At 71.0% G+C, this 56,717-nt stretch carries 53 protein-coding genes and 1 tRNA gene (1 of these 54 only partly in view); 22 read left to right on the top strand and 32 right to left on the bottom strand.

Translation table 11 applies throughout. From position 1 onward, the window contains the following. On the bottom strand, nucleotides 1-713 hold the 5' portion of the coding sequence (locus ACTOQ1_RS16020; protein ID WP_440067878.1) for an ABC transporter ATP-binding protein. It extends 82 nt beyond the left edge of the window; the window shows 713 of its 795 coding nt (coding positions 1-713); its start codon is at nucleotides 711-713; its stop codon lies beyond the left edge, outside the window. 66 nt (nucleotides 714-779) lie between these two features. Between ACTOQ1_RS16020 and ACTOQ1_RS16015 the strand changes: the two genes are divergently transcribed. After that, entirely contained in the window at nucleotides 780-1,499 is a 720-nt protein-coding gene (locus ACTOQ1_RS16015) for a hypothetical protein (protein WP_440067876.1), read from the top strand. 24 nt (nucleotides 1,500-1,523) lie between these two features. Here the strand turns inward: ACTOQ1_RS16015 and ACTOQ1_RS16010 are convergent, their stop codons facing one another. Continuing rightward, nucleotides 1,524-4,190 (bottom strand): protein kinase domain-containing protein, encoded by a 2,667-nt coding sequence (locus ACTOQ1_RS16010; RefSeq protein ID WP_440067874.1) that lies wholly within the window; start codon nucleotides 4,188-4,190, stop codon nucleotides 1,524-1,526. A 172-nt stretch (nucleotides 4,191-4,362) separates the two neighbouring features. Here ACTOQ1_RS16010 and ACTOQ1_RS16005 point away from each other — a divergent pair, with 172 nt between their 5' ends. Continuing rightward, nucleotides 4,363-5,073 (top strand): hypothetical protein, encoded by a 711-nt coding sequence (locus ACTOQ1_RS16005; RefSeq protein WP_440067872.1) that lies wholly within the window; start codon nucleotides 4,363-4,365, stop codon nucleotides 5,071-5,073. 169 nt (nucleotides 5,074-5,242) lie between these two features. Here ACTOQ1_RS16005 and ACTOQ1_RS16000 read toward each other — a convergent pair whose 3' ends face one another. Next, nucleotides 5,243-5,917 carry a response regulator gene (locus ACTOQ1_RS16000; protein ID WP_440067870.1) on the bottom strand — a complete coding sequence of 225 codons (675 nt, stop codon included), beginning with the start codon at nucleotides 5,915-5,917 and terminating at the stop codon, nucleotides 5,243-5,245. A gap of 91 nt (nucleotides 5,918-6,008) precedes the next feature. Next, the gene (locus tag ACTOQ1_RS15995; RefSeq protein ID WP_440067868.1) at nucleotides 6,009-7,148 is read right to left on the bottom strand and encodes a GAF domain-containing sensor histidine kinase; all 1,140 of its coding nucleotides are present in this window, start codon (nucleotides 7,146-7,148) and stop codon (nucleotides 6,009-6,011) included. A 123-nt stretch (nucleotides 7,149-7,271) separates the two neighbouring features. On the opposite strand from ACTOQ1_RS15995, the gene ACTOQ1_RS15990 reads away from it, so the two are divergent. The 5 genes from ACTOQ1_RS15990 to ACTOQ1_RS15970 all read left to right on the top strand — a co-directional run bounded on the left by ACTOQ1_RS15990 (nucleotide 7,272) and on the right by ACTOQ1_RS15970 (nucleotide 11,376). After that, a complete protein-coding gene (locus tag ACTOQ1_RS15990) occupies nucleotides 7,272-7,937 on the top strand; it encodes an SDR family NAD(P)-dependent oxidoreductase (protein WP_440067866.1) in 666 nt (221 codons plus the stop codon). Continuing rightward, complete coding sequence (locus ACTOQ1_RS15985) at nucleotides 7,934-9,076, top strand: S-adenosylmethionine:tRNA ribosyltransferase-isomerase (RefSeq protein WP_440067864.1); 1,143 nt, start codon at nucleotides 7,934-7,936, stop codon at nucleotides 9,074-9,076. Before ACTOQ1_RS15990 ends, ACTOQ1_RS15985 begins: the two co-directional genes overlap by 4 nt. 93 nt (nucleotides 9,077-9,169) lie before the next feature. After that, on the top strand, nucleotides 9,170-9,709 hold the full coding sequence (locus tag ACTOQ1_RS15980) for a hypothetical protein (protein WP_440067862.1): 540 nt from the start codon (nucleotides 9,170-9,172) through the stop codon (nucleotides 9,707-9,709). Nucleotides 9,710-9,983: 274 nt separating this feature from the next. After that, on the top strand, nucleotides 9,984-10,535 hold the full coding sequence (locus tag ACTOQ1_RS15975; RefSeq protein ID WP_440067860.1) for a hypothetical protein: 552 nt from the start codon (nucleotides 9,984-9,986) through the stop codon (nucleotides 10,533-10,535). A 160-nt stretch (nucleotides 10,536-10,695) separates the two neighbouring features. Next, nucleotides 10,696-11,376 (top strand): response regulator transcription factor, encoded by a 681-nt coding sequence (locus ACTOQ1_RS15970; protein ID WP_362689997.1) that lies wholly within the window; start codon nucleotides 10,696-10,698, stop codon nucleotides 11,374-11,376. 170 nt (nucleotides 11,377-11,546) lie between these two features. Here ACTOQ1_RS15970 and ACTOQ1_RS15965 read toward each other — a convergent pair whose 3' ends face one another. After that, the gene (locus ACTOQ1_RS15965; protein ID WP_440067858.1) at nucleotides 11,547-12,416 is read right to left on the bottom strand and encodes a lysophospholipid acyltransferase family protein; all 870 of its coding nucleotides are present in this window, start codon (nucleotides 12,414-12,416) and stop codon (nucleotides 11,547-11,549) included. Continuing rightward, nucleotides 12,413-13,201, bottom strand: a complete 789-nt coding sequence (locus ACTOQ1_RS15960) for a GNAT family N-acetyltransferase (RefSeq protein ID WP_440067856.1) — start codon at nucleotides 13,199-13,201, stop codon at nucleotides 12,413-12,415. Before ACTOQ1_RS15960 ends, ACTOQ1_RS15965 begins: the two co-directional genes overlap by 4 nt. A gap of 115 nt (nucleotides 13,202-13,316) precedes the next feature. Here ACTOQ1_RS15960 and serB point away from each other — a divergent pair, with 115 nt between their 5' ends. Then, complete coding sequence (serB, locus tag ACTOQ1_RS15955) at nucleotides 13,317-14,540, top strand: phosphoserine phosphatase SerB (RefSeq protein WP_440067854.1); 1,224 nt, start codon at nucleotides 13,317-13,319, stop codon at nucleotides 14,538-14,540. Between the two features lie 188 nt (nucleotides 14,541-14,728). On the opposite strand, the gene ACTOQ1_RS15950 is transcribed toward serB, so the two are convergent. The 5 genes from ACTOQ1_RS15950 to ACTOQ1_RS15930 form a co-directional block, all read right to left on the bottom strand. Then, nucleotides 14,729-16,855, bottom strand: coding sequence for an FUSC family protein (locus ACTOQ1_RS15950; protein WP_440067853.1), 2,127 nt, complete (start codon nucleotides 16,853-16,855; stop codon nucleotides 14,729-14,731). A gap of 99 nt (nucleotides 16,856-16,954) precedes the next feature. Then, nucleotides 16,955-17,428 carry a SixA phosphatase family protein gene (locus ACTOQ1_RS15945; protein ID WP_440067851.1) on the bottom strand — a complete coding sequence of 158 codons (474 nt, stop codon included), beginning with the start codon at nucleotides 17,426-17,428 and terminating at the stop codon, nucleotides 16,955-16,957. Nucleotides 17,429-17,609: 181 nt separating this feature from the next. Then, nucleotides 17,610-19,940 (bottom strand): sodium-translocating pyrophosphatase, encoded by a 2,331-nt coding sequence (locus ACTOQ1_RS15940; protein ID WP_440067849.1) that lies wholly within the window; start codon nucleotides 19,938-19,940, stop codon nucleotides 17,610-17,612. 635 nt (nucleotides 19,941-20,575) lie between these two features. Beyond that, nucleotides 20,576-21,028 (bottom strand): ATP-binding protein, encoded by a 453-nt coding sequence (locus ACTOQ1_RS15935; RefSeq protein ID WP_329088933.1) that lies wholly within the window; start codon nucleotides 21,026-21,028, stop codon nucleotides 20,576-20,578. Nucleotides 21,029-21,030: 2 nt separating this feature from the next. Then, nucleotides 21,031-21,381 (bottom strand): STAS domain-containing protein, encoded by a 351-nt coding sequence (locus ACTOQ1_RS15930; protein ID WP_030916965.1) that lies wholly within the window; start codon nucleotides 21,379-21,381, stop codon nucleotides 21,031-21,033. 263 nt (nucleotides 21,382-21,644) lie between these two features. Between ACTOQ1_RS15930 and ACTOQ1_RS15925 the strand changes: the two genes are divergently transcribed. After that, nucleotides 21,645-23,888, top strand: a complete 2,244-nt coding sequence (locus ACTOQ1_RS15925) for a DEAD/DEAH box helicase (protein WP_440067846.1) — start codon at nucleotides 21,645-21,647, stop codon at nucleotides 23,886-23,888. Between the two features lie 10 nt (nucleotides 23,889-23,898). Here ACTOQ1_RS15925 and ACTOQ1_RS15920 read toward each other — a convergent pair whose 3' ends face one another. The 8 genes from ACTOQ1_RS15920 to ACTOQ1_RS15885 all read right to left on the bottom strand — a co-directional run bounded on the left by ACTOQ1_RS15920 (nucleotide 23,899) and on the right by ACTOQ1_RS15885 (nucleotide 31,542). Next, nucleotides 23,899-24,372 carry an Rv3654c family TadE-like protein gene (locus ACTOQ1_RS15920; RefSeq protein ID WP_440067844.1) on the bottom strand — a complete coding sequence of 158 codons (474 nt, stop codon included), beginning with the start codon at nucleotides 24,370-24,372 and terminating at the stop codon, nucleotides 23,899-23,901. Between the two features lie 280 nt (nucleotides 24,373-24,652). Continuing rightward, nucleotides 24,653-24,985: a TadE family type IV pilus minor pilin gene (locus tag ACTOQ1_RS15915; RefSeq protein ID WP_440067843.1), complete on the bottom strand. Its 333-nt coding sequence runs from the start codon at nucleotides 24,983-24,985 to the stop codon at nucleotides 24,653-24,655. Between the two features lie 44 nt (nucleotides 24,986-25,029). Then, nucleotides 25,030-25,266, bottom strand: coding sequence for a DUF4244 domain-containing protein (locus tag ACTOQ1_RS15910; protein WP_440067841.1), 237 nt, complete (start codon nucleotides 25,264-25,266; stop codon nucleotides 25,030-25,032). 284 nt (nucleotides 25,267-25,550) lie between these two features. Beyond that, complete coding sequence (locus ACTOQ1_RS15905; protein ID WP_440067839.1) at nucleotides 25,551-26,165, bottom strand: type II secretion system F family protein; 615 nt, start codon at nucleotides 26,163-26,165, stop codon at nucleotides 25,551-25,553. Between the two features lie 367 nt (nucleotides 26,166-26,532). Next, a complete protein-coding gene (locus ACTOQ1_RS15900; RefSeq protein ID WP_440067837.1) occupies nucleotides 26,533-27,270 on the bottom strand; it encodes a type II secretion system F family protein in 738 nt (245 codons plus the stop codon). Continuing rightward, nucleotides 27,243-28,550, bottom strand: coding sequence for a TadA family conjugal transfer-associated ATPase (locus tag ACTOQ1_RS15895; RefSeq protein WP_440067836.1), 1,308 nt, complete (start codon nucleotides 28,548-28,550; stop codon nucleotides 27,243-27,245). Before ACTOQ1_RS15895 ends, ACTOQ1_RS15900 begins: the two co-directional genes overlap by 28 nt. Continuing rightward, entirely contained in the window at nucleotides 28,547-29,593 is a 1,047-nt protein-coding gene (gene ssd / locus ACTOQ1_RS15890) for a septum site-determining protein Ssd (RefSeq protein WP_440067834.1), read from the bottom strand. Before ssd ends, ACTOQ1_RS15895 begins: the two co-directional genes overlap by 4 nt. Before the next feature lie 1,160 nt (nucleotides 29,594-30,753). After that, nucleotides 30,754-31,542, bottom strand: a complete 789-nt coding sequence (locus tag ACTOQ1_RS15885; protein WP_440067832.1) for an oxidoreductase — start codon at nucleotides 31,540-31,542, stop codon at nucleotides 30,754-30,756. 440 nt (nucleotides 31,543-31,982) lie between these two features. On the opposite strand from ACTOQ1_RS15885, the gene acs reads away from it, so the two are divergent. The 4 genes from acs to ACTOQ1_RS15865 all read left to right on the top strand — a co-directional run bounded on the left by acs (nucleotide 31,983) and on the right by ACTOQ1_RS15865 (nucleotide 36,449). Then, nucleotides 31,983-33,968, top strand: coding sequence for an acetate--CoA ligase (acs, locus tag ACTOQ1_RS15880; RefSeq protein ID WP_440067830.1), 1,986 nt, complete (start codon nucleotides 31,983-31,985; stop codon nucleotides 33,966-33,968). 656 nt (nucleotides 33,969-34,624) lie between these two features. Next, nucleotides 34,625-35,092 (top strand): phage holin family protein, encoded by a 468-nt coding sequence (locus ACTOQ1_RS15875; protein ID WP_440067828.1) that lies wholly within the window; start codon nucleotides 34,625-34,627, stop codon nucleotides 35,090-35,092. Beyond that, nucleotides 35,089-36,012, top strand: coding sequence for an alpha/beta fold hydrolase (locus ACTOQ1_RS15870; protein ID WP_440067826.1), 924 nt, complete (start codon nucleotides 35,089-35,091; stop codon nucleotides 36,010-36,012). The genes ACTOQ1_RS15875 and ACTOQ1_RS15870 overlap by 4 nt, the downstream gene beginning before the upstream one ends. Next, a complete protein-coding gene (locus tag ACTOQ1_RS15865) occupies nucleotides 36,009-36,449 on the top strand; it encodes a DUF309 domain-containing protein (protein WP_440067825.1) in 441 nt (146 codons plus the stop codon). The genes ACTOQ1_RS15870 and ACTOQ1_RS15865 overlap by 4 nt, the downstream gene beginning before the upstream one ends. 170 nt (nucleotides 36,450-36,619) lie before the next feature. Here the strand turns inward: ACTOQ1_RS15865 and ACTOQ1_RS15860 are convergent, their stop codons facing one another. Continuing rightward, nucleotides 36,620-37,822, bottom strand: coding sequence for a MarP family serine protease (locus ACTOQ1_RS15860; protein ID WP_440067823.1), 1,203 nt, complete (start codon nucleotides 37,820-37,822; stop codon nucleotides 36,620-36,622). A 72-nt stretch (nucleotides 37,823-37,894) separates the two neighbouring features. On the opposite strand from ACTOQ1_RS15860, the gene ACTOQ1_RS15855 reads away from it, so the two are divergent. Next, nucleotides 37,895-38,446: a HEAT repeat domain-containing protein gene (locus tag ACTOQ1_RS15855; protein WP_440067821.1), complete on the top strand. Its 552-nt coding sequence runs from the start codon at nucleotides 37,895-37,897 to the stop codon at nucleotides 38,444-38,446. Here ACTOQ1_RS15855 and ACTOQ1_RS15850 read toward each other — a convergent pair. Both ACTOQ1_RS15850 and nth read right to left on the bottom strand, forming a co-directional pair. Further along, nucleotides 38,396-39,040: an NUDIX hydrolase gene (locus tag ACTOQ1_RS15850; protein WP_440067819.1), complete on the bottom strand. Its 645-nt coding sequence runs from the start codon at nucleotides 39,038-39,040 to the stop codon at nucleotides 38,396-38,398. The genes ACTOQ1_RS15855 and ACTOQ1_RS15850 overlap by 51 nt on opposite strands. A 117-nt stretch (nucleotides 39,041-39,157) precedes the next feature. Then, nucleotides 39,158-39,877 (bottom strand): endonuclease III, encoded by a 720-nt coding sequence (nth, locus tag ACTOQ1_RS15845; RefSeq protein WP_440067817.1) that lies wholly within the window; start codon nucleotides 39,875-39,877, stop codon nucleotides 39,158-39,160. Between the two features lie 87 nt (nucleotides 39,878-39,964). Here nth and ACTOQ1_RS15840 point away from each other — a divergent pair, with 87 nt between their 5' ends. Next, nucleotides 39,965-40,645, top strand: coding sequence for a Crp/Fnr family transcriptional regulator (locus ACTOQ1_RS15840; RefSeq protein ID WP_344742748.1), 681 nt, complete (start codon nucleotides 39,965-39,967; stop codon nucleotides 40,643-40,645). Nucleotides 40,646-40,787: 142 nt separating this feature from the next. On the opposite strand, the gene ACTOQ1_RS15835 is transcribed toward ACTOQ1_RS15840, so the two are convergent. The 4 genes from ACTOQ1_RS15835 to ACTOQ1_RS15820 form a co-directional block, all read right to left on the bottom strand. Continuing rightward, entirely contained in the window at nucleotides 40,788-41,621 is an 834-nt protein-coding gene (locus ACTOQ1_RS15835) for an MBL fold metallo-hydrolase (protein WP_440067814.1), read from the bottom strand. Continuing rightward, nucleotides 41,618-42,454 carry an NUDIX hydrolase gene (locus tag ACTOQ1_RS15830; protein WP_440067812.1) on the bottom strand — a complete coding sequence of 279 codons (837 nt, stop codon included), beginning with the start codon at nucleotides 42,452-42,454 and terminating at the stop codon, nucleotides 41,618-41,620. Before ACTOQ1_RS15830 ends, ACTOQ1_RS15835 begins: the two co-directional genes overlap by 4 nt. 338 nt (nucleotides 42,455-42,792) lie before the next feature. Further along, complete coding sequence (locus ACTOQ1_RS15825) at nucleotides 42,793-43,251, bottom strand: RidA family protein (protein WP_440067810.1); 459 nt, start codon at nucleotides 43,249-43,251, stop codon at nucleotides 42,793-42,795. Next, nucleotides 43,248-43,403, bottom strand: a complete 156-nt coding sequence (locus tag ACTOQ1_RS15820; protein ID WP_344742745.1) for a DUF4177 domain-containing protein — start codon at nucleotides 43,401-43,403, stop codon at nucleotides 43,248-43,250. Before ACTOQ1_RS15820 ends, ACTOQ1_RS15825 begins: the two co-directional genes overlap by 4 nt. A 372-nt stretch (nucleotides 43,404-43,775) precedes the next feature. Here ACTOQ1_RS15820 and ACTOQ1_RS15815 point away from each other — a divergent pair, with 372 nt between their 5' ends. Both ACTOQ1_RS15815 and ACTOQ1_RS15810 read left to right on the top strand, forming a co-directional pair. Then, complete coding sequence (locus ACTOQ1_RS15815) at nucleotides 43,776-44,780, top strand: ArsA-related P-loop ATPase (RefSeq protein ID WP_440067808.1); 1,005 nt, start codon at nucleotides 43,776-43,778, stop codon at nucleotides 44,778-44,780. Further along, a complete protein-coding gene (locus tag ACTOQ1_RS15810) occupies nucleotides 44,777-45,904 on the top strand; it encodes an ArsA family ATPase (protein WP_440067806.1) in 1,128 nt (375 codons plus the stop codon). The genes ACTOQ1_RS15815 and ACTOQ1_RS15810 overlap by 4 nt, the downstream gene beginning before the upstream one ends. Nucleotides 45,905-46,144: 240 nt before the next feature. On the opposite strand, the gene ACTOQ1_RS15805 is transcribed toward ACTOQ1_RS15810, so the two are convergent. Continuing rightward, nucleotides 46,145-46,441, bottom strand: a complete 297-nt coding sequence (locus tag ACTOQ1_RS15805) for a WhiB family transcriptional regulator (protein WP_012887233.1) — start codon at nucleotides 46,439-46,441, stop codon at nucleotides 46,145-46,147. A 318-nt stretch (nucleotides 46,442-46,759) separates the two neighbouring features. Here ACTOQ1_RS15805 and ACTOQ1_RS15800 point away from each other — a divergent pair, with 318 nt between their 5' ends. Next, nucleotides 46,760-48,991 (top strand): transglycosylase domain-containing protein, encoded by a 2,232-nt coding sequence (locus ACTOQ1_RS15800; protein ID WP_440067803.1) that lies wholly within the window; start codon nucleotides 46,760-46,762, stop codon nucleotides 48,989-48,991. Nucleotides 48,992-49,232: 241 nt separating this feature from the next. Here the strand turns inward: ACTOQ1_RS15800 and ACTOQ1_RS15795 are convergent, their stop codons facing one another. Further along, a complete protein-coding gene (locus ACTOQ1_RS15795) occupies nucleotides 49,233-49,691 on the bottom strand; it encodes a GatB/YqeY domain-containing protein (RefSeq protein WP_362689915.1) in 459 nt (152 codons plus the stop codon). Between the two features lie 80 nt (nucleotides 49,692-49,771). Here ACTOQ1_RS15795 and ACTOQ1_RS15790 point away from each other — a divergent pair, with 80 nt between their 5' ends. Together ACTOQ1_RS15790 and ACTOQ1_RS15785 are read left to right on the top strand one after the other, a co-directional pair. Then, entirely contained in the window at nucleotides 49,772-50,695 is a 924-nt protein-coding gene (locus tag ACTOQ1_RS15790) for a metallophosphoesterase (protein ID WP_440067801.1), read from the top strand. 35 nt (nucleotides 50,696-50,730) lie between these two features. Then, nucleotides 50,731-50,804, top strand: a tRNA-Pro gene (locus ACTOQ1_RS15785). A 371-nt stretch (nucleotides 50,805-51,175) separates the two neighbouring features. Here the strand turns inward: ACTOQ1_RS15785 and ACTOQ1_RS15780 are convergent. The 3 genes from ACTOQ1_RS15780 to ACTOQ1_RS15770 form a co-directional block, all read right to left on the bottom strand. Beyond that, nucleotides 51,176-51,682, bottom strand: coding sequence for a type II toxin-antitoxin system RatA family toxin (locus tag ACTOQ1_RS15780; protein WP_440067799.1), 507 nt, complete (start codon nucleotides 51,680-51,682; stop codon nucleotides 51,176-51,178). Between the two features lie 67 nt (nucleotides 51,683-51,749). Next, nucleotides 51,750-53,321 (bottom strand): aldehyde dehydrogenase family protein, encoded by a 1,572-nt coding sequence (locus tag ACTOQ1_RS15775; protein WP_440067797.1) that lies wholly within the window; start codon nucleotides 53,319-53,321, stop codon nucleotides 51,750-51,752. Nucleotides 53,322-53,721: 400 nt separating this feature from the next. Next, nucleotides 53,722-54,228, bottom strand: coding sequence for a GNAT family N-acetyltransferase (locus ACTOQ1_RS15770; RefSeq protein WP_440067795.1), 507 nt, complete (start codon nucleotides 54,226-54,228; stop codon nucleotides 53,722-53,724). A gap of 282 nt (nucleotides 54,229-54,510) precedes the next feature. Here ACTOQ1_RS15770 and modA point away from each other — a divergent pair, with 282 nt between their 5' ends. Next, nucleotides 54,511-55,308 (top strand): molybdate ABC transporter substrate-binding protein, encoded by a 798-nt coding sequence (modA, locus tag ACTOQ1_RS15765; protein ID WP_440067793.1) that lies wholly within the window; start codon nucleotides 54,511-54,513, stop codon nucleotides 55,306-55,308. Between the two features lie 31 nt (nucleotides 55,309-55,339). Here modA and ACTOQ1_RS15760 read toward each other — a convergent pair whose 3' ends face one another. Beyond that, a complete protein-coding gene (locus tag ACTOQ1_RS15760; RefSeq protein WP_440067791.1) occupies nucleotides 55,340-56,263 on the bottom strand; it encodes a cation diffusion facilitator family transporter in 924 nt (307 codons plus the stop codon). Between the two features lie 82 nt (nucleotides 56,264-56,345). Here ACTOQ1_RS15760 and cmtR point away from each other — a divergent pair, with 82 nt between their 5' ends. After that, entirely contained in the window at nucleotides 56,346-56,678 is a 333-nt protein-coding gene (gene cmtR, locus ACTOQ1_RS15755) for a Cd(II)/Pb(II)-sensing metalloregulatory transcriptional regulator CmtR (RefSeq protein WP_440067789.1), read from the top strand. Nucleotides 56,679-56,717: the final 39 nt, after the last annotated feature.

Here is a 56,717-nt window from a genome sequence, read left to right as displayed (position 1 = left end):
TTCTCCGCGGTCATCACCTGGTCGATCGGCCCCTGGGCCACCACGGAACCGTGCCGCAGCAGCAGCGCGTGGGTGAACCCGCTGGGCACCTCCTCCACGTGGTGGGTGACCAGCACCATGGTCGGCGCGGTCGGGTCGTGCGCGAACGTCGCCAGGCGGCGGACCAGGTCCTCGCGCCCGCCCAGGTCCAGACCCGCGGCGGGCTCGTCCAGCAGCAGCAACTCCGGGTTCGGCATGAGCGCGCGGGCGATCTGGACCCGCTTGCGCTCCCCCTCGGACAGCGTGTTGAACCGGCGCCGGATCAGGTGGGCGCAGCCGAGCTGGTCGATCAGCTCGACGGCGCGCGTGACGTCGTGGGAGTCGTACTCCTCCGTCCAGCGGCCGAGGATGGCGTACGAGGCCGTGAGCACCAGGTCGATGACCTTCTCCTCCGGCGGCACCTTCTCCGCCAGCGCGGCGCTCGCGAGCCCGATGCGGGGCCGAAGTTCGAAGACGTCACTCTGGCCGAGCCGCTCGCCCAGGATCTCGACGATGCCCTCGGTGGGGAACAGCATCGCCCCGACCACCTGTAGCAACGTCGTCTTTCCCGCGCCGTTGGGACCGATGACGACCCACCGCTCGTCCTCGTGAACGGTCCAGTCGATCTCCCGCAGCAGGGCCGCCCCGTCCCTGCGGACGGTGACGTCCTGTAGCCGAAGCACCTGACCGCCCATCCCTTATGCCTCCTTGTGAATCGCTGGAACAAAACCTATTGCAGGACAAGCGCATATCGTGGATCGGTGCACCCTGATTCACCGATCTCGGCCACCCTGGTCTGCTGGGGCAATGCCTGGCTCGCCGGACAGGTCGGCCTCGACGAGGCCGCCGACCGCGTGGAGCGGCAGGCAGGCCCCCAACTCGTCGCCGGTGAGACCGGCGACCTCCCCCTCCGCGGGTTCCTCGCCGACCTGCGGATCGAGGGCATGAAGTCGCTGCGACTGGCCCTCCCCATCGCGGGCGACCCACTCGGGCTCACCGGACCGCCCCCTTTCAACTCCGCGGCCATCGAGGCCGGGCAGGCGGTGACAGCCGTGCTTCCCAGCAGATGCCTCGGCCTGATCCCGGTAAACGACCGCCGCGGGTCATCGTACGCCGGGGTTCGCTGGACCGTGCTGGAGGCCCGTACCGCGGCCCCCGACCTGCCCTCCCTCGCCGAGGCCGAGCACGAGCTGACCCGCGCCATGCGCGTGGCCACCGACGCCCTGCTCGGCGTGGAGGGCCCGGCCCAGGGCCACCGGCGGCTGGAGATGGTGGACGACGGCCTGGCTCCCGGATACCCCGCCAGAGCGCACCGGGTCGCCGCCCTGGCCGCCCGCCTCGCCGCGGTGCTCCGGGTCGCCGACGACCGCGGGCTCACCTCGGGCCAGATCGCCGTACGCGGTGAGGCCCTGCGCGAGCTCGACCGCGCGGTGCGCCGGGCCCGGGTGGTCGCCCACCACGCCATCACCGAGCTGGTCTGACGGCCGCGACGGTTCGGGGGCGGGTCATCGGGCGGAGGTCAGCCTCCAGAGCTTGACGGCACGGTCCCTGCCCGCGGAGACGGCCAGGGTACGGTCGCCGACGGTCATGACGCCCACCGAGTAGACCCCGCCCTTGTGGGCCTTGACCGGCTTGCCGAGGGGCTTGCCCTCGGCCGGGTCCCAGAGCCGGACGGTCCCGTCCGTACTGCCCGACACCAGCACGGTGCGGCCGTCGACCTTGCCGAACGCCAGGGAGTAGACGTTGCCGCCGTGGCCCCCGAGCGGCTTGCCGACGGTCTTGGACGATGTGGGGTCCCAGATCCTGATCTTCTTGTCCTTGCCGCCCGAGGCGATCACGGTGCGGTCGCCCAGCTTGCCGAAGGCCACCGAGAAGACCTGCCCGCTGTGCCCCTTGTAGACCTTGCCGTACCGCTTCCTGGTGACGAGGTCCCAGATGCCCAGCGTCTCGTCGGCGCTGGCGGACACGACGACGGACCGCTTGCCGATCTTGCCGAAGGCGAGCCAGTTGACGTCGTCGCGGTGCGCGGAGATGGTCTTGAGCAGCCTGCGGCTCTTCAGGTTCCAGAAGTAGAGCGTGCCGTCGCCGTCCCCGGTGACGGCCAGCGGCGAACCGTTCACGGTGCCGGCCGCGACGGCGAAGACCGCGATGGGGTGGTGGCCCAGGGCCGTGCTCTTGCGGGACTTCAGGCTCCACAGGCGGACGGAGTGGTCGTAGCCGCCGGTCACCGCGTACGGCCTGCCGCCGAAGGTGACGGTGGCGACCGCGTAGACCTCGCCCCGGTGGCCGCGGAGCCGGTGGAGTCTCTTGTGCTTGGCCGGGTCCCAGAGCCCGAGCGAACCGTCCTGGCTGCCCGAGACCACCGTGGGCCTCTTCCCGATCTTGACGCCGGCGAGGGACTGGACGGCCTTGGTGTGTCCCTTGAGCGTCTTGCCGTCCTGGCCGTCGAAGGTCACCACCGTGGCCCGCGGGGTGGGCGGCTGGGACGGCCTGGAGGTGGGGGCGGTCGTGAGGCTCGCCGTGGGCGCGGGGGTGAGAGCGTGCGTGACGGCGGTGGGGACCTGCGTGGCCCGCGTGGGAGGAGCCTGGGAGGCGGTCGCCGGGGACGGTGTGGAGGGAATCGGAGGTGGCCTCCGCGTACCGTCACCGGCCAGGGCGCCTCGTGTGGCCGGCGGGGCGTCAGGGGTCGCGGCATCGCCCCGCAGGTTCGGTACCGCGACCAGCGCGGCGGCGGCCAGGGTCAGGGCCCCCGAGAGCACCGCGGTCACCAGGACGGCGCGCCTGCGCCGCGCGCCGCGCTCGCCGGGCGCCGCGGGGGCCGTGCCGGCGAAGAGGTCCGGACGCCGCGGTGGCGGCGGGGGGTAGACCCCCTCGGGCGGTGCGGGAGAGGGAGCGGGCCGCCGGCCCACGGGCGTCAGGTTGCCTGGGTAGCGCGCGGGTCCGGCGGGGGAGGCGAAGGGGGTGGCCACGGGCGGGGGACCGCCCGGCGCACCCGGACGCCTCCGGGGGGCGCCGGGGGCCGCGGGGCCGCCGTGCGGAGCGCCACCGGGACGGTCGCCGGGAGGGCCCGCCCGGCCGCCCGGGGTGCGGCCGGGAGCGGCATCGGGCCTCCCGCCCCTCGGGTCCTCCCCCGAAGGCCGCACCCACAGTGTCTCGGGGGCGGGTGGCCGCTCCTCGGCGGATGACCGCTCGTCGACGGGCGGCCGCTCCTCGGCGCGTGGCCGCTCCTCAGCGGATGACCGCCCGTCCGCGGATGACCGCCCGTCCGCGACCGGCCGCTCCCCGGCGGATGACCGCTCATTCGCGACCGGCCGCTCGCCGGCGGACGGCGGGGACACGGGCGGTACGGCGAAGGCCTCGTCGGACTGGGTCTCCAGGAGCGCGAACAGCACCTCCGAGGCGCTGGGCCTCTCCGCGGCGTGCTTGCTGAGGCAGGAGGCGACGATCGGCCGCAGGGTGTCGGGGAGCGCGGACAGGTCCGGGCTCTCGTTCATCACCCTGTAGATGACCGCGGGCACGCTGTCCTGGCCGAACGCGGGCCGCCCGGTCGCGGCGAAGGTCATCGTCAGCGCCCAGCTGAACATGTCGGACGAGGGCTCGACGCGTTGCCCCGAGACCTGTTCCGGCGACATGTAGGCGGGGGTGCCGACCACGCCGCTCGTCACGGTCATCGCCGAGTCCAGCGCCCTGGCGATACCGAAGTCGATCACGCGGGGTCCGTCGGGGCCGAGCAGCACGTTGCTGGGCTTGAAGTCGCGGTGCACGATGCCCGCCCGGTGGATGGCGGCCAGCGCGGTCACGGTGCCGACCGCGAGCCGGTGGAGCACGTTGCCGCGCCGGGGTCCCCCGGACTGCACGACCCTCTGCAGGGACACGCCCTCGACCAGCTCGCTCACGATGTAGGGGCGGTCGCCGTCCACGTGGGCGCCCAGCACCTGGGCCGTGCAGAACGGCGCCACCCGGCGGGCGGCGGAGACCTCGCGGAGGAACCGGTCGCCGTCCATGCCGGTGTCGCTCAGCCGGGGGTGGAGCAGCTTGATCGCGACCATCACCCCGTCGGGCCCCCGGCCCGCGTAGACCACGCCCTGCGCCCCCTCGCCGAGGCGGCCGAGCAGCCGGTAGTCGCCCAGTGACTCGGGGTCCTCCCTGCGCAGCGGGTTCGTGTCCGGCACGTGAGCCTCCCCGTTGTCCAGCCATGAGTCGCTGGCGTCCCCCGAGTAACCAAAGATACGCAAACAACTAATGTTCAGGTAGATCATTCACTATTCCGGCGGATCCCGCTTACGCCATAATTCATGAAACAAATGGTGACTGCGCTCACCCCTAGCTCGTGCGGAGACGCCCATGCGCCGAAGCTTCGGCACGCTTCTAGGTCTCAGCCTCATCACTCCGCTCGCGATCGTCCCCACCGCCTCGGCCGCCACCGTGGACGCGCCGTCCCTGGCTCCCTCAGCGGTCCTGCCCGCGGCCCCTGCGGGCGCTCTGGCCCCCTCCGGGGTGCGGCAGGACAGGCCCTGGTCGGCGTTCAAGGTCTCGGTGAAGGCGCCGAAACGGGTCAGGAACGGCCGCGAGTTCATGTACGAGGTCAAGGTCACCAACCGGGGGCCGAGCAAGGCCGACTACTTCTACGTCGGCGGGACCGTCCTGCCGAAAGGCATCAACGACACCGTTTACTACAAGGGCCCCAAGGGCACGGACTGCGACTTCTACGACGACGGCTTCTGGTGCGTGACGCCGTGGATTCTCGAGAAAGGCGAGTCGGAGACGGTACGAATCTGGGTGAAGCTGAAGAAGCGGACAAAGGGCACCGCGGTCGCCAAGCTCGGCGCCGACACCTGGAACGTCCCGACCGGAGGCGAGAACCTCAACCGCTCGGAATGGAAGCGGCTGGCCTTCCCCAACTGGTACTACCTCAAGACGGTCAAAACCAAGATCGTCCACCCCACGCCGCCCAAACCCAAGGGCGGCGGGGGAGGTTACAACCCGCCACCTCCACCACCTCCCCCGCCCCCGCCCCCGCCGCCGGACCGGCGCGAGGAGAAGAAGGAGACCTGACGCCGCAGAGGTCTCTGGCGCGGACCAGGAACCGCCGGACCGGACACCCTCCGGTCCGGCGCCGTCAGGCCAGGCGCCGTCGGGTCGGGCACCGCCAGGCCAGGCGTTGTCAGGTCGGGCGTTGTCAGGTCGGGCACCGTCAGGTCGGGCACCGTCAGGTCGGGCGCCGTCAGGCCAGGCCGTTCCGCACCGCGTAGAGGGCGGCCTGGGTCCTGTCCTGCACGCCCAGCTTCATCAGCACGTTGGAGACGTGGGTCTTCACCGTCTTCTCCGCCACCGCGAGCTGCCTGGCGATCTCCCGGTTGGATCGGCCCGACGCGATCAGCGCGAGCACCTCGCGCTCCCGGTCGGTCAGCGCCGCCACCTGCCTGCCCTCGCGACCGCTCTCCCGAACGTCCGCGCGCCCGTCCTCCCGCGCGGCCGGGACGGGTCCGGGACCCGACAGCATCGCCTCGGCGGCCTCGGGAGCGAGCAGCACCTGGCCACCGTGCACCGCCCGGATCGCGTGCACGAGCGCGGCCGGTTCGACGTCCTTGTAGAGGAACCCCGCCGCGCCCGCCCGCATCGCCGGGGCCACGTCGCCCCTGTCGCTGACCGAGGTAAGCACGAGCACCCTCGGCGACAGTCCTCGTTCCTCCAGCAGGAGCAGCGCGCCGAGCCCGTCGAGAACCGGCATCTTCAGGTCGAGCAGCAGCACGTCAGGGGCGAGAGACCCGACCAGGGCGACCGCCTCGGCGCCGTCGGCGGCCTCGCCGACCACGTCGAGGTCCTCCTGCAAGGCCAGGAAGGTACGAAGGCCCTGCCGGACGACCGGGTGGTCGTCGGCGATCAGGACGCGGATCATCCGGGCACCTCCGTCCGGACCGCGGGCGGCGGACCGCACGGACACCCCTTCGGCCCACGGGTCATGCGATCCCCTCTCCTCGCACCACGGATCACCCGGGCACCTCCATCCGGACGAGCGTGCCCCGCCCGGGCTCCGACCTCACCCGCACGCTCCCGCCGACGGATTCCGCCCTGTCGCCCATCGAGGCGATGCCCAGCCCCCGTCCCGCCGCGGCGGTCACGTCGAACCCGGCCCCGTCGTCACTCACCTCGAGGAACACGCGCCCGCCCTCACAGCCCAGCCGGACCGCGACGGTACGCGCCGCCGAGTGCCTGGAGGCGTTGTGCAGCGCCTCCTGGGCCACCCGGAGGACGGCCACCTCGGTCACCGGTTCGAGCTCGCACACCGGGGACTCCTCGAACGAGAACGCGGCCGGGTGGAGCCGGTCGAGCAGGCGGACGTGCTTGCGGAGCGTCTCGGCCAGGCCGTGCCGGTCGAGCTCGGCCGGGCGGAGCTCCACGATCACCGCGCGCAGCTCGGCCAGCGCCTCTCCCGCCAGCCGCTCCACCCGGTCGAGCTCCCGCAGCGCCCGTACGGGATCGTCGACGACCAGCGACGCCGCGGCCTGCGCGGTGAGACGCAGCGAGAACAGCTTCTGGGTCACCGCGTCGTGCAGTTCCCTGGCCATCCGGGTGCGCTCCTCGACCAGCGCGAGCTCCCGGCCCCGCTCGTACAGGCGGGCGTTGGTGAGGGCGATCGCGGCGTGCGCGGCGAACATGGTGAGCAGCCGCTGGTCGGCCTCGGTGAAACCGCCGGGGGTCCGCTTGTTGGACAGGAAGATGATGCCGAGCACCTCGTCCCCGTCGAGGATCGGCACCCCGAGGAAGTCCTTGAGCACCGGATGGGCGCGCGGCCAGTACTCGAACCTGGAGTCCCTGCGGATGTCGGGCAGCCGGACCGGCGCGCCCTCGCGCAGCATGGCGCCGAGCATGCCGTGCTGGCGGGGCATCGGCCCGATCGCGTCCCACTGCTCGTCGGAGATGCCCTCGGCGACGAACTCGGCGAACGCCCCCTGGTCGTCGGGCACGCCCAGCGCGGCGTAGCGGGCGTCCAGCAACCGCCGCGCCGACCGCACGATGACCTGGAGCACCTCCCGGACCGACAGGTGCCTGGTCACCGCGAGGACGGCCGAGCTCACCGCGTGCAGCACGGCGTCCCGGTCCTCGCTCTCCTCGCTCTCGGGGCTCACGAACCGACTCTAGGCGGCGGCGGGCGCCCGCCGCGTACGCCATCGGTCCTAGGCCCATCAGCCCACCCCGGGCCCGGTCCGGCGACCGATGTGCGGCGGGCGGGCGGCTCCTAGCGTCGAGGCATGACGAAGACCGCACTGATCACCGGCGCCTCCCGCGGCCTCGGCCTGGAACTGGCCCGTTCCCTCGCCGCCGACGGCTGGCGGCTCATCCTCACCGCGCGGGGCGAGGACGCGCTGCGAGCCGCCGCGGACGAGCTCGGCGCCCTCGCTCTGGCCGGGGACGTCGCCGACCCCGCTCATCGCGACCGGCTGGCGCTCGCCGTACGGGAACACGACGGGCTGGACCTGCTGGTCAACAACGCGTCGGGACTGGGCGCGGTCCCGCTGCCACCGCTGGCCGGATACCCGGCCGACACGCTTGAGGAGCTGTTCCGGGTCAACGTGCTGGCCCCGCTGGCGCTGATCCAGGCGAACCTGCGCGGGCTCAGGGAACGGCGCGGCGCGATCGTGAACATCTCCTCCGACGCGGCGGTGGAGGCGTACGAGGGCTGGGGCGGGTACGGCGCGACCAAGGCGGCCCTGGAGCAGCTCTCCCACGTGCTGGCCGTCGAGGAGCCGGACGTCGCGGTCTGGTGGGTCGATCCGGGCGAGATGTCCACCGCCATGCTCGCCGACGCCGTCGGTGCCGGGGAGGCGGCGGAGGCCCCGGGCCCGGAGACCGTCGTCCCCACCCTGCGACGGCTGATCGCCGACCGCCCGGACAGCGGCCGGGTGAGGCACGGATGAGCGGGCGGGAGGACCGTACGAGGGGCTGGGGCACCGGCGGGCGGGGCGGGGTGGCGAGCCCGCCCGCGGCGGACGCCATGGCCGCGGACTTCGTGCTCCCGCGCGAGCTGGAGGCGCACGAGCCGCCGGAGGCCCGGGGGCTGGCCCGTGACGGGGTGCGCCTGCTGGTCTCGGACCGAGGCACCGGAGAGGTCGGCCACCACGCGTTCGCCGAGCTCCCCGGCCTGCTCGGCCCCGGAGACCTGCTGGTGGTCAACAACTCCGGCACGCTCCCCGCCGCCGTCCGGCTGGACCGGCTCGCGGTGCACTTCTCCACCGAACGCGAGGACGGGACCTGGCTGGTCGAGCTCCGCCGGCTCCGGGAGCGGGGCCCTTCCGCGGGCGCGGGCGCCGGAGCTCTCGGGGGCCTCGGGGGCACGGAGACGGCCGGTGAGCCCTACCACGGCGGCGCGGACGGGGAGTGGCTGCCGCTGCCCGGCGGGGCGACGCTGCGGCTGCTGGGGCGCGAGACGCCGCGCCTGTGGCGGGCGAGCCTGGACCGCGAGGTCACGGGCTACCTCCGCCGGTACGGCGTGCCGATCCGCTACTCCTACGTGGACAGGGACTGGCCGCTGGCCGACTACCAGACCGTTTTCGGGGTCCGGCCCGGCAGCGCGGAGATGCCCAGCGCGGGGCGGCCGTTCACCACCGGGCTGGTGACCTCCCTGGTGTCGCGCGGGGTCGGGATCGCACCGATCACCCTGCACACGGGGGTGGCGTCCCCGGAGAAGGACGAGCCGCCCTATCCGGAGCGGTTCGAGGTGCCCGAGGCCACCGCGCGGCAGGTGGAGCTCGCGCGCGAGTCCGGCGGCCGGGTGATCGCGGTCGGCACGACCGTGGTCCGGGCGCTGGAGACGGCCGCGCTGGCCACCGGCCGGGTCCGGGCCGCGGACGGCTGGACCTCGCACATCGTGACCCCCGAGGTCGGGGTGAGGGCGGTGAGCGGCCTGCTCACCGGGCTGCACGAGCCGCGCTCCAGCCACCTGCTGATGCTGTCGGCGATCGCCGGCCGCGAGCTGCTCTCGCGGTCGTACGCGGAGGCGCTCGGAGAGGGCTACCTCTGGCACGAATTCGGCGACGTCCACCTGATCACCGGGTAGCCGGCCAGTCAGTCACAAGGGTTTTCCAAGTCGGGCCCCGCATGCTGGGCCGGTAATCAACGGGGATCACCGAATTCCGACTGGAGTAAAGAAATGCGCCGGCACCTGACCGCCTTCGCCGCCATCGCCCTGGCGGGAGGCATGCTGCTCACCCCCGGGACCGCGAACGCCGCGGCTTCCCTGGCCACCGCACCGCAGGGGGTCGTGGACCAGCCGCTCGCGCCGCTGAAGACGACCGTCTCCTACCCGCGCAGGGCCTGGGCGGGCGACTCGTACGTCTACACGCTCAGGGTCAAGAACGTCGGCGAGTGGTACACCGACATCGCCTACGTCGGCGGCTACCTTCCCTCACAGGTCTCCAAGGTCCGTATCGTCGGCAAGCCCTCCGGCTCGTACTGCGAGGTCTCGGGGCGCGACGTGGGCTGCCTGCTCGACACCCTGAACCCCGGCAGGACCGCCACCCTCAAGGTCAGGGTCTGGCTGAGGAACGGCGCCCGGGGCACCGCGACCGCCGATTTCGGTTCGGCCTCGATCGACGTTCCCGCGGGCGGGCTGGGCACCCTCGACATTCACGGCATCGACGTCGGCACCGACGTCAAGTACGTGCGGGTGAAGACCCGGGTTCTCCGCTAGCCACGCTTTTCACCCGGCACCTTCTGACCAGGGGTGATCACCGAAAGCAAGGGATATCACAACGCCGGGAAACGCCTTGGCGAGCGGCGACGCGGCACGCGCCGGACGGGCGGGCCGGGGCCCTTGTCGTCCGGTACGGTGCCGCACCCAACTGTTCCGTTCAAATCATGTAACAGAATATAATTTCTCTTTACATCTCCATATGTGATAAAACGCTGCGGACTTTATGGGACGTTCCAGGCGTCCCCTTGACTCTTCAGCTGGGAGACGTTTGATGCGCCACCCGATCTCCAAGATCGCTGCTATTGCTCTGGTCACCCCGCTGGCCGGCGGCATGCTCCTCGCCGCCCCCTCCTCGGCCGCTTCGGCGCAGGCACCGGCGGCGGCCGTCAAGGCGGAGCCGTACTCCACCTTCGCGGTCACCGTCTCCGCGCCGAAGAAGGTCAAGGCGGGCGGGAAGATCACCTACAAGATCAAGGCCGTCAACAAGGGCCCTCACCCGGCCGACTACTTCTTCATGGGCGGCCTACTGCCCAAGGGCTCGAAAGTCACCGCGATCTACGCTCCCAAGAACACCCAGTGCGACAATTACGACGACGGGCTCTGGTGCTGGAACCCCAAGGTCGTGAAGGTCGGCGAGTACGAGGCCATGGCGATCACCGTGAAGCTCGGCAAGAAGTCGGGACGGACCGCGCAGGCCATCCTCGGTGTCGACGCCTATGACGTCCCGACCGGTGCCGAGACCCTCTCCAGGGACGAGCTGGAGCGCATGGGCATCAAGAGCTGGTACTTCGTGAAGAAGGTCAAGACCAGCGTCGCGCGCTGACCCCACCTTCTGAGGGGCCCCGTCCTGCCACAGGCCGGGGCCCGCTCCCTTTCACGCTCCGGAAACCACGGGGTGCGGGCAACCTCATATGCACGGCACCCGCGTACCGGGCAGGATCTCCCCATGGTCCCCACGGCGAGTTTCCGGCGGTGCGCGATCCATGGCTGAACTGAGAGTCGTCCTGGCCGAGGACCACTACCTGGTGCGCGAGGGCACCCGCAGGCTCCTGGAGACCTCCGGTGAGATCGAGGTGGTGGCCGCCGTGGGCACCGCGGACGAGCTGCTCGACGCCGCCGGGCGACTGCGCCCCGACGTGGTGGTCACCGACATCCGGATGCCGGGCTCGGCCGATCTCGTCCGCCCGGGGATGGAGGGCATCGACGCGGCGCACCGCATCCGCGCCACCTCACGGGACATCGGGGTCGTGGTGCTCTCCCAGTTCTCCGACGCGATGTTCGCCCTGGACCTGTTCAGGGACGGCACCGAGGGCCGTGCGTACCTGCTCAAGGACCGGGTCGGTGACATCGACGAGCTGCTCGGCGCGATCAGGTCGGTGGCCGGGGGCGGCTCGGTGATCGACCCCAAGGTGGTGGAGGGCCTGCTGGCCAAGCGCGGGGTGCGCGGCGGCCCCCCGCCCGCGGAGCTGACGCCCAGGGAGCTGGACGTGCTCAGGGAGATGGCACACGGCCTGTCCAACGGAGGCATCGCCCGCGCCCTGCATCTGTCGGTCTCGGCCATCGAGAAGCACGTCAACTCGATCTTCATGAAGCTGGCCCTGGAGAACAGCCCCGACACCCACCGCCGGGTGGCGGCCGTCATCACCTACCTGGGCTCGGCCTGAGCCCTGTCTCCCCGGTTCCAGGGACCGGCCCCGCCGACGCCGATGGCACGGTCCACGTTCGAGCGCCGTCCGAGGCGGCGTACCGGCCCCTCCGAAAGGGCCCCAGCCGGGAAGGGGCCCAGCCGGGGAAGGTTTCCGGGCGCCGGTGGCCACCGGCGCCCGCCTTCCCGTCAGGCGGCGACGGGGAGACCGTGCGCGACCCCGGCGACCAGCACCGAGGCGACGGACGACTCGGCCGCCCAGGCCAGCTCCCTGCGGTCACGTCCCCACACCGCGGGCAGCATCGTCACCTCCACCGTCAGCCTCCGGACGGCCACCACGCGGCGGACCGAGGCCCAGAGGGGGTCGTCGCCGACATAGGCGGGCCCGGTGGCCAGGGCGTCATCCCCTTCCAGATACCTGATCGCCACCGGCCTGACCGGAGCCCCGGCGTCCAGGGCCGCCTGGAACACCGCGGGCCTGAAGGAGCCCATCCCGCGTCCGCACCAGGTCGTCCCCTCGGGGAAGGCCGCCACCGGGTGACCGCCGGAGAGCGCGGCGGCCACCCCGCCGACGGCCTCGGGCAGCGCGGAGAGCCGGTCCCTGTCGATGAACAGCGCGCCCGCCCCTGCCGCCAGCAGACCGATCACCGGCCACACCCGTACCTCGTGCTTGGCGAGCAGGCGGCTCGGCAGGACCGCCGCCATGACGAGCGGGTCCAGCCACGACACGTGGTTGGCCACGATCAGCGGAGCGGCCCCTGACGGCCCGCCGGCGACCGGACGGGGCCGGGAGACGGAGCCTGCCATGAACGTGAAACCCTGGCGCACCTCGACCCGTACGCCGACGGCCCGCAGTACCAGCCGGGACCAGGCGCTCGTCAGCCGGATCCTGCCCGTCGTGCCGAGCCCGCGGGCCGCGAGCGCCACCACCGTCCCCGCCAGGACGACCAGTGCGATCGCCGCCAGTCGCAGCGCCCTGCGCGGCCCGGCGGCCCTCGACCCCGGCGGGAGGAGACATCCGGCGGGCCCGCACGGAGCCGTCGGCATCCACGGGTTCACGAGGTGGCTCCCAGGAAGTGGCGCAGGTAGCGGGGGTCCGCCTCGGCCATCGAGAGCAGTACGAAGAAGTCGGCCGTACCGAAGTCGAGGTCGTGGGCGGGCGGGCCGCAGACCCAGGCGCCCAGCCGCATGTACCCGCGCAGCAGCGGCGGCAGCGCCCGCCCCGGCCTCGTGGCGGACGCGGAGGCGTCCTCGCGCCGCGAGAGGGCGGAGACCGGGTCCTCCCGCTGCGACGGCACGGCGGAGACCGGGTCCGCCCGCCAGGGGCGGTGCGGCGTGACGCGGTAGCCGGGCGGGGAGAGCGGCACCCGCTCCATGATCTCGGCGGCGTCGGCCACCGGCACCGAGCAGCACCCGGCCAGCCAGCCGTACCCTCCGGCCACCATGTAGCGGGCGATCCCCGCCCACATCAGCCCGAGCACCGCGCCACCCCGGTGGCCCGGGTGCACGCAGGCCCGACCGGCCTCCACCATGTTCCCCCGGATGCCCGCCAGCGCGCCGAGGTCGAACTCGGAGTCGGAGTAGAGGCGGTCGGCCCGGCGGGGGCCGAGCAGCCGGTAGGTGCCGACGACCTCACCCGTGTCGTCACACCTCACCAGGAGGTGGTCGCAGTAGGCGTCGAGCGGATCGACGTCCAGGCCGGTGATGGGACTGTCCAGCCTGGCGCCCATCTCCTCGGCGAAGACCCGGTGACGCAGGCGCTGGGCCTCGCGCATCTCGGCGGCGGTGGCGGCCAGCCCGACGCTGTAGCGGGCGAGGCGCGGCTCCATGGGAAGGGTCGTCATGAGTTCATGAAGACAGTCGCAGGTGACACGGGACCGGAGTGCCCCGCGAACTCCAGGCGTCCGGATGATGAACCACATTCACGGCCCGATCCTGAGCCAAGTACCGTAGGAACCGATGAACCAGCGCACGCTCCTGATCACGTTGAACGGCCCCGACCGACCGGGCGTGACCTCACGCCTCTTCTCGGTCCTGGCCGGCTTCCCCGTCATCGTCGCCGACGTGGAGCAGGTCGTCATCCGCGGCCGGCTCACCCTCGGCGTCCTCGTCTCCTACGCGGGCGACACGCCGACCGGCACCGGCGGCACCCTCGGTGCCCTCTGGACCGCCGTCGAGCGGACCGCGGAGGATCTCGGGCTGCAGGTGGAGCTGTCCACCGGCTCCGACCCGAAGGAGAAGCGGCGCAGGGGGCGGCTCAACGTCACCGTGCTCGGCGCGCCGCTGCAGCCCGCCGCCATGGCGGGCATCGCGGGACGGATCGCCGCGGCCGGTGCCAACATCGACCGGATCGAGCGCCTGTCCAGTTACCCGGTGACCTGCATCGAGCTGTCCCTCTCCGGCGCCGACCCCGACACCCTCAGGGCGGAGCTGGCCGTCGAGGCGCACACCCAGCAGGTCGACGTGGCCGTGCAGCGGACCGGCCTGCACCGCAGGGCCAAGCGGCTGATCGTGATGGACGTCGACTCGACGCTCATCCAGGCCGAGGTGATCGAGCTGCTGGCGGCGCACGCCGGCTGCCTGGAGGAGGTCGCCAGGGTCACCGAGGAGGCGATGCGCGGCGAACTCGACTTCGCCGAGTCGCTGCGCCGCCGGGTCGCGCTGCTCGAGGGCCTCTCGGAGGAGGTCTTCGAGAAGGTACGCAGGGAGCTCGTGCTGACTCCCGGCGCCCGGACGCTGGTACGGACGCTCAAACGGCTCGACTACCGGTTCGCGATCGTCAGTGGCGGGTTCACGCAGCTCACCGACGCCCTCGTGGAGGACCTCGGGATCGACTACTCCGCGGCCAACACCCTGGAGGTCGTCGACGGCGTGCTGACCGGGCGGGTGGTCGGCGAGATCGTCGACCGGCCGGGCAAGGCGCGGGCGCTGGAGCGCTTCGCCCGCGAGGCGGGGATCCCGATCAGCCAGACGGTGGCCATCGGCGACGGCGCCAACGACCTGGACATGATCGCGGCGGCCGGCCTGGGCATCGCGTTCAACGCCAAGCCGGTGGTCCGCCGCGCCGCCGACACCGCGGTCAACGTGCCCTACCTCGACTCGATCCTCTACCTGCTCGGCATTCCCCGCGCCGAGGTGGAGGACGCCGACGCCGAGGACGGTGTCACCGCCGCCGAACGCTGACCGCACCGGCCTCGCGAACGGTCGCGGACGGTCGCGGCCACCTGCGCCTGGGCCCGCTCGGTCGCCTCGGCCCGCTCGGCCCGCTCGGCCCGCTCGGCCGCCTCGGCCGGCTCGGCCGGCTCGGCCGGCTCGGCCGGTGAGCCACCTGCCCCTTGAAGCGGTGAACCGCCCGCGCCTCGGAGCGCGGGCTACCGGCTTCTCGGGGTGGTCAGAGCGGCCAGTCGTACGGCTTCGGCGCCGAGACCGCGCAGGGCGGGCTGTGCGGCGGCGGCGTGCCTGACGCGTCGGCGCAGGCCGGTCATCCTGTCGGCCGCGTCCTCGTGCGGATCGGCATCGGCCAGTTCTGCCAGTTCGGCGAGCTCGTCCAGGCGGCGGGCGGCCAGCGCGTCCACGTGCGCGCCGAACTCGTCGAGCACGGCGTCGAGATCGTCGGGCGGCACCCCGGCCTCCTCCGTCCTGACCGCCTCGGCGACCTTCTCCAGCCGGTCGGCGACGAGATCGAGGATCGTCACCGTGGGTCCCGCCCCCTCCCCGGGCGGCGGCACCGCCAGCAGCGCGAGCGCGTTGTCCCGCAGCCGCCCGGCCGCCGTCAGCGACTCCCTGAGCCGCCGTGGCGCGCTGCCGCCCGGCTCCTTGTCCAGCAGGTCCAGGGAGTCGGTGAGCCGCCCTGCGGCGTCGGCCGCGGCGAAGCCCCGGAGGTCAACCTGGGCGGGGTCCCGGTCGATCAGCGACCGCACCAGGACGGCGTGGCTGTCGAGCATCTCCGCGATCTCGGCGGTCAGCCGGGCCCGGTGTCCCCTGGGCCACAGCAGCCTGGCGAAGAGCAGCGCCAGCGCGCCGCCCGCGACCGTGAGTCCCACCCTGGCCGCCGCCGCGCCCCAGTCGAGCGGCAGGGAGAAGTCGGACAGCATCAGCGAGAGCGGCGTGGAGAAGATCGCCCAGTATCCGTAGCCGGACCCGCGCAGCGCGAAGCCCAGCGCCGCGCAGACGGAGATGAAGAGCGTCAGGTGCAGGTGCCCCGGCGCGACCGCCAGCACCACCGCGGCGGCCACCGCGCCCACGGCCGTGCCCAGCACCCTCAGCAGCACCCGCTCCACCGTGTCGCGGTAGGCCGGGCGGAGGCTGACCGCCACGGTCACCACGAACCACTTCGCGTAGTGCTCGTGGACCAGCGCCATCAGCGTCATGGCCGTGATCACCGCCAGCCCGACCCGGACCGGGTGGCGGCCGGCCGACACCGCCGGCCTGCGGGGCCGTACGAACCTCGGCAGGCGGGGGCCCGTCCCGACGCTCTCGGCGGCCTGCCGCGCCACCGAGCGCACCGCCATCGCGATCCGGTCCACACCCTGGCGGATCTGCCCCAGCAGCACGGCCGCGGGCAGCGGGGCGCCGCCCGCGCGGGCGGCCATGCGGATCTCGTCCACCCGGTCGGCGAACCGCCCGATGGCGGCCGGCGCCTCCGGGATCTCCGACGGACCGCCGAGCAGCACCGCCTCCCGCAGCGCGCGGGCCAGTGCCTCGACCGCCTCGTCCAGCTCCCGGATCCACTCCGTCCCGATGCCCGCCTCCACGGCCGCCGCGCGCAGTACGCGCAGCGCGATCGTCTGCTGGAAAACGCGGGTCAGCGTGGCCGGGAGCCGATCCGGCGACCGGTCGTCCTCCACGGAGATCCGGTAGAGGGAGAGCGCCCTGTCCAGGTCCTTCAGCGCGGTGACGGCCCGGTGGCGCAACGGCTCCCAGCTCTCGTCCGCGAGCGGCGCCCTTCCCCCGGCCGCCAGAAGGTCGGCCAGCGCCGTACCGGCCTCCTCCACGGCCCTGTGGAGCGGCCGGAGACGCCGTACCGGCCAGACCGCCACGACCAGCAGCACGGCCAGCAGGCCGCCGGCGGCCGTGGTCCCCATGTGGAGCGGCACGCTCACGCCGGGGAACGCGAAGTACGCCAGGGTCACGGAGAGCACCGCGGGGATGCCCAGCGCCGGCCAGTAGACGCCGGCCGCCGCGACCAGGCCGACCACCACGGCGGCGACCGGCCAGGGACCGGGCTGGACGAGCGCTCCGAGACCGCCACCGAGCGTGACCGTGGTCGTGCTGACGAGCAGCCTGCGGACACGATCACCGTACGGCTGTCCCGGGGCGTCGCCGAAGAGCGTGAGATAGCCGCCCAGGGCCACCGAGGCGCCCTCCCGGAGCTGACCGAGGAGGACACCGGACATCAGGGGCAGGCAGATGACCAGCGCGCACAGCAGGCCGTAGCCCCAGGCCGGACGACCGGAGAGCCGGAAGTCGGCGCGCAGCGCGCCGGTGAGCCCTCGCATGCCACCCCCGATCGCGCCCCTCGCGACTCCCCTCCCGGAACCGCGCCGGGTCTCAGTGCTTCCCGAAGGCCTCGTCCCGGTGTTTCCGGAGGTTCCGTCTCAGTGCTTCTTGGGGTTCCAGCGGGCGATCCCGCGGCCGGTGTCGAGCCCGGCCCACTCGCCGTCGACCTCGATGACGGCGAACGCGCCGGGCGGGAACCCGGCGTCGCCGTCGGCGGCGGTGAGCTGCGTGACCAGCTCCTGGACCCCGGGGTTGTGACCGACCAGGACCAGCGTGCCGACCTCCGGGTCGCTCCGCCGGATCAGCGTGAGCAGCTCGTCGGGGTAGGCCTCGTATATGGCCGGCTCGATCAGGATGTCCGCGCCGGGGAGCGCAAGGTCGGCGGTCTGCCGCGTCCGTACCGACGGCGAGCAGAGCACCAGGTCGGGGGTGAGGTCCATGCCGGCGAGGGCCGCGCCGACCTTGAGGGCGTCGCGCTCGCCGACCTCGGTGAGAGGACGCTCGCGATCGGCGAGGCCGGAGGTGTGAACCGCCTTGGCGTGGCGCAGGACGACGAGCGTGCGCGCCGTCATCGCGACGCCCACATGGCCAGACCCACGATCACCGCGAACACCGCGGCCATCGCCAGCAGGATGAGGACGAGTGTCTTGCCTCCGGAGGGCTGCTGTTCCATACCGGCCAGTTTCCCACTGGGGTGGCCCGCACACGCCGAAGGGGTGCACGCGGCCCGTGCACCCCTTCGTCAAACAATGCTCAGCTGGAGACCTGCTCCGGCTCCCGGTCGGAGTTGTTCTCCTCCGTCGGGGCGATGCCCGCCGAACGACGCTTGGAGATGACGACCGCGGCGACGACGATGCCCACCGCCAGCACCGTGATGCCGATGCGCAGCGCGGTGTTGTCGGCGTAGGTCACCACGGCCGGGGCGATCAGCAGCGCCACGAGGTTCATCACCTTGAGGAGCGGGTTGATCGCCGGTCCGGCGGTGTCCTTGAACGGGTCGCCGACGGTGTCACCGATGATGGTGGCCTCGTGGGCCGGCGAGCCCTTGCCACCGTGGTGACCGTCCTCGACCAGCTTCTTGGCGTTGTCCCAGGCACCACCGGAGTTGGCCAGGAACACCGCCATGAGCGTGCCGCACGCGATGGCACCGGCCAGGAACGCGCCGAGCGGGGCGTACCCGAGGGCGAAACCGACGGCGATCGGGGTCAGCACGGCCAGCAGGCCGGGCGTGGCCAGCTCCCGCAGCGAGTCGCGGGTGCAGATGTCGACGACCCTGCCGTAGTCGGGCAGTTCCGTCCCCGCCATGATCCCCGGCTTGGTGCGGAACTGCTCGCGCACCTCGAAGACCACCCGCCCGGCCGCGCGGCCGACCGCCATGATCGCCAGGCCGGAGAACATGAACACCACCGCGGCGCCGATGATCAGGCCGACCAGCACGTTCGGGGAGTCGACGCTCAGGTTGAACGAGCTGAACGAGCCCAGCGCCTGTTTCACCTCCGCCGTCGCGCTCGCCAGCTGGGTCTCGACCGCCGTACGGAACGCGCCGAACAGCGCGGTGGCGGCGAGCACGGCCGTGGCGATCGCGATGCCCTTGGTGATGGCCTTGGTGGTGTTGCCGACGGCGTCCAGCGAGGTGAGCACCTGGGCGCCCTCGCCCTCGACGTCACCGGACATCTCGGCGATGCCCTGGGCGTTGTCGGAGACCGGCCCGAAGGTGTCCATCGACACGATCACGCCGACCGTGGTCAGCAGGCCGGTGCCCGCCAGCGCCACGGCGAACAGGGCGATGGTGACGTTGCCGAAGCCCAGCAGGAAGGCCCCGTAGACGGCGGCTCCGATGATCAGCGCGGAGTAGACCGCCGACTCCAGGCCGACGCTGATGCCGGACAGGATGACCGTGGCGGGACCCGTACGGGAGCTCTCGCCGATGTCCCGCACCGGACGGCGGTTCGTCTCGGTGAAGTAGCCGGTGAGGACCTGGATGGCGCTCGCCAGCACCAGGCCGATGAGCACCGCCCCGATCGCGATCAGGCGCGGGTCCGAGGTGACCGCGGCGATCTCCGGGCTCACGTTGGTCAGCCCGGAGAAGCTGGCCGGCAGGTAGAGGTAGGCCGCGACGGCGACGAGGATCGCCGAGATGGCCGCCGAGATGAAGAAACCCCGGTTGATCGCGGCCATCGCGTTGCGGTCGCCGGCGCGCGGGGCGGTGACGAAGATGCCGATGATCGCTGTGATCACACCGATCATGGGCACGATCAGCGGGAACACCAGGCCCTCGACGCCGAAGGCCACCCGGCCCAGGATCAGGCTGGCGACCAGCATGACCGCGTAGGACTCGAACAGGTCGGCGGCCATGCCCGCGCAGTCGCCCACGTTGTCGCCGACGTTGTCGGCGATGGTGGCGGCGTTGCGCGGATCGTCCTCGGGAATGCCCTGCTCGACCTTGCCGACCAGGTCGGCGCCGACGTCGGCGGCCTTGGTGAAGATGCCTCCGCCGACTCGCATGAACATGGCGAGCAGCGCGGCGCCGAAGCCGAAGCCCTCCAGCACGGCCGGGGCGTCGCCCTGATAGATGATCACCACCACGGCCGCGCCGAGGAGGCCGAGGCCAACAGTGATCATTCCGGCCACGCCGCCGGTGCGGAAGGCGATCCGCATGGCGATCTTCTCGCCGGACGCGCGGGCCGCGGCGGCGACGCGGACGTTGCCGCGGACCGCCAGCCACATGCCGATGAATCCGGTCAGCGAGGAGAACAGCGCGCCGACGACGAAGAAAGCCGATCTGCCGATCCTCACGCTGGTCGTCTCGGCCGGGAGAAGATACAGCAGGAACGGGATCAGAATGACGAACAACGCGAGCGTCCGGAACTGCCGCGTAAGGTACGCGGAAGCCCCTTCCTGGACGGCTCGCGCGATGTTCTGCATACGTTCGGTGCCTTGGTCGGCGGCCAGCACCTCCCGCACCAATGTGCCGGCGACGGCGAGTGCGAGCAGGGCGACGGCGGCGACCACGATCACGATGGTGAAGTGGTGACCACTCAGGGATACCGCTGGCTCTGCAGCGGCGAGATGGAGCACAGACATCCGAGTCTCCTTGGCAAGACGGGAACACGTCCTGCCCGGAGTGCGCTGCGGTGAGATTAGGCGGCTGAAGCGGCGCACATCCGGGATGGTTGGCAGTGCCGCTTCCAGTTGCAGACCCCCACGGAGGGCGGCTCGCGTGCGGGCCGCTCCGAAGGATAAACCTTGGCCGGTTCCGGGAGTCTACGCAGCGACGACGCGGATATGAAGCCTCCGCCCACGCCCATTTGGCGACACGACCAGCGCCTCTTGACGACCGACCTGCTTATGAGGTCATTTCACCCGTCACACCTGTCCCGCCCACCCCTATTTCTTCCCAGTTTCGGGCAAGAAACATCTAAATTAAGTTTAGGCCGAAATTGAGATCCCCACCCCGGACCACCGGGCGCTCTCACGGGAACGCCCTCTTCACGAGGACACCATCAGCGGATCCTCTGCCCGCACCACGTCCTGCGGGGCCACTCGACGGGGACACCATCAGCGGATCCTCTGTCCGCACCACGTTCTGCGGGGCCACTTAACGAGGACACCATCGGCGCGGATCCTCTACCCGCACCACGCCCCGCGGGGCCACTCGACCCCCAACGAACAACCGGGCGTGCCCGTACGGACACGCCCGGTCGCCGAAGTCTTCTCTGTCAGACCGGAGACATTCCGTTCGTCGCCGCCGGCCAGCTCATGCGAATGCACATGCCCTTCTGGCTCGGGTAGACCTGAACGTCGTCGGCCAGCCCCGCGATGACCGCGATGCCGAAACCGGCCATCAGGTCATCGGGAAGCTGCCCGAACGGATCGTCGAACCCCAGAAGGGCGCGATCATGCTCCAGCTCGTCGCTATCACTGGGGGCGGAGTCGGTGACCGTCACCTCGAAACGCCCCAAGTCATCACGTAGCTCGATCCGGATCGGCTCCCCCGGACAGTGGAGGCGATGTGCCTCCACGGCCCGCGAGCATGCCTCACCGACAGCAAGCCTTACCTCGTCCAGCAGCGACTCCTGCACGCCGGTGCGCCTGGCGATGGCCGTGGCGACCAGACGTGCCGTCCGCACATGCGCGGGGAGAGCGCTGAACGTCAGCTCGACGGTAGCCACGACTACTTGTCTCGACCGTGAGCTTCCTTGGCCTCGTCGACCGAGGCGTAGATCCCGAAGACCTTTGTCAGCCCGGTGATCCGGAAAATCTTCAGGATGCGCTCCTGGGTGCAGACAAGCTCCAGTGAGCCATCGTGCGCCCTAACTCGCTTGAGCCCGCCGACCAGGACACCAAGGCCCGTGGAGTCAAGGAAGTCGACCTTCTCCATGTTGACGAGCAGGTGGAAATTCCCCTTGTTGACCAGGTCGATCAGGAGCTCACGCAATCTGGGCGCGGTGTAGACATCGATCTCACCCTCGACCTCAACGATGGTGAGACGGTCCTCGGAATGGTGGTCCAACTTCAGATCCACAGATCCTCCAGCGCCTTGCCTGCGAAAGTACCGATTCGGGCGTGCCCTCCTGGGACCGGGTGGCCCCCGGACGACAAGCCCCGACGCGCGGCATTCAACCATGCGTACGCTCAGTGTCTATACGAAATCACGATTCCCGGCGACTCTGCCCACAGATGTGAGACTGGAAACCAGTGACCCCGCCCTCATCCTCGCCCCTCAGCGCGGGCACCGCCCTCAGCCGTCTTCTCGACGTTCCCGCACGTCATGGGCGTGTCACCCATGTGGAGCGCGTTCCCGCACGTCAGGCCGGTGAGACCCGCTGGCCGGACTGGGTCGACCAGCGGCTGGTTACGCGCTGGGCGAACCACGGTATTTCCGGTCTGTGGCCACATCAGGCCGAGGCCGCGGACCTGATCCACCGTGGCCAAAACGTGATCATTTCCACAGGGACCGCGTCGGGCAAATCCCTTTCTTACCTGGTCCCGGCGCTCTCCTCGACGCTCGACGGCGGCACGGTCCTCTATCTGTCGCCCAGCAAGGCGCTGGCCGCCGACCAGCTCCGTGCGCTGCGCGAGCTCGACCCTCCCGGCCTCAGGGCCGCCACCTATGACGGCGACACCTCCTTCGAGGAGAGGGTCTGGGTGCGTAAGCACGCCAACTACGTCCTCACCAACCCGGACATGCTCCATCGCGGCCTGCTGCCCCGTCACGCTCAGTGGTCGCTCTTCTGGCGGCGGCTGCGGATGGTCGTCGTGGACGAGTGCCACGGCTATCGGGGCGTGTTCGGCTCGCATGTCGCGCAGATCCTGCGTCGCCTGCGCCGCATCTGCGCCCGCTACGGCTCCAGCCCGACCTTCCTGCTCTCCTCGGCGACGGCCAGCGAGCCCGGAATCTTCGCGAGGCGCCTGACAGGCCTCCAGATGGCCGAGGTGACCGCGGACGCCTCTCCCCGGGGCGCGACCACCTTCGCGCTGTGGGAGCCACCCCTGACCGACCTGCGCGGCGAGGGCGGGGCCCCGGTCCGCCGCCCGGCGACCGCCGAGAGCGCGGACATCCTGGCCGACCTCGTCGCCTCCGACGTGCGGACCCTGGCCTTCGTCCGCTCCCGCCGGGCCGCCGAGACCGTGGCCCTCACCACGCGGGCCAAACTCCAGGACCTCATCGCCGACGGGGAGGCGCCCGCGGACCTGTCCGGCAAGGTGGCGGCCTACCGGGCGGGATACCTGGCCGAAGATCGCAGGGGTTTGGAAAGGGCACTGCGCTCCGGCGAACTGCTCGGCCTGGCGACGACCAACGCGCTGGAACTCGGCGTCGACATCTCCGGGCTGGACGCCGTGCTCATCGCGGGGTGGCCGGGAACCCGCGCCTCCCTCTGGCAGCAGGCCGGGCGGGCCGGGCGGGACGGGCAGGACGCGCTGGCGGTGCTGATCGCCAGGGACGACCCCCTGGACACCTATCTCGTTCACCATCCGGAGGCCCTGTTCGGCCGTCCCGTGGAGTCGATCGTGCTCGACCCCGGCAATCCGTACGTGCTGGGGCCCCATCTGTGCGCGGCGGCGGCCGAGATCCCGCTGACCCACGACGAACTGGACATCTTCGGCCCGACCACCAAGGAGGTCCTCGCGGACCTGGTCGGGAACGGCCTGCTCAGGGAACGTTCCGCGGGCTGGTTCTGGACCAGCCGGAGACGCGCCACCGACCTCGCCGACATCCGGGGAGCGGGCGCCGCGCCCGTTCACGTCGTCGAGATGTCCACCGGGCGGCTGCTCGGCACCGTGGACGAGCCCTCGGCCCACTCGGCCGTGCACACCGGCGCCGTCTACGTGCACCAGGGAGAGACGTTTCTGGTGGCCGAACTCGATCTGGAGGCGGGGGTCGCGCTGGTCGAGGCCGGAACTCCCGACTACACGACCTTCGCCAGGGACGTCACCGACATCTCGGTCATCGAGTCCCTTCGCTCGCACCCCCTCGGGCAGGGAGAGCTCCATTTCGGCGCGGTCGAGGTGACGAGCCAGGTGGTGGCCTATCTCAAGCGCCGAGCCCAGAGCGGCGAGCTCATGGGGGACGAACCTCTCGATCTGCCCCCGCGCACGCTGCGGACCCGCGCCGTCTGGTGGACGCTGCCCATCTCGGCGATCGTTCCCCTCGCCGAGGAGGGCGTGGACCTCGGCGGTGCCGCGCACGCGGCCGAACACGCCTCCATCGGCCTGCTGCCGCTCTTCGCGACCTGCGACCGCTGGGACATCGGGGGTGTCTCCACAGAGCTCCATCCCGACACCGGGCTGCTGACCGTCTTCGTCTACGACGGCCACGAGGGCGGCGCCGGTTTCGCCGAACGTGGTTACGCCCGCGCGCGCGACTGGCTCACGGCCACCCGCGAGGCCATCGCCTCCTGCGAGTGCGAACGCGGCTGCCCGTCGTGCATCCAGTCTCCCAAGTGCGGCAACGGCAACGAGCCCCTCGACAAGGCCGGAGCCCTCCGGCTTCTCGCCGTCCTGCTCTCCCAGGACGAGCCGCGAACGTGACGGCCGGGTTTCATCTTTCATCAGACCGCCGCCAAGGGCCGGGATCAGCAGGGCCGGGATCAGCAGGGCCGGGATCAGCAGGGCCGGGATCAGCGATGTGCACGGGGCCCGCACGCGCCCTGGCGGTGATCGCCACCGGCCCCTTCAGCGGCAGGGACACCTCCATGGTCACCTCGATGTCCGCGATGCCGCCGTCGCGGAGAGAGCATCGAGTGACCCTGGCCTCGTTGTCCGCGGCGAGCGAGGAGGCCCTTGCGCAGCTTCGGCCGGGATCCGCGAAGGCCAGCCGGGCGGCGGCGAGCGCGCTCAGGTCGGCGGCGCTCTGTGCCCGGTGGCGCGTGACCCTGGCCACACCCGCGAACACGACCGCCGCCGCGACCGCGAAGACCAGCGCCATGAGCCCGACCGTCCAGATCGTCGCCGACCCTCGCTGCGCGTTCTCTCCGCTCATCCCCGTACCGGCCTCTCGCCTTGCCGTGGACACGTCCCCTCCTCTTCTCTCCCGGCCTGGTTTCTCGGTTTTCCGGCTTCTCGGTTTTCCGGTCGGCACACGGCTCTGGTCGACGCCTGACGCGCGCCGCCACCACGGACGCGGCCGGCCGGGGATGGGCGGCCGGGGGTGACCGTGGTGTGACCCCTGCGAAACCGGCCACGAGCCATGCCCCACCGCTCCGGTCCCGGCCACGGCCCACCCCTCCAGCTCCAGTCCCGACCACGAACCACGGCCCACCCCTCCATCCCCGGTCCCGACCACACGCCACGACCTACCGCTCCGGCCCCGGCTCGGTGACGGACACGGCGGTCGCGTGAACGGTCACGCTCGGGAGCGAGTCGCCCCAGCGAGGCCTGACGTCCACGGACACCTCCACCCGCACCGTCTCCGCACTCCGGGTCACCGTGACCAGGGCGCCCGCCGGAACCATCGACAGGACGCCGCCTCGGACCCGCTCAAGCGGTTCGCCGCGCGAGGCGGCCCGAGCCCCGGCCCGCGCGGCGTCCACACACTCCAGTCGCGCCTCGACCGCCGCCACGGCCCACAGCCCTGCTCCCAGCACGACCATGAGGGCAGGTAGCGCAGCGGCCGTCTCCGCGGTCACCGAACCCCTCGACCGGCGAGAGGAGGTCACCGACGCCGGGAGGATCATCCGGCCACGTTGAGCGCTCGGTTGATCAAAGCCGTGATCATCTGCTGGACGTCGGAACTCGTCACCACCTTGAAGAGGAGGGCGGCGAAAGCACAGGCGGCGATCGTTCCGACCGCGTACTCGGCCGTGGACATGCCTCGGTCACGGCGCGCGCCGGTGGTCAGCAGTGCCCACCGGGCACGCGGCCACCGCGACCAGTCGCGCCGCGCGTGAACGGCACTCGTTCGAGCCATCTGCTCCTCCTGGAGATCTCCACCGGACCCACCGCCCGGCATCGGTGACGCCAGGGTTCTCCATACGCCCGCGGCCCCGTTGGCTCGAACTGCATTCTGTGGAGAACCTCGGGTTGTCCACAGGCCAGGAGCAGAGAATGTCGGCGAAAAGCATGAAACGGCCCTCTTCGAACGAGGAGAGCCGTTTCAGGGACCAGATGGGGAAATTTCCAGAGCTCTGTCCACAGGAATCATCATTTTCCTGTGGATAACCCTGCCCTGTCGGGGAAAACCCTGTGGATAACTCAGGGAAGCAACACCTCACCGGCGAGACCGGCCACGACGGGGATGATTCCCAGAAAGACGAAGGCGGGGAGAAAACACAATCCCAGGGGGGCTACGACCTGGACCCCCACCCGCTGGGCGGCTGCCGACGACGCGGCGCGAGCGGCACGGCGGGAGTCGTCGGACAGCCTGATGAGGACATCGGCCACCGGTGCGCCGCTCAGCGCGGCCCGGCTCATGGCCCGAGCCAGAGGGGCGAGCGAGCGCTCGGAGTCCAGGACCTGCCAGGCGCTCTCCGGTGCCGCTCCCAGTCTCAGCCGGCCACTCACCCAGGCCAGCCTCTCGCCCAGCGGCCCGCCGATCGCCTCCACCGTCACGTCGATGGCTCCGGTGATCGGCTGGCCGGCGCGCAGGCAGGCGACCATGAGATCGGCCGCCAGTGGCAGATCCGCCGTCACCCTCCGGCGTTCCCCGCGCAGTTCGGGAGGCTCCCGCCTTCGCAGGACCACCAGCGCGATCCCGAAACCTGCGACACCCGCGACCGCCCCCGCCAGGCCCCCCACGGCCAGGAACGCCGCCAGCCCGGGAGCGACGGCGGCCGCGACCTCACCCCGCCCCGGCCGCCGTCGCCCCACCGGCCCACAAGCCGGTCCCTCGAACACATCGCGGCCCCTCCTCCCGGCCGTGCCGCGAGCCGTGCTCGCGGAGGTATCGCGAAACATGCGCGCCGGCGCGTCGCGAACCACCCGCGCGGAAGGATCGCGGGCCACCCCCGCGGACAGGAAGAACGCGGACCCTTCGACCTCCTGCGACATCTCCGGGAACCTGACCGGATGGGATGAGCGCCGCACACGGCGGAGCCGGTCGGCGGGTTCTCTCCGGCTGCTCCACAGCCGAGCGGCGATTCCGGCGAACACCACGGCGAGCAAAATGATCACTGTCTCTCATCCTCTTTGACCTGACCGCCTCTTTGACCTGGCTGCCTCTTTGACCTGGCCGCGGTCATCGGCCCTGCCGGGCACGAGCGACCAGACGGTGGGTCCACCACAGCCCGCAGGCGTCGAGCGCAAGGCCGACGATCAGGCAACCGGCACCCGCCGGGCTGCCGAACAGGAAGTGCAGCGGGCGCATGCCGAGACCGGCCGCCATCAGCAGACCGAGAACTGGTAGACCCGCGAGCAGCCGGGCCGTGGCCCGGGGACCGGCGAGCTGGGCGGCGACGTCGTGACGATGGGCCTCGGCCTCTCGCAGGGAATCGGCGACACGATCGACGAGAACGGACAGACCCGCCCCGGCGGTCACGCTCACCTTCCAGCAGGCGGCCAGCCCGCGGAACGCCTCACCTCCGTGCTCGGGCGCCACCGCCAGCAGAGCGGCGGGGACGTCGCCTCCGTCTCTCGCGGCCGCGACCAGCGGGCGCAGGGCGACGGGATCGGGAAACCCCGCCGCCCCCACGGCCCGCGCCAGCGCCTCACCCGCCGTCCGCCCCGCCGCGAGCTCCGCGGCGAGGCCCTGACACAGCTCGATCGACGCGGCTCGCCAGGCATCCACGCGCTTGGAGGGCCGCGACCGGGCGGTGAATCTCTCGCGGAGAGAACCCGAGGCGACGGCGACCAGGCTTCGACGTCTCATACGGCGCAGGCGGGCGGTGCCGGGATCCGCTCCCGCCCACAACCACGCCGCCAGAGCGGCGAGGACCAGGGCGGTCGCCATCATGACGCCGACCATGACACCGGCCACGACGCCGACCGTGACACCGGCCCGTCGGAGCTCGGCCGGCCGGGGACCTTCGGTCGAGACTCCCTGTGGCGATCGGGCGCGGACATCGTCGGCCCCGGATCCGCGATGCCGGGTGCTCGGGCCGCGAGAGCGGGCAGGCCGGGACCGGGGATCACCTGGCCGTCCTGGGTGAAGGTGAGGGCCGCTTCGGCCTCGACCAGCCCCGAGGGGCGGCGGACCATCATGCAGATCTCGGCGACCCGGCGGCGGCCGTCGGCATGGTCACGGACCAGGTGGACGACGACGTCCAGGGCGGCGGCGATCTGGCTGTGGACCGCCTCCCTGCTGAGACCCGCCGCGCATCCCAGCGCTTCCAGGCGGGGTGGCACATCGGTCGCGGTGTTGGCGTGCAAGGTGCCGCAACCTCCCTCGTGCCCGGTGTTCAAAGCGCTGAGAAGGTCGACGACTTCGGCCCCCCTGACCTCTCCGACGACAAGCCGGTCGGGACGCATCCGCAAGGCCTGGCGGACGAGGTCGCGCAGGCCGACACCACCGGCGCCCTCGAGGTTGGCCGGGCGCGACTCCAGACGGACGACGTGGGGATGAAGCGGTCTCAGCTCCGCGGAGTCCTCGACCAGCAGCAGCCTCTCCCCGGGGTGGGCGAGGGAGAGCAGGGCGGAGAGCATGGTCGTCTTGCCCGTACCCGTGCCGCCCGTGACCAGGAAGGCGAGCCTCGACTCGATCACCGCGGTCAGAACGGCGACGCTGCCGGCCCCGATCGCGCCCGCTTCGACCAGGTCGGGAAGGGTGAAGGTGCGTCTGGGCGGGAGCCGCAGGGAAAGGCAGGTGCCGTTGGGCGCCACGGGTGGAAGGACGGCGTGGAGCCGGACGCCTCCGGCGAGGCGGGCGTCGACGTACGGGCACGCGTCGTCGAGGCGCCTGCCCGCCGCGGAGGCGAGTCGCTGCGCGAGCCGCCGGAGAGCGTCTTCGCCCGGAAAGACGATCGAGGTCAGGCGCAGCCCGCTGCCGTCGTCGACCCACACCTCGCGCGGGCCGTTCACCAGCACATCGGTGACCTCGGCCTCGGCCAGCAACGGCTCCAGCGGACCCGCCCCGATGAGATCGGCGCACAGGACCCGGGCCACCGCCAGGATCTCCGCGTCGCCGAGCATCGCCCGCTCGGCCCGCAGGGCGACCGTGACGTGCGCGGCGCTGGGCTCGACACCTGTCCTGGCCAGCCGTACGCGGACCGCCTCCACCAGCTCCGGCGAGACCGTCACGGCGTTCTCGGCCCGCTTCACGCGTCCGGTCCGAACAGCTCGTGCAGGAACGCGGCGCAGAACCGGCCGAGAGAGGTGCGGCGGCCGAGTGGGGGAACGTCGCCCCGATCGAGCGCGGCGGCGAGACGTGGCTGGTCGGGGAGGCTGCCGCCGTACGGGATGCCGAGCGAGGTCGCCACCACGTCGCCGTTCAGGACCCCGCTGCGCACGACGGCCCGCACCTCGCCCGTGTGCCCGCACAGCCCGGCGAGCACCTGGGCCGCGGCGAGCACGCCACGCACGTCGGCGGTGACGACCAGGAGGGTCGTGGCGGCTCGTCCGAGTGCCTCCACCGCGGCCTGGTCGAGGTGGCGCGGCAGGTCGACGACCACCAGGTCGAAGCCCCTGCGGCCCGCCTCGAGGACCGAGCGCATCGCCTCGGCCGGGATCGGGTCGACCTTGCCCCGGTCGAAGGAGAGCAACGTCAGCCCGCCGTAGGTCGGCAGGGCCGCCTGGAGCGCGGTGTAGCTGACCCTGCCCTCACGGGCGACCAGGTCGGACCAGCGCGCTCCGTCGGACTCCTCCTGCCCGAGCAGGAGGTCCAGACCTCCGCCGAGGGGGTCGGCGTCGACGAGGAGGGTGCGGACGCGCTGCCGGGACGCGGCCAGTGCCAGCGAACCCGCCAGGACGCTGGCTCCCGCTCCTCCCCGCCCGCCCGCGACACACACCACGGATCCGGGTCTCGCGGGCGGCTCGACGGCGTCGGCGAACTCGTCGGCCAGCCGCCGCTCCGCGGCGGGCAACTCCAACACGCCCTGGGCTCCGACCGCGACGCACCTGCGCCATGTGTCGGGATCCTCGGAGGTATGGGTGGCCAGGAAGACGCGGGGGCGAGGTGGCGGACCGGTCGCGGCCAGGGCGTCGGCCACGTCGCCACCGACGACGACCAGCGGGGCGCGGTTCCAGTAGGGCCGGGCGTGCGCGGGCACGTGGGCGACATCGAGCTCGGCTCCGGCCGCGGCGGCGACACGGAGCAGGTCGTCGAGCAGATCGTGGTCTTCGGTGATGACCAGCGGGCGGTCCACGGATGCCTCCCTGAGGTGCGGGAGCCCCACTCTCCGTGACGACCGCCCCTCCTCGGGATACCGAACGCCGCACTGTGGACAACCGGCCGCCCACGGCGCGTCCTGTGGAAAACCCGCGGCCGGTACGTCCACGCGCACACCTGTACGCACAGGAGCGCCCGTCTATAAGCCTGTACGAGCTAGAGCACCCATATATAAGGCCGTATGCGGGAGGGGAGAGTCCGTCACCGGAAGGCGAAGGGGCGTACCGAGGAGGCCACCGCGCCGGGAACGAGACAGGGAAGGCGTGCCGCCCGGACAGAGAGCGACCGGAGAAACCGGACAGAGAGCGACCGGAGAAACCGGACAACGGGCGGCTGGAAAAAGGGGCGACCCCCGCCGGGGGGGAGAGCGGGGGTCGCCAACCGGTCCGGCTCTGGGGGGGTAGAGCCGGTCCCGTTTCAGAAGAAAGCTTTCAACAGCTGCCAGAGCATGGCGAGGGGAGTGCGATGCAACCCATGCGCAGTTACTCCGGTTTGGGGAGATACCACCTCATGCTGCCCGATCAACTCAAGCTTCGTCGAGGAGTAATCCCCGATTTCCACCACTTTTTTTAATGTAACGGTCCAGTCTCTGGATACGGCCCTGCCGAGATGCGCTCTGCGCGCGGGCGGGCGACGGTGACACTCAGTGATCATCGTCAGGGTGTCCAGCCACCCGCCAGGCGCCATACCGCCCAGGCCTCTCGGAGGACAAAACGGGATAACAGATGGTTCGTCCATTAATGTCCCCCGATCCGTAAAGGTCTTGCCCCTAGGGGTTCCCATCAGCGCGGATCGGACGTACAAAGGTTTCACGGACCACTTGTCCGGGCACGGCCGCCGAGTACCCACGCGCCGCCAGCCGCGGGAGGCGCGCTCGAGCGGGCTTGTCCCGCTCCAGCGATTATCAGGTGCACGCTTGGTAACCCGGTAGGAACGTGTCGGCGACGGCGCCCCACACCAGGGGCGCCGTCGGTTTGTGAGGACGGCCGCTCGGGATGTCCGTAATCAGTGACGTTCGGTGATCGAACACGCGGCCGGCCGTCACCCAGAGGCACGAGCAACGCCAGTCGCACCCCAGGGGCACGAGCGAAATCAGCCGTCGCTCAGGGACGCAGGCAAGCGGTGACCCGCTCGAGGTCAGCCTCGCTGCATGGCCTCGCAGATGGCCGTGGCCTCACGCACGCCCAGCGCGACCGCCGACGCGCAGTGCCGCACCCACGCGGCGACGCCCTCGGGGGTTCCGCTCAGATACGACCGCAACCCCTCCCCGTAGGCCGGGCCGAGTTCGAGGTGGCCCACCTCGACGGCCACCAGCGACTTCGGGTCCAGGCCGAACTCCACCAGCGTCAGCCGCTCCGCCGCGCGCGCGACCACCCCGTCCGCCGTCCCGAACGGGCGCAGCACGGCCAGTTCCGCGTGTACGACGGCGGCGAGAACCAGCGCGGGGGCCTTCGAGGAGGCCGTCACCAACTGGACCAGCCCGTCCACCCGTGCCACCGCCTCCTGCGGCCCGGGGGCGGCGCCCAGGCCGAGCGGGTCGGGGGCCTCGGCGGTGGCCCTCGGGCGGCCGAGGTCTCCCGTGCCGCCTTCTCCGGTGAGTCCCGAGGCCGCGAGCGTGTGCAGCCTGGCCAGCACCTGGCGGGGCGCCGTGCGCCAGGTGGCGCCGAGCCGCCCCAGTTCGGCCGAGACGCGCAGCGCGCCCTGCACCACGGGATCGGTGGCCTCGGGGATGACGTCGAGGGGCACGTCCACACCCTCCAGGGCGGCTGACGCGCGGGCACCGCGCAGCGCTGATCTGGCCGACACCTCCGGGCTCTTGCGCCGCAGCACGCGGTGCCCGTAGAGCCGGTCGACGGCCTTGCGCGCGTCGGTGACCGCCTCGGACACTCCGGGCATTCCCGCGATGACAGCCAATGGGTCGTTCACGCTGCCCGACCCTATCGGGACCGCTCGGCGAGGCCCCGACCAGACCGGCGGAGGCGCCCGGGGAAGCCCTCCCTCGGGAAGCCGGAAAGCCGGAAAGCCGGGAAACAGGGAAACCGGCCGAAGGTCCGGCCGCGGGGATCCGGTCCCGGAGGTCCTCCCGGAAGGTCGCCCCGGGCGACAGCGGTCGAACCGTTCACCGAGCACATGCCACCGCCCGGCGCACCGCGCCGCCGCTGCGCGTTGAATAACGCCGTCTACATTCCTACGGTGTCGAAAACGCAACGTTTCGAGGGTAATTATCCCCAAAATTAAGGCGTTTTGAATACATATGATCCCTCATCACCGATTGGTACAGACCTGTCTAGACCTCTTGTGGCGGACACGGGTGGCCTGGTGAAGTGGGACACGACCAGTCGATAGCAGTACGTGAGGAGTGCGTAGTGGCCCCGGAGACCCCTGGTTCCGAGTCGCGTGAGACCCAGGAGACGCTGTCGAACCTGCTGCACGAGACCCGGCGGTTCGCACCTCCTGCCGAGCTGGCCGCGGCCGCGAACGTGACCGCCGACGCCTACGTGGAGGCCGAGCGGGACCGCCTCGCCTTCTGGGAACGGCAGGCCGACCGTCTGGCCTGGTCGAAGCGCTGGGACACCACCCTCGAGTGGAACCCGCCCTTCGCCAAGTGGTTCGTCGGTGGCGAGCTCAACATCGCCTACAACTGCGTCGATCGCCACGTGGAGGCGGGCCGCGGTGACAAGGTCGCCTATCACTGGGAGGGCGAGCCGGAGGGCGACACCCGTACGCTCACCTACTCCGACCTGCTGCGCGAGGTCTCCAAGGCCGCCAACGCGCTCCAGGAACTGGGGGTCGGCAAGGGCGACCGGGTCGCGATCTACATGCCGATGATCCCCGAGCTGCCGATCACGATGCTGGCCTGCGCCCGCATCGGAGCGATCCACTCGGTGGTGTTCGGCGGGTTCTCCTCCGCCGCGCTCAGCGGCCGGATCAAGGACGCCGACGCCAAGCTCGTGGTCACCGCCGACGGCGGCTACCGCCGCGGCGCGCCCAGCGCGCTCAAGCCCACCGTGGACGAGGCCGTCGCGGAGTGCCCCGGCATCGAGCACGTCCTCGTCGTGAGGCGGACCGGCCAGGACGTCGAGCAGACCGACAAGGACGTCTGGTGGCACGACGTCGTGGACCGGCAGTCCGACGTCCACGAGGCGCTGCCGAACGACGCCGAGGATCCGCTCTACATCCTCTACACCAGCGGGACGACCGGCAGGCCCAAGGGCATCCTGCACACCACCGGCGGCTACCTCACCCAGGCCGCGTACACCCACAACGCGGTGTTCGACCTCAAGCCCGACACCGACGTCTACTGGTGCACCGCCGACATCGGCTGGGTGACCGGCCACTCCTACATCGTGTACGGCCCGCTGGCCAACGGCGCGACCAGCGTCATCTACGAGGGCACCCCGGACACCCCGCACCGCGGCCGGTTCTGGGAGATCGTGCAGAAGTACGGGGTCACGCTGCTCTACACGGCCCCGACGGCCATCCGCACGTTCATGAAGTGGGGTGACGACATCCCCGCCAAGTACGACATGTCCTCGCTGCGGATCCTGGGCAGCGTCGGTGAGCCGATCAACCCCGAGGCGTACGTCTGGTACCGCGAGCACATCGGCGGCAACCGTACCCCGGTCGTCGACACCTGGTGGCAGACCGAGACCGGCGCCGTCATGATCAGCCCGCTGCCCGGTGTCACCGAGGGCAAGCCCGGCGCGGCCATGCGCCCGCTGCCGGGCATCACCGCCGACGTGGTCGACGACCAGGGCCGGAGCGTGGGCAACGGCGGTGGCGGCTACCTGGCGATCCGCGACCCGTGGCCCTCGATGCTCCGCACGATCTGGGGCGACGACCAGCGCTACATCGACACCTACTGGTCCCGCTTCGAGGGCATGTACTTCGCGGGCGACGGCGCCAAGAAGGACCAGGACGGTGACATCTGGCTGCTCGGCCGGGTGGACGACGTCATGCTCGTCTCCGGGCACAACATCTCCACCACCGAGGTCGAGTCGGCGCTGGTCTCCCACCCGAAGGTCGCCGAGGCGGCCGTGGTCGGCGCGACCGATCCGGTGACCGGGCAGGCCATCGTGTCGTTCGTGATCCTGCGCGGCAACGCCGAGGAGGGCGCGGACATCGCGGCCGAGCTGCGCGCCCACGTGTCCAAGGCGCTGGGCCCGATCGCGAAGCCGCGCCAGATCCTGGTGGTCCCCGAGCTGCCCAAGACCCGCTCCGGCAAGATCATGCGGCGTCTCCTGCGTGACGTGGCGGAGAACCGCAGCGTCGGCGACGTCACCACCCTGGCCGACAGCACGGTGATGAACCTCATCTCGGAGAAACTGCCCAGCGCCAAGAGCGAGGACTGAGCGAGCCGGGACACCCGGGTGGGCCGGAGACGCCGGAGACGCCGGAGACGCCGGAGACGCCGGAGACACGGCCCACCCGGAGAGACCGAACCTCTTGATCACTCCGAGCCATCGCGAAAAGCCCTCCGCGCACGTCCTTCCGTGAGCTCCCCGCCGGCCCACGAACTCCGTGGGCTCGGGTGAGCTCACGGAACTCGGGTGAGCTCACGGAAAGGGCCTTCGGACGGTTCCCCCGAAGGGGGCCTTCCGAAGGCGGGACCGCCGACGGCTTTCCGGCGACCTCTCCGTCGACGTCTTCGAGGAAGTCCTCGAAGACACCTCCGGTCGCGTCTCCGATGACGGGGACTCGCCGCTCGGGAGGCCCTTCTCACCGGTCCGGTCTCACGGGTCACGGCCCCCGGCGGTGGGTCTGTGGTGCAGGTTCTCACCACCGGACAGCCGAGACCTCACCAAACCGGTGCAGTCCCCCGCCTCCCTTCCTCTCCGGGACTAAAGTCTGAAGTCTTGACGACGCAGATATTTGATGACAGGTACGCGATGACCACCGGCGTGCTCGCGACGCCGGTTCCGGCGACGATTCCGCTGCGGGTGTGCGTGCGCGACCGCCTCAACGCGCAGCATGATGTTCGACAAAGGCCCTCGATAGGAGATCGTCCATGACACATATCCCGCCCGCGGAACCACAGGAGGAGTCACTGGGCGCGCTGGTCGCCGCCGCCAGCGACCACATATCCACCCTGGTCCGTGCCGAGATCGAACTGGCCAAGGCCGAGTTCAGGTTCGACGCCAAACGGGTCGGCACGGCGGCGGGGCTCTTCGGCGCCGCGGCGTTCATGGCCCACCTGTGCCTGATCCTCGCCTCGTTCACGATCGCCTATGCCCTGATCGGCGCGGGCATGTGGCCCTGGGCCGCCTTCCTGATCGTCACCTTGCTCTACCTGCTCACGGCCGGGCTGCTGGTCTTCATCGGCATGCGGCGGCTCAAGGGCCTGACCGGGATGAAGCGGACACTGCGCTCGCTCAAGACCATCAGGAGCGGCGAGCCCGAGCCCGCTCCCGGCACGGCTCCGCTCCCCACCGTTCAGGCGGACGGCCGTCGCGACCCCGCGAGACCCGGCCAGTGAGCAGGCCCGACGAGTCCCTGGTCAAGATCGAGGGGCCGTGGACCCACCGCTCCGTCCACGCCGGAGGTACCCGCTTCCACGTCGTGGAGGCCGGTACGGGCCCCCTCGTGCTGCTGCTCCACGGATTCCCGCAGTTCTGGTGGAGCTGGCGCAACCAGCTCGTCTCGCTCCCGGCGGCGGGCTACCGCACCGTCGCCGTCGACCTGCGGGGATACGGAGCCAGTGACAAGCCTCCGCGCGGCTACGACCTGCACACCCTCGCCGCCGACGCGGCCGGGCTGATCCGGGCGCTGGGCGAGACCGGTGCGATCGTCGTCGGCCACGACTGGGGCGGGCTGCTCGCCTGGACCATGGCCGTGACGGATCCCAAGGCGGTCCTGCGGCTGGTCCCGGTCTCGGCTCCGCACCCCCGCCGTCTCCGTGCCACGCTGTTCACCGAGCCCTTCGGCCAGCTCAGGGCGGCCCGCTACGCGCTGGGCTTCCAGCTGCCGCTGCTTCCCGAGCGGCGCCTGACCGCCAACTCCGGCGCCAGGGTGGGGCGGCTGCTCGACCAGTGGTCGGGCCCCGGCTGGCCTGAGGAGGACGTGGCGAGGACCTACCGCGACGCGTTCCGCATTCGCAACGTGTCGCACTGCGCGCTGGAGTACCACCGCTGGTTCGGCCGCTCCCAGCTCCGGCCGGACGGATGGCACTACGCGAGGACCATGCGTACCCAGATCAACGTGCCGACCCTGCAGTTGCACGGCACGCTCGACAGGCACATCCTGCCGCGTACCGCCCAGGGCTCCGGCCGCTACGTCGCCGCCCCCTACCGGTGGCGGCTGATGGAGGGCGCCGGGCACTTCCCGCACGAGGAGCGCCCCGATGAGTTCGACGCCGAGCTCGTCGCCTGGCTGGCCGACCCGGAGCCCGACCGGTGAACGGGCGGGACCGGGATCCTGACGGGAGGCCGCGCAACCAGCGTCCCCGCGACGCGTTCGGGCGCCCGCTGCCGCGCGGCGCCGAGGGCGTGGAACGCATTCCGGACGACTACGCGCCGAGCACCGAGGAGGCCCTCTCCGAGGCGCGCCGCCTGCTCGGCGAGAGGCGGCCGTTCCACGCCCACGAGGTGCTGGAGGGCCGCTGGAAGACCTCCCCCGAGGAGGAACGCGAGCTGTGGCAGGGACTGGCGCAGATCTGTGTCGGCCTCACCCACCTGCAACGGGGCAACCGCCGCGGGGCCGCGACGCTGTTCGCGCGGGGCGCCGACCGGATCAGCCGCTACGGCATGCCGTACGAGCGGATCGCCAGGACCGCCCACGAGCTCGACACCCTGGAGGCCGAGGCGGCCATCGCCAGGATCGAGGAACTCCTCTGAGCTTCGCCCCCGCCGTCCGGACGTGCCGGCGAGAAGTCCCGTGACGACATGCGCGGACGGCGCTCGCACGGCGCCCTGACGATGCTTGGACGGCGCTCGCGCGGGTTCGCGGGCCGGGAGCGTCAGACGACCGGACCGGGCACCACGGAGCAGGACCAGGCACCATGAAGCTAGTTCTGGTCGCACTCCTGGGTGTCGACCCGGTTGAAGAGCCTGGAGCCGTCCTCGGCGTCCGGCGCGACCTCGGCGGCGGTGAGCACGTAGCCGGTCTCCTGCTGATTGAGGGCCGCGGCGAAGACGACACCGTAGACCTTGCCGTCGGGGGTGAGCAGCGGGCCGCCGGAGTTGCCCTGGCGGACCAGGCCGCGGATGGCGTACACGTCGCGGACGACGCTCTTGCGCTCGTAGATGTTGAACCCCTTGGCCTTCTGCTGCACCCGGATGCGGGCCACGTTCATGGTGTAGCCATGGCCGTGCGGGAATCCGGCGACGATCGCGTCGTCGCCCTTCTTCGCGCTGCCGTCGAAGCGCAGGATGGGCATGTTGAGCCCGGGGACGTGGAGGATGGCGATGTCGCGGTCGGGGTTGTAGAGCACGACCTTGGCCGGGTGGGTCTTGTCGAGGTAGTCGGTGACCTGCAGCCCCTGGTTGACCCCGGCGACCACGTGCGCGTTCGTCATGATCTTGTTCTGGGCGTAGACGAAACCGGTGCCCTCGATGTGCTTGCGGCAGCTCGTGGCCACGCCCTGGACCTTGACGATGCCCCGGCGCGCGCGATCGAGCTGCCGGTTGCCCTTCGCCGCCACGCTCTGGTCGGGCGGCGAGACGTCGACGAGCTGGCCGCCTCCGATGGCGTCGAACACCTTGGGGAAACCGGAGGTGTCGATGAAGTTCTTGAAGGGGACCTGCAGCTCCTTGGCCGCGCTGGGCAGCGTCTGGTCGACCGTGGTCAGCAGCAGGGACCTGTTGACCTGCTCGCTGATCAGGGTGAACTGCGACGACGCCAGCAGCGAGCCGATCAGCCACGCGATGATCAGCACGGAGAAGGCGCTCGCGAAGGTGCCGCCGACCGCGTCGACGACCTTGGCGGGCTCCCAGGTGACATGGCTGCGGACCACCGCGCCGATCGTGGACGAGGCGAACTGCCCGACCGTGGCGGAGAGGAAGACGATGACGATCGCCAGCAGGGCGCGCTCGGTCTCACCGTCGACCACGGCTCCGGCGATGGGCGGGGCGATGAACATGCCCAGCAGCCCGCCACCGACAAAACCGACAAAGCTCAGGGCACCGATGATGAACCCCTGGCGGTATCCCGACACCGCGAAGGCCACCATCAGGGCGATCAGGATGAGATCGAGGAGATCACCGCTCACTCCCTTACGGTATCCAGCCGCCGCCCCGCGCGTGCACACCTTCTGCGAGGTCTCTGCGGTTATCGTGGCCGGATGGCGATGATCGGAGGGGCGGCGGCCGTGGAGTCTCTCATCGAGACCGCACTGCGAGAACGGGACCAGGAGGGTGCGGCCCGCTGGCGCGCGATCACCCAGCTGCAGGAGCGCGGCGATCTGGAGACCTTCACCGCGGCACGGAGGCTGTGCTCGGGCAGGACCACCGCCGAGCGGATGCTCGGGGTCGACATCCTGGGGCGGCTCGGCTTCGTCGACCGGACGCTGCCGGTGCTCCGCGCCCTGTCCGTCCAGGAGGAAGACTGCCTGGTGCTCTACTCGGTGCTGATCGCCTTCGGTCATCTCAGGGACCGCCGCGCGCTGCCGTCGGTGATCGCCCTCGCCGAGCACGGCGATCCCCGGATCAGGTACGGGGCCGCCTACGCGCTGCCGAACATCATGGGCAGCCCACCCGACCCGACGGGCCTGGCCGCGCTGCGGCGGCTCACCCTCGACCCCGACGAGGACGTGGCCGACTGGGCCCGCCTCGGCCTCGCCCTGTCAACGGGACGCGAGGTTGAGGACGTCGGGCGGGATGTCCTCGACTCGTGACCGGTCCCAGGGAAGCTCGAAGCCCGAACCGCCGAGCACCCCGTCGAGCACTCCCGCGGTGAACCCCCACACCAGCAGCCCGCGCACCCGGAACGCCGGTCCGATGTGACCGCTCGGGTGGCGCAGCCTGATCCGGTTGGCCGGGTCGACGAGCTCGCGGACCGGGACCCGCTCCACCGACTCCACCTCGTCGGGCGAGGCCGCGTGCACCACGCAGGGCGTGTGCCACCAGCCCAGCACCGGGGTCACCCGGTTGTCGCTGTGGCTCAGGTACAGCTCGGGCATGGTCCCGAGCACCCGGACGCCCGCCGGGTCGAGACCGGTCTCCTCGCTCGCCTCGCGCAGCGCTGCGGCGATCGGGCCGTCGTCCTCGGGATCCACCCCGCCGCCGGGGAACGCGGGCTGTCCCGCGTGCGTGCGCCCGCGCGAGCTCCGCTGGATGAGCAGCACGTCAGGCCCGAGCGGCCCCTCGCCGAAGAGCAGGAGCACCGCGGCCGCCCGCCCCCCGGACGCCGGAGGGCGGAGCATCGGGGTCACCGGCATTCCCGTGACCCGCTCCGCCAGCGTTTCCAACCACCCAGGGACCTCTTCCACGGGCACACCTCCGGTTCTCTGCAACACGGTGTCCCGCCCCGCGCTTCCCGGTGTCCGCGGATCCGCGGGACGCGGAAACACCGGCCGGACGGCCACCCGGCGACGATGAAGGAGAAATCACGAGAAGGGGCCGGGGCGCACCAGCTTGGCGGCCCGGGCCGGATCGACGGGGCCGATGCCGTAGGAGGGGCAGAGCGCGGCGAGCGGGCAGACGCCGCAGGCCGGTGTGCGGGCGTGGCAGACGCGGCGGCCGTGCCAGATCAGGCGGTGGGACATCATCGTCCAGTCGCGCTTCGGGATGAGCTCGGCGACGACCTGCTCGATCTTCACCGGATCGGTCTCCGAGGTCCAGCGGAAGCGGTGGGTGAGCCGCTGGAAGTGGGTGTCGACGGTGATGCCGGGCACCCCGAAGGCGTTCCCGAGCACGACGTTGGCCGTTTTGCGGCCGACTCCGGGCAGGGCGACCAGGTCCTTCAGCTTCCCGGGCACCTCGCCGCCGTGGCGCTCGCACAGGGCCTGGGCCATGCCGATGATGCTGTTGGTCTTGGCGCGGAAGAAACCGGTGGGCCGGATGATCCCCTCCATCTCGGCCCGGTCGGCACCTGCATAGTCTTCCGCTGTGGGATATTTGGCAAAAAGGGTAGGAGTAACCGTATTAACCCTTTTGTCCGTACATTGGGCGGACAGGATCGTCGCGACCAGCAGTTCGAGGGGATTGCGAAAGTCGAGCTCGCAGTGGGCGTCAGGATAGGTTTCCACCAGAATCCGGTCCATTCGACGAGCTCGACGAACCAGGGCAAGCTGGGATTCACCACCAGGGCTGACGTTGCGGAGCACTCCGCCAGCCTACGCTCAAGGCCCCCCGGAGAGCGGCACGATGGGATGGGTCACAATGACTGCGTGAGCCGTGAAACAGGAGGCACTGTGAACTCCGACGACGTGCTGGGCAAGGCCCCTCTGTTCGCCGCGCTCGACCGTGAGAGCGCCGCCGCGCTGCGCACGAGCATCTCCGAGGTGGAACTGTCCAAGGGACAGACCCTCTTCAGCGAGAACGAGACCGGGGACCGCCTCTACGTGGTGCTCGAAGGCAAGATCAAACTCTCCCGGACCTCGCCAGACGGCCGGGAGAACCTGCTCAGCGTGCTCGGTCCGAGCGAGATGTTCGGCGAACTGTCCCTGTTCGATCCCCGTCCCCGTACGGCGTCGGCCACCGCGCTGACCGACGTCCGCCTGGCCGGGCTCGGACACGACGACCTGCGGCCCTGGCTGACCGGCCGGCCCGAGGTCGCCCTCCACCTGCTGCGGGCCCTGGCCCAGCGCCTGCGCCGTACGAACGACGTGCTGGCCGACCTGGTCTTCACCGACGTGCCGGGCCGGGTGGCCAAGGCCCTGCTCGACCTGGCCGAGCGCTTCGGCCAGCGGATCGACGACGGCGTACGGGTCCACCACGACCTCACCCAGGAGGAGCTGGCCCAGCTGGTCGGCGCCTCGCGGGAGACCGTGAACAAGGCGCTGGCCGACTTCGCCCAGCGAGGCTGGCTGCGCATCGAGGCAAAGGCCGTGGTCATCATGGACCTGGAGCGGCTGCACAACCGCTCGCGCTGAGCCGCCTTCCCGAGAAACCCCCAGGACCCCGGAGACCTCGGGGAACCCCGGGAAAGCCAGGGAGGCCCCGGCAGGACGAGCTCTGGGAAAGGACCGTTCCGAAGGCGGCCGCTCCGAGGAGCGGGCCGCCCCGGAGGCGGGTCTACCCGTCGAGATAGGCGAGCTGCGCGCGGACCGACATCTCGGCGGCGGGCCAGAGGGACCTGTCCACGTCCGCGTAGACGATCTCGACGATCTCCCGGGGCGTCGCCGCCCCCCGCCGCCTGGCCTCCCGGATCTGGTCGAGCCTTTGCCGCCGGTGCGCGATGTAGCCGTCGAGGGCGCCGATCGGGTCGGGCAGTACCGGACCGTGGCCGGGCAGCAGCGCCTCGGCCCCGACCCGCTCGGCCCTCGCCCGGAGCAGGTCGAGGGAGCGCAGGTAGTCGGCCAGGTCTCCGTCCGGGGCGATCATGGTGGTGCCGCGGCCGAGCACCGTGTCACCGGTGAGGATCGCCCGGTCCCGCGGCAGCCAGAAGCAGAGCGAGTCGAACGAGTGACCGGGCGTGCCCACGACGTGCAGTTCCAGCTCCCCGGCCGTGAGCACGTCGCCGTCGCCGAGCCCCTCCTCACCCAGCCGGTGCGCGGGATCCAGGGCCCTGACGGGCGCCCCGACCAGTCCGGCGAACTTCGCGGCGCCGCCGCTGTGGTCGTGGTGTCCGTGGGTGAGCAGGATCGCGACGACGCGGCGGCCCTCCAGGTGCCCGGCGAGGCGCGCGAGGTGCTCGTCGTCGTCCGGTCCGGGGTCGACGACCAGCACCTCCTCCCCGAACTCCCCGAGTTTCCCGGCCTCCCCGGGCCCCCCGGGCTCCCGGAGGCCGATCACCCACGTGTTGGTGCCGTCCAGGGTCATCTCGGAGGGGTTCGGGGCGAGGAGGTTGAGCGCGTGGTCCGTACCGGCCCCGTCCGGTCCCTCCAGGGGGATCCGCAGCCCGCTCACCGCGCGCCGAACCGGTAGTCGTCGTCGAGCACGATGCGCATCTCCCCGTCCACCTCCGCGATCTTCGGCATGAAGGTCACGATCTCACGATCGGCCGCGAGCACCTCGGCCACCTTCTCGTAGGCGCTCAGCTCGGTGAGCGTGCGGTACGTCGGGGGCATCAGGAAGATCCGGCCCGTTCCGCCCTGGTCGAGCGCGTCGGCGGACCGGATCCAGACGACCTGGTCGGCCTCGCCGCCGACGTCGCGGGTGAGCTGGCCCGCCGGGAGCGCCGCGACGAAGAACCGGGTGTCGAAGCGCCTGGTCTCGACCTCGGGAGTGATCCAGTGCGCCCAGGGACGGAGCAGGTCGGAACGGAGGACCAGGCCGCGCCGGCCGAGGAAGTCGGCGAAGGACAGGGTCTTGCCGATCAGGGCGAGCCGGTCGGCCTCCCAGTCGTCGCCGGTGGTGTCGGACACCACGGTCTCCGCGGACGGACCGGCCAGCAACACCCCCGACTCCTCGAACGTCTCCCGTACGGCGGCGCACACCAGGCCCCGGGCGGTCCGCTCGTCCGCGCGGAAGATCTCGCCCCAGGCGGCGGGCGGAGGACCCGCCCAGTCGATCTCATGGTCGGTGTCGCGCGGGTCGACCGACCCGCCGGGAAAGACGTAGGCCCCCGCGGCGAAGGCCATGCTCGCCTTGCGCCGCAGCAGGTACACCTCCAGCCCGCCGGCCTCCTCACGGAGGACGACCACGGTGGCGGCGTCCCGGGCCGGGACGGGGGCGACCCGCCCGGCCAGGATGTCGCGTGCGCGCTCGCCCAACTCACCGGGAAGCGGGATACCGCCCATTGAGACCCTCCACCAGAACATCACTCGGTTGCAGGTCAATCATGTGGCACGGCACCGTCGCGGACAATCGCGGGTCCACAGCGGGTCCACAGCGGTGCCCCGTGGCACGGCGCGCCCGTACGGCCCCTGGCGGGCCCCCACGGCACCCGTGCGGCCCCGGGCGAGCCCGGCCGCCCCAGGGGACCTCAGCCGCGGCCGGCGGGCCTCAACGGCCACCAGGGGCCTCCCGCCTCCGACGGCCCCCGGGGCCGTCAGGGCCGTCAGGGCCGTCAGGGCCTCACCGATCCACGGGGGCGCCCGGGCGACCTCAGCCGATTGACCGGGGCGCCCGGGCGACCTCAGCGGACCTCGGCGATCACCTCGACCTCGACCGGCGCGTCCAGCGGAAGGACGGCGACGCCGACCGCGCTGCGGGCGTGCCTGCCCGCGTCACCGAGCACCGCGGCGAGCAGGTCGCTGGCGCCGTTGACGACCTGTGGCTGGCCGGTGAAGCCCGGAGCGCTGGCCACGAAACCGACCACCTTGACGATGCGGACGATGTTCGACAGTCCTCCGGCCTCCGACGCGACGGCGGCGAGGGCGTTGAGCGCGCACGCCCTCGCGAGCTCGTAGGCGTCCTCGACGTCCACCTCGGCGCCGACCTTGCCGGTGGCCACCAGCTTGCCGTCCACGATCGGGAGCTGCCCCGACGTGTGGACGTGATCGCCGGAACGCACCGCCGGGACGTACGCCGCCAGCGGCGGCACCACCTCCGGCAGGGTCAGGCCCAGCTCCGCCAGTCTCTCCTCGGCCGTCACTGCCTCGGCCGCTTCAGGTAGGCGACCAGCTGCTCGGGGTTGGGGCCCGGCACGACCTGGACGAGCTCCCAGCCGTCCTGGCCCCAGTTGTCAAGAATCTGCTTCGTCGCGTGGACCAGCAGCGGCACCGTCGAGTACTCCCATTTCGTCATGCGGGACACATTAGCGAGACCGCCCCCGGCAAGCGGCCCACCTCGAAGCGTCGGACGCGGGGACGGCCCGCTGTGAGAATCTGCATATTTACTTTGCGAGTCCGATCGATTAGCGACACGAACACGTACGGTCTCCCGGACCGCGCGCCGGGTCCCCGGCGGGCCCGGCCCCGGCGCGTACGGGCCACACGACCGCGCTGAACAGGGCGATCCTCGGCGAATGCCCACAAAGAAGGCATCTCGGCCGCTCTCCGGACGGGCGCCCGCGACCGGGCGCGGCCGCCCTCGCCCGCCGGAGGGGCGTGCCGGTGCGGGCCCTCCGGGGGAAGGTGCCGAGGAGTTGTCAAGTAGCCGTTGGGTAGCCTTCGAAGGGTGAGAGCTCGCGACACCGATTGGGACGGCGTACGCCTTCACGTCGTCACCGGCAAGGGCGGCACCGGCAAGACCACGGTGGCCGCCGCACTCGCGCTCGCCCTCGCGGCGGGTGGCAGAAAGGTCCTGCTGGTCGAGGTCGAGGGCCGCCAAGGGATCTCCCGGGTCTTCGACCTGCCGCCCCTGCCGTACGAGGAGCGCAAGATCGCCGTCGCGCCAGGCGGCGGGGACGTCTACGCGCTGGCCATCGACGCCGAGGAGGCCATGCTCGAGTACCTCGAGATGTTCTACGGCATGCGCAGGGCGGGCTGGGCGCTCAGCAAGATCGGCATCGTCGACTTCGCCACCACCATCGCCCCCGGCTTCCGTGACGTCCTGGTCACCGGCAAGACGAGCGAGGCCGTCCGGCGCAAGGGCAAGGACGGCAGGAGGACCTACGACGCGGTCGTGCTGGACGCGCCGCCGACCGGCAGGATCGCGCGCTTCCTCAACGTCACCAACGAGGTCGCGGGGCTGGCCAGGGTCGGTCCGATCAAGAACCACGCCGACCTGGTGAACGGCGTCGTCTCCTCACCCGAGACCGCCGTGCACTTCGTCACGCTCCTGGAGGAGATGCCGGTCCAGGAGACCCTGGACGGCCTGCGCGAGCTCCGCGCCGCCGGGCTCCCCCCTGGCGGGATCTTCGTCAACATGATCCGCGAGTCGCTGCTCCCCGCCGCCGTACTGGACGCCGCCGCCGAGGACAGGCTCGACCCGGCCGAGCTGGTGCTCGGCCTCAAGGCCGCCGGACTCACCGACGGCGGCCCCGCCGGCGTCGCGATGGCCGAGGCCCTGACCGAGGAGATCGCCGAACACGCCCGCCGCACCGAGCTGGAGCGGGATGAGAGGCTGTCGCTGGACAAGTCCGCCCGTCCCCGCTACGACCTGCCGTTGCTGGCCGACGGGGTGGACCTGTCGGGGCTGTACGAGCTGGCGGAATCGATCCGCACCCAGGGAGCAGCGTGAAGACCCCCCCGTTCCTCGACCTCGACGCGATCATCGACGATCCGAACACCCGGATCGTCGTCTGCTGCGGCTCCGGCGGTGTCGGGAAGACCACCACCGCCGCGGCGCTGGGGCTGCGCGCGGCCGAGCGCGGCCGTTCCGCCGTGGTGCTCACGGTCGACCCCGCGCGGCGGCTGGCGCAGTCGATGGGACTCACCGAACTCGACAACACCCCCAGGCCCGTCATGGGCGTCGAGGGGGACGGCCGGCTGCACGCCATGATGCTCGACATGAAGCGGACCTTCGACGAGATCATCGAGGCGCACGCCGACCCCGAGCGAGCCCGCCAGATCCTGACGAACCCCTTCTACCAGTCCCTGTCGTCGAGCTTCTCCGGCACGCAGGAGTACATGGCGATGGAGAAGCTGGGCCAGCTCAGGCGGTCGGACGACTGGGATCTGATCATCGTCGACACCCCGCCGTCCCGCTCCGCGCTCGACTTCCTCGACGCTCCCGAGCGGCTCGGCCGCTTCCTCGACGGCAAGCTGATCCGGGTGCTCATGCTTCCCGCCAAGGCCGGGGGACGCAGCGCGTTCAAGCTGTTCAACGCGGGTTTCGGCATCGTCGCAGGGGCGCTGACCAAGCTGCTGGGCGCGCAGGTGCTCAAGGACCTGCAGACGTTCGTGTCCGCGCTGGACGCCGTCTTCGGTGGTTTCAGGGCGCGGGCGGATCAGACCTACCGGCTCCTGCAGGCCCCGGGGACGGCGTTCGTCGTCGTGGCCTCGCCCGAGCGCGACGCGATGCGCGAGGCGTCCTACTTCGTGGAGAGGCTGGCCGAGGAGCGCATGCCCCTGGCGGGTCTCGTCGTCAACCGGGTGCACCGCTCGCCCGCGTCCATGCTGTCCGGGGCGCGGAGCACCGCCGCCGCGGAGGACCTGGAGTCGCGCGGCGAGCACGAGCTCACCTCCGCCGTGCTGCGGTTGCACGCCGGTCGGATGCAGCTGGCCGCTCGCGAGCGACGCGAGGAGGAGCACTTCATCTCCGCCCATCCCACCGTGCCCGTGGCGCGGGTCCCGGCCATGGCGCAGGACGTGCACGACCTGGAGGGGCTGCGCGAGGTGGGCGACCTCCTGGCCGCCCGCTAGCCGTACGGCGGTGTGATCCCGGGTCGCCGGGCCCTGGGCGGCGCTCCGTGCGCCGGCCCGGGTGGCGCTCCGGGCGCCGCCGGGCGACCCGCTGCCAGGTGACCCGGAAAACTGCCAGGTGACACCGGAGAAGCCTCCGCCGGGCGGACCCGGAGAACACGCGCGACGCGCGCGCTCTCCGGCCCGTGACATGCGTGTACGGCTGGCGCTCGGCGCCAGCCGTACGGGATGGGCGCGAACTCAGCCGGCGATCAGCTCATTAGTCCGCTCGTATTCCTCTTTGGCCAACTCCAGCAGGTCCCGCCAGGAGTCGACATCCGGTCGCCGGCGCAACAGCGCTCGGCGTTCGCGCTCGGTCATCCCGCCCCACACCCCGAACTCGATGCGATTGTCCAGCGCATCGGCGAGGCACTCGGTCCGGACCGGGCATCCTCGGCAGATCAGCTTCGCTCGGTTCTGGGCAGCACCCTGAACGAACAAAGCGTCAGGATCCGCACCCTTACAGGCCGCACGGGAGGTCCAATCCGTGATCCACATTCGACCCCACTCCCCTTTAGGTGGTCAGTCGTGACTTGGGCCGACGGGCGCGGGCGTCGGGCCTCGGTATTCAATTGCTGCAGAAAGAGAACGTACGCAACCAGACGTTCGGGCCGACAGACCCCGGCGGGACCAAATTCTCACATGGTCATCCACGGCCATCTGGCCGGGAATGACTAGTCACCTGCCTGAGATAACAGGACAAAGCCAAGCTAAGATGGCGTTCCGTTACCGTTTGCGTCATCCGTCCGACGTACCCTGGGTCCTGTGCAAGCTCAAGGCAAAGACCAGGGGTCTGTGATCGGCGCTGCCGGTAATGTGCTGAAGTTGCTCGGCGCGGCCGCCGTCACGGGCGTGCTCGTCGCCGCCGTGGCGCTTCCGGCGGTGGGTGGCGCGGGGATGACGGTGAACGCGGCGACGAACGAGCTGCGTCTTCTGCCGGAAGAGCTCAAGGAGCCCCCCCTCGCCGAGAAGACCACCCTGCTCGACGCCAACGGCAAGCAGTTCGCCCAGTTCTACTTCGAGAACCGCGAGTCGGTGAAGCTGGACGAGGTCGCCGACGTCATGAAGACGGCGATCGTGGCGATCGAGGACGACCGGTTCTACGAGCACGGCGCGATCGACCTGGAGGGCACCTTCCGGGCCGCGGTGAGAAACGTCTCGGGCGGCGGGGTCGTCCAGGGCGGCTCCTCCATCACGCAGCAGTACGTCAAGCTCGTGCTCGTCAACGCCGCGGAGACCAAGGAGGAGCAGGCCGCCGCGATCGCGCCCACGCTCTCCAGGAAGCTCAACGAGCTGCGCTACGCGCTTGCCCTCGAGGAGAAGTACACCAAGTCGGAGATCCTCGAGCGCTACCTGAACATCTCCTACTTCGGCGCGGGCGCCTACGGCGTCCAGGCCGCCTCCCGGCGCTTCTTCAACAAGCCGGCCTCGAAGCTGACCCTGTGGGAGGCGGCCACCCTCGCCGGGGCCGTGCAGAACCCGAGCGTGACCGACCCGAACGCGGGCAAGGCCTCCCGCGACCGGCTGCTGGAGCGGCGCAACATCGTGCTGAACCGGATGGCCGAGCTCGGCAAGATCACGCCGCAGGAGGCCGAGGAGGCCAAGAAGAAGAAGCTCGGCTTCAAGAACATCGAGGCCCCCGGCGGCTGCGAGGAGAGCGCCTACCCGTACTTCTGCCTCTACGTGCGGCAGGAGATCGCGACCAACGAGGACTTCGGCAAGACCCGCAAGCAGCGCGAGAGGCTGCTGCAGCGCGGTGGCCTGGTCATCAAGACGACGCTCACCCCGAAAGCCCAGAAGGCCTCGGAGAAAGCGATCAAGGAATACGTCAAGGCCAGCGACAAGCCGGTCGCCGCGCAGGCGATGGTCGTTCCCGGCACCGGCGCCGTGAAGGCGATGGCGGCCAGCCGCAACTTCGGCAGGAACAAGAAGAAGAACGAGATCAGCTACAACCTCGTCGGCGACAAGGCCCACGGCGGCGGAGCGGGCTTCCAGGCGGGCTCCACGTTCAAGCCCTTCACCCTGCTGACAGCCCTTGACCAGGGCATGAAGCTGAACGACGGCTTCGGCACCGGCTCCGGCTACCGGGCGCCCAGCCACAGCGCGTTCCGTAACTGCAAGGGCAAGGCGGTCGGCGAGCCCGACCACGAGGTCAAGAACTCCAGCGAGGGCGGCGGCGGCTTCAAGACCCTGACCACCGGCACCCTGGGGTCGGTGAACACCTTCTTCATGCGCCTGGAGCAGGAGGTCGGCCTCTGCGAGACGGTCAAGATGGCCAAGAGCCTGGGCATCAAGCGCGCCGACGGCAGGGCTCTGAAGGAGTTCGAGACCTTCACGCTCGGCATCAACGAGATGGACCCGGTGACGGTCTCCGCCGCCTACGCGACGATCGCCGCCCGCGGCACCTACTGCAGCCCGATGGTGATCACCGAGAGCACCGACCGCGACGGCAAGAAGACCTCCTACAAGCCGAAGTGCAAGCAGGTCCTGGACGAGGAGGTCGCCGACGCGGCCACCCACATCATGTCCGGGGTCTTCACCAAGGGCACGATGACCGAGGTCGGCGGCATCGGCCGGCCGGCGGCGGGCAAGACCGGCACCACCGACGCCTACACCGCCGCCTGGTTCGCCGGGTTCACCCCCGACCTCGCCTCCGCGGTGAGCCTCGGCGACCCGCGCGGCGCCTTCAAGTACGACCTGACCGGCGTGACCATCGGCGGGCGCTACTACAGCTACGTGTACGGCGCCTCGATCTCCGGCCGGATCTGGAAGGACTCCATGCTCGGCGCGCTCAAGGGCGTCGAGGCGACCCCCTTCACCCCGGTGAACATGGAGCGCTTCGGCGGCTGCTCCGCCGGCCGGTGCGCGCCCAAGCCTCCGCCGAAGCGCGGAGACGGCGACGGGCCCAGGGACGACCGGGGCGACGACCGGGGTGACAACGGCGACGGCCCGTTCGGGCCGCCGGACGGCGGCGACAACCGGGAGGTCAACAACGGCTTCCCGTTCGGCCCGAACGGTGGTGCCCCGATCGCCCCGCCCGTCCCGTAACGACACCGGAACCCGGAAACGCCAGGGTCCCGGAACGCCGGAGCCCTCCTCGCCGGACCTTCGAAGGTCCGGCGAGGAGGGCTCTCGCCGTACGGGCCCCGGGGGCAGGGGCCGCGCGTCCCCGACGGACCGGGCCGGTGGGCGCCGCCTCGCGCCCGTTCTCGGACCGGCCGGATCGGTCGAATCAGTCCGGATCACTCCGGACCGGCCGGATCGGTCGAACCGGTCGGATCGATTCGGATCAGGAGGACGCCAGGCGAGCCCGTACGGCCTGCGCGACGCGCCCGCCCTCGGCGCGTCCGGCGACCTTCGGGTTCACGAGCTTCATGACCTGGCCCATGGCCTGCGGCCCGGTGGCACCGCTCTCGGCGACGGCCTCGTCCACGAGCCCGGCGAGCTCCTCGTCGGACAGCTGCGCGGGCAGGTACGCCTCCAGCACGGCCTGCTCGTCGACCTCCGCCTGAGCCTGCTCCACCCGGCCGGCACCGCTGAACGCCTCGGCCGCCTCGCGGCGCTTCTTGGCCTCCTTGGCCAGCACCTTGACGACCTCGTCGTCGCTGAGCTCGCGTGCCGTCTTACCCGAGACCTCCTCGACGTTCACGGCCGCGAGGGCCATGCGAATCGTGCGGGTTCGGATCTCGTCCCTGCTCTTCATGGAGGCCGTGAGATCGGCCTTCAGCTTGTCCTTCAATGCGCTCATGGCGTCCATCTTGCCGCCTCACCAGCCCCGCTGTATCCCGAGTTTCCGTTCGAGGGCCCGATCTCGGGCATGATGAGAAGGTGAGGAAAGCAGCCGCGGTGCCCCTGTCCCTGTTCGGCGTCGGCCTGGCCGGCCTGGCGTACGCCTCGGTCGTCGAGCGCAACGCGTTCCGGCTGCGCCGCTTCGACGTGCCCGTGCTGGAGCCGGGGCAGCGGCCCGTGCGCATCCTCCACCTGTCCGACCTGCACCTCACCCCCGGCAGGCGGAGGCTGATCGACTGGGTGCGCTCACTGGGTGCCCTCAACCCCGACCTGGTGGTCAACACCGGCGACTCCATCTCGCACCCCGACGCGATCACGCCCCTCATGCACGCCCTGGAGCCCCTGCTGTCACGCCCGGGCCTGTTCGTCTACGGTTCCAACGACATGTACGAGCCGCGGCCGAAGAACCCCGCACGCTACCTCTGGCGCACCTCCAAGGCCGACTACGGCCAGAAGATCCCCACCCTCCCGTGGGAGGAGCTGGGCGCCGCCATGGCCGCCGAGGGCTGGCTGGACATGAACAACACCACCGCCCGCCTCAAGGTCGGCGATCTCGACGTGGCCGTGGGCGGCATCCACGACTCCCACATCAACCTCGACCGCTACGACCTGATCGCCGGTCCCGCCCCCGCGGCGGCCGACCTGCGCCTGGGCGTGATGCACTCGCCGGAGCCCCGCAACCTGACCCGCTTCGCCGCCGACGGCTACCAGCTGCTGCTCGCCGGGCACACCCACGGCGGCCAGCTCTGCGTCCCCTTCTACGGCGCCCTGGTCACCAACTGCGGCATCGACCGGGCCCGCGTCAAGGGCATGAGCCGCCACGACTCCGCCTACCTCCACGTCTCCGCCGGCCTCGGTACCAGCCCCTACGCTCCGGTCCGCTTCGCCTGCTACCCCGAGGCCAGCCTCCTGACCCTGATGCCCCGCCGTCGCGGCGACGCAAGCACCCACGAAGTCCGCTAGACTTTTCCAAGCACGAGCAAGACCGGGCGTGTGACCGGGGTGTGGCGCAGCTTGGTAGCGCGCTTCGTTCGGGACGAAGAGGCCGCAGGTTCAAATCCTGTCACCCCGACGTTGAGTAAAGTCCCGAGGTCAAAGGCCGTTTCTGAGAAATCAGAAACGGCCTTTCGCTTTCCCGGATCCGGCGGTCGTGCGCCCTGAGGGCGTCAAGATCGTTCAAAGGGCGACTCGATCGGCACCGGGTCGCCGGGCACGCCACCGGCCGTGACAATCCGGATTTCCGCGAATCGCATCTCAGGATCCTCTGAGCGGTCACGCCTGTTCCCTTGAAAAGGTGACTCGACCAAAAAGGGGATTCGACGCGGACGATCGGCTCGCGGCAGGAATTCATCCTCACCCGGCCACATCGGACCTCCGGTGACACCCGGGCGGACGAACGTGGACGCCCGCCCCTGCGCGTCCTGGTCGCGGGCATCCTGAACGTCACCGAAGCGCGTCGCCCATGATCCCTTCCGGTGTGAAGCCCTCCGGCAGGTCCCGAAGGTGCCGGTCGCCGGCCGTGACACGCACCGCGCCTCCGACGGCGAACATGATCTGGTGGGCGCTGCGGACCAGCACCCGCCCGACGGCGGAGTCGATCGCCCCCGCGAGGTGGGGAACGCTCGTGCTGTAGTTCACATCGAACACGACCTCGCAACCGTCAGGAAGGTCCGTGCTCGTCCAGGCGCCCCTGAGGTGCTGGAAATCTCCACTGACCTGCTCGAATTCGATGCGATACGGCTGCGGGCCGCCTCCGGGCCCCCGGCTGCGCTGCACCCACCTCGCCGTACCGCCGCGAAAGGCCAGCACCCACTGGCGGAGCCCGTCGCCGGTGTCGGAGACGGAGACGATGTCACGGGCGTACGCGGGGAATGCCGGCTCGTCACCGAGCCGCTCGATCACCTCGGCGGCCGTCGCCGGCACCGTGGCCTTCAGAATGCGAGATGTCATGACGGGTGCTCCTTGTCAGTCCGCCGTTGGTCCGCCGTCAGTCCACATCGGTCCGCATCGGTACGCGTCAGCCCGCCGGGCGGATGACGCTGACGCCCTGCAGATGGGTGGTGCGCAGCATGGGGTGACTCGCCTCGCCGAAGGCGCCGCCGGTGAGACCGGGTCCGCCCTGGTTGGGCAGGAAGGGGAGGAAGGCGGTGTGCGAATCATTGATCTTCAGGTTGCCGCCGTTGGTGACCCCTTCCAGGACTCGCTCGATCGTCGGGTTCCCGGTGGACCAGAAGGAGTTGCGCAGGCCGTACGCGTTGCCGTTCACGAAGGTCAGCACCTCCTCCAGCAGGGCGTCGTCCGTCGCGCCGGTCTCGGGGACGATGACCGGAAGCAGCGGGAAGAACGTCTCGTCGCGGACCACCGACAGCGACCTCGCGTCCCGGAGGCCGTCGACCCGGACGATGCTCGGCTCGACGAAGAAACCGGTGTCGGACGGCGAGCCGTCCACTTCGAGACGACGGCCGCCGTGGACGAGCTTCGCGCCTTTGGCGAGTGCCTCCGCCAGGCAGCCGAAGAACCAGTCGACCCCGAGGACCGGGGTGAGCACCACACCGGCCTCGTCCGGGTATCCGGGCTGGATCCTCCTGGTGGCCGTGACCAGTCGCTCGATGAGCTCGTCCGCGATCTCCGGATGGGCGATCACCTGGTTGGGCACGTTGCAGATCTGGCCGGAGTTCATGAAGAACTGGGTGAGGGTCTCCACCGCGGCGTCCAGGTCGGCGTCGTGCCACACCACGCAGCAGTCGTTGCCCGCGAGCTCCAGGATCGGCTTCTTGCCCGCGGCGACGCAGTCGGTCTCGAACTCGAGCCCCTTCTTGCTGCCCCCGAAGTAGAGGACGTCGTCGACGTGCTCGCTGGCCATCCAGGCGTCGAGCATCGGCGGCCCGCAGAGGACGTTGAGCGTTCCTGGCGGCGCTCCCGCCTCCTCGAGCACCGGCGCCGCGATTTCCCGCATCGCGTACATGCAGCTGAGCGCGACCCCGCGGGGCGCCCGCACCACCACGGCGTTGCCGGCCAGGAGAGCGGTGAGGCCGTTCAGCGCGTTGACCGCCGCGGCGTTCTGGGGAGGGTTGATGCAGACGACGCCGTCGGGAACGCGGCGCAGGATCATCTCGCGTTCGCCGTCCTGCCGGCGGAACTCCATCTGCCCGGCGCACCATTCGAGTGTCTCCCGGCTCCAGCTGGTGGACGGGAGCCCGCCGATCATGCCTTCGGCCGCGGAGCGCGGTGTGCCCTCGGCGACGAGGATCTCGACGAGGGGATCGAGGTGCTCAAGGATCCGTTCCGCGATGCGACGTCCGATCTCGATCCGCTCGGTGAGCGGGACACGGCCCCATTCGGGAGCGGCGCGGGCGGCCGATTCGAGGGCCAGAGCCGTCATGCTCTCGTCGGCGACGACGCACGCCCCCACGACACGTTCCCCTGCCGCGTGTGGATCGGCGACTCCCAGATCGAGGTCGCGCTTGAGCCGCAGGCTGGGAAAGGTGTCCTCCATGAGGGCCCGAGCGGTGAGTGTGTGGACGAACCGCGCGTTGTCGCCGGCGACATCTCGGCCTCCAATATAGGCAGGATATATCCCGAATTTCACGTGTCCTCCTCCGCTCGGTCCGGCCACGGCTTATATTTACGCTAGATGCGGTAATACCGCTGGGACAACGGATGTGTCATAAGGGTTGCTTATCGGGCCCGAGAGCCATTCCTTATTGAGCTCGGGCCATTTCCTCCACCGCGGGCCGGGGAACGCCCGTGCGACATCGCCGGTGACGAGCGGTATCGGGCCACTCCCCGGCCCTGAGCCGGTTCAGCGGCCTGAGCAGGCCGATCGGGCCCCTTGGATGACGGTACGGGAGCGCACGCGGAGGCAGCGCCGGCATGACCCCGGCCGCGCGGCCCTCACCTCGGAAAGTTGTTTAAATCAGGTGACTTAAATGTTTCACCTGTTCTGGTGAAATCGATCCGCCCGGTTCACGATGAAGGCTCGGTGAAGATCAGCCCGCCCGGGAGGGGTGACCGGGCTCGCCGGGGTCGATGTGCCGCAGCCAGACGTAGTCGACCGGCTGGGAGACGTTCCACTCCGCCGCCAGGTGGGCGTCGACCGGCAGGAAACCGGCTCCCCGGTAGCACCGCAGGGCCCGGTCGTTGTCGGGGTGCACGCGCATGAAGACGTTCGCGTAGCCCGCGTCCCGAGCCAGCGCGGCCAGTCCTCGCACCAGTTCCCGCCCGATCCCCCTGCCCCGGACGCCGGGGGCCACGATGATCCGGGCGAGTTCGATCTCTCCCTCCTCGGTGTCGACCCACAGCTCCCCGTAGCCGAGCGGATCCCCCTGCGCGAAGAGCATGTGGGAGCGCACGTCCTCTCCTTGCTGCCAGTCGGTGACGACCCGCGCCGGCAGGGGGAACTCGTGCCGTCCGCACCACATCGCGACCTCTCGCGGCGAGGCGGGCCAGCCCGCGACCGTGGTCGCGTGCGCCGCGGCGAAGGGCAGCAGATCCATACCTGATCCATTCATTCCGGCATTCGGTGGACGCGAAGTGCAGCATGCCTTCTCTCGTGCACCCCGTCCACACACCACCGAGGTCCGGGGTCGCCCGTGCTCCCGGTCCGGCCGGTGCACCGGTCCGCGCGGAAGGTTTCTAGACATCGCAGATGCTTGGAAAAATGGCAATATATGGCTTGTTTGCCAGCGATCATCTTCTTTACGGATGAATGTGCGAGGTATGGTGGCTGTTCCCGGTGACGTTCCGGATCAGCACGGTGAGTCAGTAAGGAGCCCTCGTTGTCCAGGCGTCTTTCCCGGCGGGCCGTCACGGTTCCCCTCGCCCTCGCCCTGGCCGCCGTCCTGTCCGGCTGCGGCGCCGGCGATCCGGCTCCCGCGTCCGCCCCTGCCTCCTCCAAGGGCGATGCCACGACGCTGACGGTGCTCGCCGCCGCGTCGCTGACCGGTACGTTCACCGAGTTGGGCAAGGCCTTCGAGGCCGCGCATCCGGGCACGACGGTGCGGTTCGGTTTCGGCTCCAGCGCCACCCTGGCTCAGCAGATCGTCCAGGGTGCCCCCGCCGACGTCTTCGCCGCCGCCAGTCCCGCCATCATGAAGACCGTCACCGACGACTCCATGGCCATCGGCCCGGCCGTCTTCGCGCGCAACACCCTCCAGATCGCCGTCCCCGCCGACAACCCGGCCAAGGTCGACGACCTGGCGGACCTGGCTGGCCCGAAGGTCAAGGTCGCCCTGTGCGCCGAACAGGTGCCCTGCGGCACCGCCGCGGTGAGGGCACTGGCCGCGGCCGGGCTCAAGGTCACCCCTGTCACGCTGGAACAGGACGTCAAGGCCACCCTGACCAAGGTCGAGCTCGGTGAGGTCGACGCCGCCCTGGTCTACAGGACGGACGTCATCGCCTCCGGCGGCAAGGTGCGGGGCATCGACTTCCCCGAGGCCGAAAAAGCGATCAACGACTACCCGATCGCGGTCCTGTCCGGCGCGCCCGCCCCGGAGGCGGCCAGGCGGTTCGTCGATCTCGTGCTGTCGCGGCAGGGCGCGGAGGTGCTGGCCAAGGCCGGCTTCCAGACCCCCTGAGCGGCCATGACACCCGCGTCCGGGTGCCCTCTCAGCGGTGCCGGGCGCCCTCGTGGTCCGCGTGACCGGCGGGCTCCAGCTGCAGGGTGGAATGCTCGACGTCGAAGTGACCTGCCAGGCACTCGTGCAGCCGGTCCAGCACCGGGCCGAAGGAGCCGTCCACCAGGACGCCGTCCGCCATCACGACGTGGGCGGACATGACGGGGAGGCCGGAGGTGATGGTCCAGGCGTGCAGGTCGTGGACGTCGATGACACCCGGTGTCTCCAGCAGGTGCCTGCGGACCTCCTCCAGGTCGACCCCCCGGGGAACCGCTTCGAGCAGGATGTCCACGGCCTCGCGCAGCAGGCTCCAGCTGCGCGGCACGATCAGCAGGGCGATGACGACGGAGACGATCGGGTCCGCCGTCGTCCAGCCGGTGAGCGCGATGACGACCGCGGCGACGATCACCGCGACCGAGGCCAGCAGGTCACCGAGGACCTCCAGGTAGGCGCCCCTCAGGTTGAGGCTCTCCGCCTGGCCGGGGCGCAGCAGCCACAGCCCGACCGCGTTGGCGGCCAGGCCGATCGCGGCCGCCACGAGCATCACCGTCCCGCCGACCGGCTCGGGATCGGCGAAGCGCCGGACGGCCTCGTACAGGATGTAGAGGCTCAGGGCGAGGAGGGCGACCGCGTTGATCGCGGCGGCGAGGATCTCCGCCCGCTGGTAGCCGAAGGTGCGCCGGGCGCTGGCCGGCTTGCCGGCCATCCAGACGGCGAACAGCGCCAGCGCGATGCCCGCGGCGTCGGTGGCCATGTGCCCGGCGTCGGCGAGCAGCGCCAGGCTGCCCGACAGCACCGCGCCGACGACCTCGACGACGAGCACGCCGATGGTCAGCAGCAGCACGACGACCAGGCGCCCGCGGTGTGCCGCGGTCGCCGTCGGCTTCGTGTGCCCGTGCCCGTGCCCGTGCCCCATGACGCTCCGTCCCCGTCGGTACAGTTCCCAGTGTTTATACAGCAATCACTGTATATACAGCAACTGATGTATTGTGATAACCATGCTCACCGCCGCGACACGCCTTGACGCGATGGCCCGTCTCGGAAGGGCGCTGGCCGACCCCAACCGTTGCCGGATGCTCATCGCCCTCCTCCAGGGACCCACCTACCCGGCACGCCTGGCCGACGAGCTCGGACTGACGCGCCAGAACGTGTCCAACCACCTGTCGTGCCTGCGCGGCTGCGGCCTGGTGGTCGCGGTGCCCGAGGGGCGCCAGACCCGGTACGAGCTGTCCGACCAGCGCCTCGCCCACGCCATCGAGGACCTGCTCCATGTCGTGCTCGCCGTCGATCCCGACCATCGGGACGCGCACGAGGCGGATTCCACGGAATAGCTCTATACCGGTATCACCCGCTTCCCCAGCCCCATAACT

This window comes from Streptosporangium sp. OZ121 (genome assembly GCF_051918885.1).
Classification (GTDB): Bacteria; Actinomycetota; Actinomycetes; order Streptosporangiales; family Streptosporangiaceae; genus Streptosporangium.
Note: the sequence above shows the minus strand (reverse complement) of the source record. Positions and strands in the feature narration are given on the sequence as shown.

Excerpts from the sequence above, each read along its gene's own strand:
- ACTOQ1_RS16005 (WP_440067872.1), top strand. The coding sequence starts at position 4,363 with ATGCGCCGAAGCTTCGGCACGCTTCTAGGTCTCAGCCTCATCACTCCG.
- ACTOQ1_RS16000 (WP_440067870.1), bottom strand. The coding sequence starts at position 5,917 with ATGATCCGCGTCCTGATCGCCGACGACCACCCGGTCGTCCGGCAGGGC.
- ACTOQ1_RS15990 (WP_440067866.1), top strand. The coding sequence starts at position 7,272 with ATGACGAAGACCGCACTGATCACCGGCGCCTCCCGCGGCCTCGGCCTG.
- ACTOQ1_RS15985 (WP_440067864.1), top strand. The coding sequence starts at position 7,934 with ATGAGCGGGCGGGAGGACCGTACGAGGGGCTGGGGCACCGGCGGGCGG.
- ACTOQ1_RS15980 (WP_440067862.1), top strand. The coding sequence starts at position 9,170 with ATGCGCCGGCACCTGACCGCCTTCGCCGCCATCGCCCTGGCGGGAGGC.
- ACTOQ1_RS15975 (WP_440067860.1), top strand. The coding sequence starts at position 9,984 with ATGCGCCACCCGATCTCCAAGATCGCTGCTATTGCTCTGGTCACCCCG.
- ACTOQ1_RS15970 (WP_362689997.1), top strand. The coding sequence starts at position 10,696 with ATGGCTGAACTGAGAGTCGTCCTGGCCGAGGACCACTACCTGGTGCGC.
- ACTOQ1_RS15960 (WP_440067856.1), bottom strand. The coding sequence starts at position 13,201 with ATGACGACCCTTCCCATGGAGCCGCGCCTCGCCCGCTACAGCGTCGGG.
- serB (WP_440067854.1), top strand. The coding sequence starts at position 13,317 with ATGAACCAGCGCACGCTCCTGATCACGTTGAACGGCCCCGACCGACCG.
- ACTOQ1_RS15950 (WP_440067853.1), bottom strand. The coding sequence starts at position 16,855 with ATGCGAGGGCTCACCGGCGCGCTGCGCGCCGACTTCCGGCTCTCCGGT.
- ACTOQ1_RS15945 (WP_440067851.1), bottom strand. The coding sequence starts at position 17,428 with ATGACGGCGCGCACGCTCGTCGTCCTGCGCCACGCCAAGGCGGTTCAC.
- ACTOQ1_RS15940 (WP_440067849.1), bottom strand. The coding sequence starts at position 19,940 with ATGTCTGTGCTCCATCTCGCCGCTGCAGAGCCAGCGGTATCCCTGAGT.
- ACTOQ1_RS15910 (WP_440067841.1), bottom strand. The coding sequence starts at position 25,266 with ATGGCTCGAACGAGTGCCGTTCACGCGCGGCGCGACTGGTCGCGGTGG.
- ACTOQ1_RS15875 (WP_440067828.1), top strand. The coding sequence starts at position 34,625 with ATGACACATATCCCGCCCGCGGAACCACAGGAGGAGTCACTGGGCGCG.
- ACTOQ1_RS15855 (WP_440067821.1), top strand. The coding sequence starts at position 37,895 with ATGGCGATGATCGGAGGGGCGGCGGCCGTGGAGTCTCTCATCGAGACC.
- ACTOQ1_RS15830 (WP_440067812.1), bottom strand. The coding sequence starts at position 42,454 with ATGGGCGGTATCCCGCTTCCCGGTGAGTTGGGCGAGCGCGCACGCGAC.
- ACTOQ1_RS15820 (WP_344742745.1), bottom strand. The coding sequence starts at position 43,403 with ATGACGAAATGGGAGTACTCGACGGTGCCGCTGCTGGTCCACGCGACG.
- ACTOQ1_RS15805 (WP_012887233.1), bottom strand. The coding sequence starts at position 46,441 with ATGTGGATCACGGATTGGACCTCCCGTGCGGCCTGTAAGGGTGCGGAT.
- ACTOQ1_RS15795 (WP_362689915.1), bottom strand. The coding sequence starts at position 49,691 with ATGAGCGCATTGAAGGACAAGCTGAAGGCCGATCTCACGGCCTCCATG.
- ACTOQ1_RS15780 (WP_440067799.1), bottom strand. The coding sequence starts at position 51,682 with ATGACATCTCGCATTCTGAAGGCCACGGTGCCGGCGACGGCCGCCGAG.
- ACTOQ1_RS15770 (WP_440067795.1), bottom strand. The coding sequence starts at position 54,228 with ATGGATCTGCTGCCCTTCGCCGCGGCGCACGCGACCACGGTCGCGGGC.
- ACTOQ1_RS15760 (WP_440067791.1), bottom strand. The coding sequence starts at position 56,263 with ATGGGGCACGGGCACGGGCACGGGCACACGAAGCCGACGGCGACCGCG.
- cmtR (WP_440067789.1), top strand. The coding sequence starts at position 56,346 with ATGCTCACCGCCGCGACACGCCTTGACGCGATGGCCCGTCTCGGAAGG.